This window comes from Nocardiopsis sp. SBT366, from assembly GCF_001083815.1.
In the GTDB taxonomy this organism is placed as follows: Bacteria; Actinomycetota; Actinomycetes; order Streptosporangiales; family Streptosporangiaceae; genus Nocardiopsis; species Nocardiopsis prasina.
The window spans coordinates 1-45,642 of the sequence record NZ_LAVM01000048.1; the positions used below are offsets into that span (position 1 = coordinate 1).

The 45,642-nt window shown below is 70.6% G+C and carries 42 protein-coding genes, 1 tRNA gene and 1 pseudogene; 20 read left to right on the forward strand and 24 right to left on the reverse strand.

Annotated elements, in window-relative coordinates; genetic code table 11:
• Positions 1–13: 13 nt before the first annotated feature.
• The 8 genes from ADX84_RS26690 to ADX84_RS15805 all read right to left on the reverse strand — a co-directional run bounded on the left by ADX84_RS26690 (position 14) and on the right by ADX84_RS15805 (position 8,095).
• Entirely contained in the window at positions 14–265 is a 252-nt protein-coding gene (locus tag ADX84_RS26690; RefSeq protein WP_049574645.1) for a phosphopantetheine-binding protein, read from the reverse strand.
• Between the two features lie 3 nt (positions 266–268).
• Positions 269–1,615 carry a lysine N(6)-hydroxylase/L-ornithine N(5)-oxygenase family protein gene (locus ADX84_RS15775; RefSeq protein WP_049574649.1) on the reverse strand — a complete coding sequence of 449 codons (1,347 nt, stop codon included), beginning with the start codon at positions 1,613–1,615 and terminating at the stop codon, positions 269–271.
• Between the two features lies 1 nt (position 1,616).
• Positions 1,617–2,276, reverse strand: coding sequence for an isochorismatase family protein (locus tag ADX84_RS15780; RefSeq protein WP_049574653.1), 660 nt, complete (start codon positions 2,274–2,276; stop codon positions 1,617–1,619).
• On the reverse strand, positions 2,276–3,940 hold the full coding sequence (locus tag ADX84_RS15785) for a (2,3-dihydroxybenzoyl)adenylate synthase (protein ID WP_049574658.1): 1,665 nt from the start codon (positions 3,938–3,940) through the stop codon (positions 2,276–2,278). The genes ADX84_RS15780 and ADX84_RS15785 overlap by 1 nt, the downstream gene beginning before the upstream one ends.
• Positions 3,937–5,100 carry an isochorismate synthase gene (locus ADX84_RS15790; protein WP_049574663.1) on the reverse strand — a complete coding sequence of 388 codons (1,164 nt, stop codon included), beginning with the start codon at positions 5,098–5,100 and terminating at the stop codon, positions 3,937–3,939. Before ADX84_RS15790 ends, ADX84_RS15785 begins: the two co-directional genes overlap by 4 nt.
• A 66-nt stretch (positions 5,101–5,166) precedes the next feature.
• Complete coding sequence (locus ADX84_RS15795) at positions 5,167–5,925, reverse strand: 2,3-dihydro-2,3-dihydroxybenzoate dehydrogenase (protein WP_049574666.1); 759 nt, start codon at positions 5,923–5,925, stop codon at positions 5,167–5,169.
• A gap of 674 nt (positions 5,926–6,599) precedes the next feature.
• Entirely contained in the window at positions 6,600–7,067 is a 468-nt protein-coding gene (locus tag ADX84_RS15800) for a MarR family winged helix-turn-helix transcriptional regulator (protein WP_049574669.1), read from the reverse strand.
• A gap of 95 nt (positions 7,068–7,162) precedes the next feature.
• Positions 7,163–8,095: a DUF5996 family protein gene (locus ADX84_RS15805; protein ID WP_049574672.1), complete on the reverse strand. Its 933-nt coding sequence runs from the start codon at positions 8,093–8,095 to the stop codon at positions 7,163–7,165.
• Between the two features lie 282 nt (positions 8,096–8,377).
• On the opposite strand from ADX84_RS15805, the gene ADX84_RS15810 reads away from it, so the two are divergent.
• Both ADX84_RS15810 and ADX84_RS15815 read left to right on the forward strand, forming a co-directional pair.
• Positions 8,378–9,028: a hydrolase gene (locus ADX84_RS15810; RefSeq protein WP_049574674.1), complete on the forward strand. Its 651-nt coding sequence runs from the start codon at positions 8,378–8,380 to the stop codon at positions 9,026–9,028.
• A gap of 144 nt (positions 9,029–9,172) precedes the next feature.
• On the forward strand, positions 9,173–9,481 hold the full coding sequence (locus ADX84_RS15815; RefSeq protein WP_049574677.1) for a GNAT family N-acetyltransferase: 309 nt from the start codon (positions 9,173–9,175) through the stop codon (positions 9,479–9,481).
• Positions 9,482–11,426: 1,945 nt separating this feature from the next.
• On the opposite strand, the gene ADX84_RS15825 is transcribed toward ADX84_RS15815, so the two are convergent.
• Positions 11,427–11,502: transfer RNA gene (locus ADX84_RS15825), tRNA-Arg, on the reverse strand.
• A 147-nt stretch (positions 11,503–11,649) separates the two neighbouring features.
• Positions 11,650–12,900 (reverse strand): aspartate aminotransferase family protein, encoded by a 1,251-nt coding sequence (locus ADX84_RS15830; protein WP_049574684.1) that lies wholly within the window; start codon positions 12,898–12,900, stop codon positions 11,650–11,652.
• A 160-nt stretch (positions 12,901–13,060) separates the two neighbouring features.
• Between ADX84_RS15830 and ADX84_RS15835 the strand changes: the two genes are divergently transcribed.
• On the forward strand, positions 13,061–14,527 hold the full coding sequence (locus ADX84_RS15835) for an NAD-dependent succinate-semialdehyde dehydrogenase (RefSeq protein WP_049574687.1): 1,467 nt from the start codon (positions 13,061–13,063) through the stop codon (positions 14,525–14,527).
• A gap of 257 nt (positions 14,528–14,784) precedes the next feature.
• Here the strand turns inward: ADX84_RS15835 and ADX84_RS15840 are convergent, their stop codons facing one another.
• The 4 genes from ADX84_RS15840 to ADX84_RS15855 all read right to left on the reverse strand — a co-directional run bounded on the left by ADX84_RS15840 (position 14,785) and on the right by ADX84_RS15855 (position 17,768).
• The gene (locus tag ADX84_RS15840; protein WP_049574690.1) at positions 14,785–15,459 is read right to left on the reverse strand and encodes a GntR family transcriptional regulator; all 675 of its coding nucleotides are present in this window, start codon (positions 15,457–15,459) and stop codon (positions 14,785–14,787) included.
• A 60-nt stretch (positions 15,460–15,519) separates the two neighbouring features.
• Entirely contained in the window at positions 15,520–16,269 is a 750-nt protein-coding gene (locus tag ADX84_RS15845) for a maleate cis-trans isomerase (protein WP_049574693.1), read from the reverse strand.
• Between the two features lie 39 nt (positions 16,270–16,308).
• Entirely contained in the window at positions 16,309–17,175 is an 867-nt protein-coding gene (locus ADX84_RS15850; RefSeq protein WP_234004004.1) for an Asp/Glu racemase, read from the reverse strand.
• Positions 17,176–17,285: 110 nt separating this feature from the next.
• Positions 17,286–17,768 (reverse strand): DUF3830 family protein, encoded by a 483-nt coding sequence (locus ADX84_RS15855; RefSeq protein ID WP_049574696.1) that lies wholly within the window; start codon positions 17,766–17,768, stop codon positions 17,286–17,288.
• Between the two features lie 340 nt (positions 17,769–18,108).
• Between ADX84_RS15855 and ADX84_RS15860 the strand changes: the two genes are divergently transcribed.
• The 8 genes from ADX84_RS15860 to ADX84_RS15895 all read left to right on the forward strand — a co-directional run bounded on the left by ADX84_RS15860 (position 18,109) and on the right by ADX84_RS15895 (position 26,578).
• Positions 18,109–19,140, forward strand: a complete 1,032-nt coding sequence (locus tag ADX84_RS15860) for a D-2-hydroxyacid dehydrogenase (RefSeq protein WP_049574698.1) — start codon at positions 18,109–18,111, stop codon at positions 19,138–19,140.
• A gap of 26 nt (positions 19,141–19,166) precedes the next feature.
• Complete coding sequence (locus ADX84_RS15865) at positions 19,167–20,693, forward strand: amidase (RefSeq protein WP_049574701.1); 1,527 nt, start codon at positions 19,167–19,169, stop codon at positions 20,691–20,693.
• Positions 20,694–20,985: 292 nt separating this feature from the next.
• The gene (locus ADX84_RS15870; protein WP_049574704.1) at positions 20,986–21,657 is read left to right on the forward strand and encodes a response regulator transcription factor; all 672 of its coding nucleotides are present in this window, start codon (positions 20,986–20,988) and stop codon (positions 21,655–21,657) included.
• 527 nt (positions 21,658–22,184) lie between these two features.
• Complete coding sequence (locus ADX84_RS15875) at positions 22,185–22,589, forward strand: hypothetical protein (protein ID WP_234004005.1); 405 nt, start codon at positions 22,185–22,187, stop codon at positions 22,587–22,589.
• Positions 22,579–24,282 carry a cell wall metabolism sensor histidine kinase WalK gene (locus ADX84_RS15880; protein WP_049574711.1) on the forward strand — a complete coding sequence of 568 codons (1,704 nt, stop codon included), beginning with the start codon at positions 22,579–22,581 and terminating at the stop codon, positions 24,280–24,282. The genes ADX84_RS15875 and ADX84_RS15880 overlap by 11 nt, the downstream gene beginning before the upstream one ends.
• The gene (locus ADX84_RS15885) at positions 24,279–24,938 is read left to right on the forward strand and encodes a response regulator transcription factor (protein ID WP_049574716.1); all 660 of its coding nucleotides are present in this window, start codon (positions 24,279–24,281) and stop codon (positions 24,936–24,938) included. Before ADX84_RS15880 ends, ADX84_RS15885 begins: the two co-directional genes overlap by 4 nt.
• A gap of 186 nt (positions 24,939–25,124) precedes the next feature.
• Positions 25,125–25,733: a DUF4956 domain-containing protein gene (locus tag ADX84_RS15890; RefSeq protein ID WP_049574796.1), complete on the forward strand. Its 609-nt coding sequence runs from the start codon at positions 25,125–25,127 to the stop codon at positions 25,731–25,733.
• Positions 25,730–26,578: a polyphosphate polymerase domain-containing protein gene (locus ADX84_RS15895; RefSeq protein WP_234004008.1), complete on the forward strand. Its 849-nt coding sequence runs from the start codon at positions 25,730–25,732 to the stop codon at positions 26,576–26,578. Before ADX84_RS15890 ends, ADX84_RS15895 begins: the two co-directional genes overlap by 4 nt.
• 229 nt (positions 26,579–26,807) lie before the next feature.
• On the opposite strand, the gene ADX84_RS15900 is transcribed toward ADX84_RS15895, so the two are convergent.
• The gene (locus ADX84_RS15900; RefSeq protein WP_049574725.1) at positions 26,808–28,757 is read right to left on the reverse strand and encodes a heavy metal translocating P-type ATPase; all 1,950 of its coding nucleotides are present in this window, start codon (positions 28,755–28,757) and stop codon (positions 26,808–26,810) included.
• A gap of 365 nt (positions 28,758–29,122) precedes the next feature.
• Positions 29,123–29,839 carry a phosphatase PAP2 family protein gene (locus tag ADX84_RS15910; RefSeq protein ID WP_234004011.1) on the reverse strand — a complete coding sequence of 239 codons (717 nt, stop codon included), beginning with the start codon at positions 29,837–29,839 and terminating at the stop codon, positions 29,123–29,125.
• A gap of 779 nt (positions 29,840–30,618) precedes the next feature.
• Between ADX84_RS15910 and ADX84_RS15915 the strand changes: the two genes are divergently transcribed.
• The 5 genes from ADX84_RS15915 (at position 30,619) to ADX84_RS15935 (ending at position 35,736) form a co-directional block, all read left to right on the forward strand.
• Complete coding sequence (locus ADX84_RS15915; protein ID WP_049574737.1) at positions 30,619–31,296, forward strand: GntR family transcriptional regulator; 678 nt, start codon at positions 30,619–30,621, stop codon at positions 31,294–31,296.
• A 512-nt stretch (positions 31,297–31,808) separates the two neighbouring features.
• Positions 31,809–32,909: a pyruvate dehydrogenase (acetyl-transferring) E1 component subunit alpha gene (gene pdhA, locus ADX84_RS15920; protein ID WP_049574745.1), complete on the forward strand. Its 1,101-nt coding sequence runs from the start codon at positions 31,809–31,811 to the stop codon at positions 32,907–32,909.
• Positions 32,910–32,924: 15 nt separating this feature from the next.
• On the forward strand, positions 32,925–33,938 hold the full coding sequence (locus tag ADX84_RS15925) for an alpha-ketoacid dehydrogenase subunit beta (RefSeq protein ID WP_049574749.1): 1,014 nt from the start codon (positions 32,925–32,927) through the stop codon (positions 33,936–33,938).
• Positions 33,939–33,950: 12 nt separating this feature from the next.
• Positions 33,951–35,213 carry a dihydrolipoamide acetyltransferase family protein gene (locus ADX84_RS15930; protein WP_049574753.1) on the forward strand — a complete coding sequence of 421 codons (1,263 nt, stop codon included), beginning with the start codon at positions 33,951–33,953 and terminating at the stop codon, positions 35,211–35,213.
• Between the two features lie 136 nt (positions 35,214–35,349).
• Positions 35,350–35,736, forward strand: coding sequence for a DUF952 domain-containing protein (locus ADX84_RS15935; RefSeq protein ID WP_049574757.1), 387 nt, complete (start codon positions 35,350–35,352; stop codon positions 35,734–35,736).
• 123 nt (positions 35,737–35,859) lie between these two features.
• On the opposite strand, the gene ADX84_RS15940 is transcribed toward ADX84_RS15935, so the two are convergent.
• Positions 35,860–36,240 (reverse strand): PLD nuclease N-terminal domain-containing protein, encoded by a 381-nt coding sequence (locus ADX84_RS15940; protein ID WP_049574760.1) that lies wholly within the window; start codon positions 36,238–36,240, stop codon positions 35,860–35,862.
• Between the two features lie 353 nt (positions 36,241–36,593).
• Between ADX84_RS15940 and ADX84_RS15945 the strand changes: the two genes are divergently transcribed.
• On the forward strand, positions 36,594–37,316 hold the full coding sequence (locus tag ADX84_RS15945; RefSeq protein ID WP_049574765.1) for a GntR family transcriptional regulator: 723 nt from the start codon (positions 36,594–36,596) through the stop codon (positions 37,314–37,316).
• Between the two features lie 73 nt (positions 37,317–37,389).
• Here the strand turns inward: ADX84_RS15945 and ADX84_RS15950 are convergent, their stop codons facing one another.
• The 5 genes from ADX84_RS15950 to ADX84_RS15970 all read right to left on the reverse strand — a co-directional run bounded on the left by ADX84_RS15950 (position 37,390) and on the right by ADX84_RS15970 (position 41,652).
• Positions 37,390–38,451, reverse strand: coding sequence for an aspartate-semialdehyde dehydrogenase (locus tag ADX84_RS15950; RefSeq protein ID WP_017545757.1), 1,062 nt, complete (start codon positions 38,449–38,451; stop codon positions 37,390–37,392).
• Positions 38,448–39,719 (reverse strand): aspartate kinase, encoded by a 1,272-nt coding sequence (locus tag ADX84_RS15955; protein ID WP_082206536.1) that lies wholly within the window; start codon positions 39,717–39,719, stop codon positions 38,448–38,450. Before ADX84_RS15955 ends, ADX84_RS15950 begins: the two co-directional genes overlap by 4 nt.
• Positions 39,720–39,899: 180 nt before the next feature.
• Positions 39,900–40,499 (reverse strand): recombination mediator RecR, encoded by a 600-nt coding sequence (gene recR / locus ADX84_RS15960; protein ID WP_017545755.1) that lies wholly within the window; start codon positions 40,497–40,499, stop codon positions 39,900–39,902.
• A 267-nt stretch (positions 40,500–40,766) separates the two neighbouring features.
• Positions 40,767–41,114: a YbaB/EbfC family nucleoid-associated protein gene (locus tag ADX84_RS15965; RefSeq protein WP_049574773.1), complete on the reverse strand. Its 348-nt coding sequence runs from the start codon at positions 41,112–41,114 to the stop codon at positions 40,767–40,769.
• 46 nt (positions 41,115–41,160) lie between these two features.
• Positions 41,161–41,652, reverse strand: coding sequence for a MerR family transcriptional regulator (locus ADX84_RS15970; protein WP_082206538.1), 492 nt, complete (start codon positions 41,650–41,652; stop codon positions 41,161–41,163).
• Positions 41,653–41,732: 80 nt separating this feature from the next.
• On the opposite strand from ADX84_RS15970, the gene ADX84_RS15975 reads away from it, so the two are divergent.
• Together ADX84_RS15975 and ADX84_RS15980 are read left to right on the forward strand one after the other, a co-directional pair.
• Positions 41,733–42,854 (forward strand): alkene reductase, encoded by a 1,122-nt coding sequence (locus ADX84_RS15975; RefSeq protein WP_049574775.1) that lies wholly within the window; start codon positions 41,733–41,735, stop codon positions 42,852–42,854.
• Between the two features lie 133 nt (positions 42,855–42,987).
• Entirely contained in the window at positions 42,988–44,142 is a 1,155-nt protein-coding gene (locus ADX84_RS15980; protein WP_049574779.1) for a methyltransferase domain-containing protein, read from the forward strand.
• A gap of 49 nt (positions 44,143–44,191) precedes the next feature.
• Here the strand turns inward: ADX84_RS15980 and ADX84_RS15985 are convergent, their stop codons facing one another.
• Positions 44,192–44,389, reverse strand: a complete 198-nt coding sequence (locus tag ADX84_RS15985; RefSeq protein WP_049574782.1) for a DUF6243 family protein — start codon at positions 44,387–44,389, stop codon at positions 44,192–44,194.
• A gap of 120 nt (positions 44,390–44,509) precedes the next feature.
• On the opposite strand from ADX84_RS15985, the gene ADX84_RS15990 reads away from it, so the two are divergent.
• Positions 44,510–45,121: a TetR/AcrR family transcriptional regulator gene (locus tag ADX84_RS15990; protein WP_049574788.1), complete on the forward strand. Its 612-nt coding sequence runs from the start codon at positions 44,510–44,512 to the stop codon at positions 45,119–45,121.
• Between the two features lie 8 nt (positions 45,122–45,129).
• Here ADX84_RS15990 and ADX84_RS26375 read toward each other — a convergent pair.
• Positions 45,130–45,642 (reverse strand): annotated as a pseudogene (locus ADX84_RS26375) (DNA polymerase III subunit gamma/tau); the annotation flags it as partial.

Below are 45,642 nucleotides of genomic sequence, written 5' to 3' on the forward strand. Positions count from 1 at the left end.
GGGCTCGGCGGGGTCAGCGGTTGAGGAGGGCGACCCAGGCGTCGATCGTGGGCCGCTCGGCGAGGTCGGCGAAGTCGACCTCGACCCCGGCGGAACGCCACTGCTCCATGAGGCTCATCATGCGAACCGAGTCCATCCCCCGGTCGAAGAGGTCCTCGGCGGGGTCGATGTCCTCGGCCGGCTCGGCGAGGATGTGCGCTGCGTCGGCCCGCACGCGCTCGACCGTGAACGCGGTGGCGGCGGTGTCTTCGGTCTCCTGGGACACGGGTCAGGCCCTCTCTTCGGCGGGGGCTCCGGCGCGGGCGGCGACGGAGTCGATGATCTCGGCGACGCGGGTCGCGATGTTGGACAGCAGGGAGGCCGACACCCCGTGGGTGTGCTCGGTCCCGCCCTGGAGGTACAGGCCGCACGTGAGGGTGTCGCGGGTGACGACCCGGTAGTCGCGTTCCACGGCGGGGCGGCCCTCGGGGGTGGTGACGACCTGGTCGGCGAGGTCGCCCAGCAGGGGGCGGGCGTCGGCGGGGTGGTAGCCGGTCGCGAACACCACGTGGTGGGCCGGGATCGGGGTCTGCTTCCCGGTGACAAGGTCCTCCACGACCACCGCGACGCCCTCGGTGCTCTCGCTGAGCCCGGCCACCCGCGAGGTGTTGTGCAGGTGCAGGCGCTGGTTCCCGTGGACCTTCTCCGCGTAGTGGCGCCGGTACAGCTCACCGATCAGGTCCGGGTCGACCACCGAGTAGTTCGTGTTGCGGTGGTAGCCGGTGAGCTGGTCCTTGACCTCCTGCGGGGCGGCGTGGAAGGCGTCCACGGCCTCGGGGTCGAAGATGCGGTTGGCGAAGGGGCTGTCGTCGGAGGGGCTGTAGCCGTACCGGGACAGGACCGCGTGGACCTGCGCGCGAGGGAACCGCTGGTGGAGGTGGTCGGCGACCTCGGCGGCGCTCTGCCCTGCCCCGACGACCACGAAGGAGCGGGGGTCGGCCTTGGGCGGGAGTTCGGACAGGCGGGTGAGCAGGTACTCGTTGTGCCACACGCGGGCGGACTGCTCCACGCCCTCGGGCATGCGGGGGCGCAGACCGGGGCCGAAGACGACGTTGCGGGCGCGAAGCACGACCCGCTCACCCGCCGCGTCCTCGGAGACCACGTCCAGGTGGGTGACGCGCTCCCCCGAGTACACGGGACGGACCTCGACGACCTCGTGTCCGTAGCGGACCTGGTCGGCGACCCGGCCCGCGCACCAGGACAGGTAGTCGTGGAACTCCTGGCGCAGCGGGAACAGCGTCTTGTGGTTGATGAAGTCGTGCAGCCGCCCCACGTGGTGCAGGAACGACAGGAAGCTGAAGTCACTGGCCGGGTTGCGCGTCGTGACCAGGTCCTTGAGGAAGGACACCTGCATGGTGGCGTCGTCGATGAGCATCCCCCGGTGCCAGCCGAAGGTCTCCTGGCGCTCCAGGAAGACGGCGGACAGCGGTGGCTCCTGGCCCTGTTCGAGGCGTTCGGCCAGGGCGATGGCCAGGCCGAGGTTGGAGGGTCCAAAACCCACCCCGACCAGGTCGTGGACGGCGGGCGGGTGGTCGTTGGAGGCCACGGTGGTTCCTTCTCGGTCGTGGTCGGTCATGTCAGACCCCGGTGCGGGCCGGGACCTCGCGCAGGGCGGTCAGGGCCTGGTCGGCCGTGATGACGGCGGCACAGCGCCCCGCCGCGTAGACCAGAGCGGAGCGGTGGTGCTCGGCGCTGAAGTCGGCGACGGCGTCGGCGACCAGGAACGGCTGGATGTCGCGCATGAAGGCGTCGGCCGCGGTGAGCTGGCATCCGATGTGCGCGTACACGCCGGTGACGATGATCTGGTCGCGGCCCCCGGCGGCCATGCGCTCGGCCAGGTCGGTCTGGGCGAAGGCGCTGTAGCGCCACTTGGTGAGCAGGACGTCCTCGCCCTCGGGGGCGAGTTCGGCGGTGATCTCGGTGTGCTCGGCGACCGACTTCATGCCGCCGCCCCAGAAGTCGCGTTCCAGTCCGCGCTGTTCGGGGGTCATGTCGCCGGGCTTGGCGGTGTACACGACCGGGACCCCCGCGGCGTGGCAGGCCGCGCGCAGGGCGGCGATGTTGGCGGTCGCGCCGGTCACCGGCTCGGTGCCCTCGGTGTAGGGGCGCAGGAAGTAGCGCTGCATGTCGTGGACGAGCAGCACGGCCCGGCTGGCGTCCACGGTCCAGGGCGCCCGGTTATCGGGCAGGTCCTCGGCGGTGGGCAGCGGGTAGGGGTCGATGGTCGGCAGTGCCATCACTGGTCTCCGGATGGGTCGGTGGCGCCGCGCAGGTCGCGCTTGGAGGTCTTGCCGACGGCGGTGGCCGGGAAGGAGTCCACGAAGCTGACACGGTCGGGGATCTTGTAGGCGGCGAGCCCGCGCTCGCGCAGGAACGCGAGGAGTTCGCCGCGAGTGGGCGCCTGGCCTCGGGTGATGACGTAGGCGCAGGTGCGTTCGCCCAGGTAGGGGTCGGGAACAGCGACGACTGAGGCGTCGTGCACGGCCGGGTGGGCCAGGATGTGGTTCTCCACCTCCTCGGCGCCGATCTTCTCCCCGCCCCGGTTGATCTGGTCCTTGGCCCGCCCCGAGACGACGAGGTTGCCGGAGGGGTGGCGGCGGACGATGTCGCCGGTCCGGTAGAAGCCGTCCGGGGTGAAGGCGGTGGCGTTGTGTTCGGGCGCCCTGTAGTAGCCGCGGATGGTGTAGGGACCCCGGGTCAGCAGGTGGCCGGGGTCGCCTTCGGGGACCGGGCGGTCGTGGTCGTCGACGATGAGGATCTCGTCGTGGGCGCTGATCGGGCGGCCCTGGGTGGCGGTGACCACCTCGTCGGGGTCGCCGTCCCGGGTGTAGTTGACCAGCCCCTCGGCCATGCCGAAGACCTGCTGGAGGGCGCAGCCCAGGACCGGGGTGACGCGGCGGGCCGCCTGCTCGGGGAAGGTGGCGCCGCCGACCTGGAGCATGCGCAGCGACGACAGGTCGCGGCCGGACTGGGAGCCGTGTTCGACGGCGTCCAGCCAGAGCATGGCCACGGGAGGGACCACCGAGGTGAGGGTGACGCGTTCGCTCTCCACCAGCGGCAGGGCCGTGGCCGGGCTGGGGTCGGGCGCCAGGACCACGGACCCGCCCGCGTGCAGCACGCCGAGGAACCCGGGCGAGCTCATCGGGAAGTTGTGGGTGACCGGCAGGACGCCCAGGTAGACGGTGTCGGCGTTCAGACCGCAGATGTCCGCGCTGGCCCGCACCGAGTACAGGTAGTCGTCGTGGGTCCGGGGGATGAGTTTGGGCAGGCCGGTGGTGCCGCCGGACAGCTGGAAGAAGGCCACGGCGCCGGGGTCGGGTGTGGCCAGGACCGACGGGTCCGGCTCGGCGCGCAGGTCGGCCAGGGCGGTCAGACCCTCCGCCGGCTCTCCGGGGTCTCCCGCCACGACCACGTGCTCCAGACCGGGTACCCGGGCACGCACCTCGGCGGCCATGGGACGGCAGTCGAACCCGGCGTGGACGTCGGAGGTGACCAGGGCGACGGCCCCGGCGGTGGAGGCCAGGTGCAGGAGCTCGCTGCGGCGGTGGGCGGGCAGCGAGTAGACCGGCAGGGCGCCCAGCCGGAACAGCGCGAAGACCACCTCGAACAGCGGCGCGGTGTTGGGCAGGTGCACCACGACCCGGTCGCCCTCGGCCACGCCCAGGCGGGACAGACCGGTGGCCAGGGAGTCGGCGCGCCGGTCCAGTTCGGCGTAGGTCCAGCGGACCGCGCCGTCCACGACGGCGGTGTTGTTCGCGAAGCGCGCGGCGCGCTCGCGCAGGAAGGCGGGGAAGGTCTCGCCCGTCCAGTAACCGGCCTCGCGATAGGCGTCGGCGAGGTCCTTGGGCCAGGGGGTCCAGTCGTGTTCGCAGACGCCGTGGTTTCGGGGATGCGTGGTCATGCGGCTCCGTCCACACCGAGGGCGAGCAGGAGGGTGCGCAGCTTGGCGGAGGTCTCGGCCAGCTCGGCGTCGGGGTCGGACTCGGGCATGATCCCGCCGCCCGCGTACAGCTCCAGGGTGCGTCCGGCGACGTCGGCGCAGCGGATGGTGACCACCCACTCGCCGTCGCCCGCCGCGTCGGTGTGGCCGACCGCCCCGGTGTAGAAGCCCCGGTCGAAGGGTTCGAGGCCGCCGATGGTGTCGAAGGCGCGACCTGTGGGGGTGCCGCACACCGCCGGGGTGGGGTGCAGGTCCGCGGCGAGCCGGTGGGCGGGCACGTCGGGGTCGGTGAGTTCGCCCGTCACCCGGGTGGACAGGTGCCACATGGTGGCGGTCCTGATCAGCTCCGGCTCCGAGGGGACCGCGAGGTCGCGGCAGTGGGGGCGCAGCGCGTCCGCGACGGCCTCCACCACCACGGCGTGTTCGTGGCGGTCCTTGGCGGAGGTGAGCAGGGCGACGGCGCGCCGCTGGTCCTTCGTGGGGTCGGCGCTGCGCGGCGCGGACCCGGCCAGGGGGTTGGAGAGCACCTGGCGGCCGCGCTTGGCGACCAGGAGTTCGGGGCTGGCGCCGATCAGGGAGCGGGTGCCGGAGCCCCGGTCGGGCAGGTCCGTGGCGAAGACGAAGGCGGTGGGGTCGCGCCAGACCAGGTTGGCCAGGACCGTGGGTACGTCCACGTCCTCGCCGCTCTCCACCTTGAGGCAGCGGGCGAGGACGACCTTGCGCAGCTCCTCGTCCTCGGCCATGAGCTTGACGGCGCGCTCCACCGCCGCGACGTGCGCCTCGGGCGCGGGCACGGGGGTGACCGTCCACGGCCCGCCGAGCGGGCTCCACCGGTGTTCGCTCTTGGCGGCCCGTGCAGGGGAGGGTGACCAGCGAACGGTCTCGGGAACGACCAGGTGGGCAGGGCTGGCGGTGTCGAAGGGGATCGCGCCCATGGCGACCGCGCCGCTGCCCGCGTGGGCCAGGGCGTCGGGAATGGCGTCGAGCCGGTCCAGGGTGGCCAGCGCCCCGGTCCCGTGGAGGGCCCGCGAGGCGGAGGAGAAGAACGAGTCGCCTGGTCGGTACTCCGCCAGGAGTTCCCCCGCCGTGGCCGCGGGGGCGGCCGTGCGCTGTTCGGGCATGGGTGTGGCCTTTCTGTGTTCAGGCACGTGAGAGGGCGACCGGGGTGGGGCCGCCTGGCCGGGGGGTCAGCGGAGCGTGGCGCCGCCGTCGACGTAGAGCTCGTGCATGGTGATGTGACGGGCCGCGTCGGAGGCCAGGAAGCGCACGGCGGCGGCGACGTCCTCGGGTTGCCCGAGTCGGCCCAGGGGGATGCCGACCTTGAAGTGGGCGGGGTCGCCGGTGATGAGGGCCCGGGGGTCGGGGGTCATGGCGCGGAGCATGGGGGTGTCGGTGGAGCCGGGCGAGACCACGTTGCAGCGCACGCCCAGGGGCGCCAGTTCCAGGCCCAGGGATTTGGTGAGGGCGACGGCGGCGGCCTTGGTGGCGGCGTAGGCGGCCATGTTGGCTCGGGGGACGCCGGCGGCGTTGGAGGCCACGGTGATCAGGGATCCGTGGCCTCGGGGACCCATGCGCCGTGCGATCTCACGGCCGATGACGAAGACTCCGGTGGCGTTGACCGCGAGCATGCGGTGCCAGTCCTGGTCGGCGCACTCGGCCAGGGGACCCGTGGCGAGGGTTCCGGCCGCGTTGACGACCAGGGTGACGGGTCCGAGTTCGGCTTCGACCTGGTCGAACAGGGCCTCGACCCCGCCGGTGTCGGTGACGTCCCCCGCCAGGGCGAGCCCGCCGCCCTCCAGAGAGCGCACGGTCTGGTCGAGCCCTTCGGGGTCGATGTCCACGGCCGCGATCCGGGCCCCGTGCCGGGCGAGGTCGACGGCCACCGCCCGCCCCACCCCACTCGCGCCTCCGGTGACCACGGCGACGGCTCCGTCGATCCCGTCCATCTGTCGCCCCCAGTCCTGCTGACCTGCGCCGAATAAGGTAAACCTCGCCTTAATTAGGTAATGCTTACCTAATAAGTCCGCGGCAAGTCTCCGGCGAGCCACGGTGGGATGTCAACCAGAACCCCAGGGAGACCTGGATCACACGAGTGGGACGTTCACCCCATTCGCCGCCTCACGCAGAGGCAGCCCGAAGGCACACAGAGCGACGGTATTTACGCAGGTCAGAACACGTTCTGGCAGCGAACCCACCGCCCCGGGAAACCCCTGGGACACCCGCACCGAACCGGCTCGAAACCTGGCCCGAGGTGAGGTGGTTGTCACCTCCGCGCGAACCCTGCCCGGGTATGCGAATCTCCTCCCTCCGCTCCCGGATCGGCGTCGGGAGGTCGGGCTCAGGTGTCAGAGAGGAGGGGCAGAGGTAGCCGCGAGTCAACCCCCGGTCTGCTGGCCGGGGCTCATGCCGCGGTCGACTCGCGGTCGATGCGTGCCGAGGGAGGGGGACCCCGACTGAAGGGCATGGTCCGGCGCCAGGCTCCGCGCACCGCGCGGACGCGGCACCGGCTTCGCCGACACCTGGCCGAGGTGAGTCCTCGCAGGTCACGCGGGACGGCGTGGGGTCGCCTCACCCGCCGCCGGTCAAAGACTGGCGCGTCGACAGTGAGGACGACGTCCGCTCAGTCGGACTGCTTCTCCATGTGGTCCGAGACGCGCTGGGAGAGCCGAGCGAACGTGCTGAGCTGGTTCGGGGTGAGGGCGTCGACGAACAGACGGCGCACGTGCTCGACGTGGAGGGGAGCGGCCTCCTCGATCGCCTCGTAGCCCGCCGGGGTGGCGACGATGAACGCTCCACGAGCGTCGTCGGGGCACTCCTCCCTGGCCACGAGACCGCGCTTCGCCATCCGCCTGACCTGGTGGGACATGCGGCTCTTCTCCCAGTTCACGAGCTTGGCCAGTTCCAGGAAGCGCATCTTCCCGTCACTGGTCTCGGTGAGGTTGACGAGCACTATGAAGTCGGAGGCGGACATTCCGGAGTCGGCCTGAAGGAGACGGGAGAGCCGCCCGATGAGCGTCTCCTGCATGTGGATGAAGCCGTCCCACGCGGCCTTCTCGTCCGCATCCAGCCAGCGTGGCGTCTCGTTCATGCGCGCAGTTTAACGAAGAAGTTGACGCCTCATCCACATGAAAACGGCGGAGGGGAGACCCCTCCGCGCGTCGACGACCGCCGTGACCTGCCGGTTCAGGCCCCGCCCCACCGGAGGGGGTCGTCCTCCAGCGCGGAGCGGTCCCAGTGCCCACGATCCGCGGCGGCCTCGTAGGTGGTGCGGAGGAACTCGGCGACCGCGCGGTCGGGGTCGGGTGCGGCGCGGGCCACCTCGTAGGGGAGCAGGAACTGCTGGAACTCGGTGCTGAAGTACGCGCCCTCGGGGCCGACCGGCTGATCGGCGAACCCGTCGGGGGCCGGGTAGGCGTACGAGTAGAAGGCGCCCTCCTCGCCACCACCGGGCCAGAACCCGCAGCTGGACAGTTCCCGGGAGTAGCCCTCGACCATGACCCAGTCCCCGCAGTTGGGCGCTCCGCCCGGATGCGGAGGAGCCGACCGTCCGGAGAAACGGGTGCAGGCGAGGTCCATCCCTCCCCAGAAGAAGTGCACCGGGCTGACCTTTCCGACGAAGTGCGACCGGAACTCACCGATCACGCGGTTCGCCTGCAACAGCTGGCGCCAGAAGAGGTGGGCCGCCTCGGCGTCGTAGGAGGCGTGCTCGTGGTCCTCGGCGAAGGGGATCGCCGGGTCGACCTCGTTGGGGTGCGGGCGGATCGGTGCCTCGATCCCGAGTCGGCCGAGCGCGTCCAGGATCCGGGAGTAGAACTCGGCGACCGGCATCGGCCGCAGCGGGAAGCTCCCCACGCCGCCGTCGCTGCTGCGGACCTCGAGCTGGTGCCCGACGAAGTCGAACTCGATCTCGAAGGCCCCACCGCGGTACGGGATGGCCGACGTCGTCAACCCGCGCGGGCTGACATAGAGGGTCACCTGCCACCAGTGGTTGACCAGCGGAGCGTGGGCCATGCGGATCTTGCCCACGATCTGGGTCCACATGTGCAGGGTGTCCCGGGTGGGGGTCCAGTCCGAGACCCGCAGGCCGGGCCAGTTCGTCTCTGATGTGAGGGTCATCGTCTCTCGCTTCCGTCGCTGCGCCACCCGGAGGAGTGGTTGACGCATCATCCGCATAGTAGATGACGCATCAACCTATTGGGCGGAGGGCGCACCTCGGCGACCGACCGAAACCCAGGATGGTTGACGCGTCATCCAATGGTGCTAATTTAGATGACGCGTCATCTAAATCGGCGGGCTTGTCGTCACTCCCGCGCGCTCTCGCGCGCACCCCTGGCGTCTGCGCGGAGATGGACGGTGCCCCGACCGACCCCCCGGATCACCCCCTGGAAGGGACCCCCTGTGAGCACCAAGGCCAAGAACGGACTGCAGGCACTGCTGACCCCGGAGGAGAGCGTTCTCGTCCTGATCGACCACCAGCCGTTCCAGTTCGCCAACCTGAACAGCCACGAACCGTCGATGGTCGTCAACAACGCCGTCGCCCTGGCCAAGGCCGCCAAGGCGTTCGACGTTCCGACCATCCTGACGACCGTGCTGGAGGAGCGCGGCGGCTACCTCATCAAGGGGCTTCGGGACGTGTTCCCGGAGCAGAAGCCGATCGACCGCACGTTCATCAACACCTGGCAGGACGAGCGCGTCGTTGACGCCGTCCGGGCGACCGGCAGGAAGAAGCTGGTCATCGCCGGTCTCTGGACCGAAATCTGCCTGGCCATGCCCGCGATCCAGGCGGCGGGCGAGGGCTACGAGGTCTTCGCCGTCACCGACGCGTCGGGCGGCGCCTCGGTGGAGTCCCACGACATGGCCGTGCGGCGCATGGTCCAGGCCGGCGTGGTGCCGATCACCTGGCTGGCCGTGGCGGGCGAGTGGCAGCGCGACTGGGCCCGTGAGGAGACCGTGTCCGCCATGACCGGAATCCTGGAGCAGCACGGTGGCGCCACCGGCGTCGCCTTCGCCTGGGAGACCCAACTGTTGAGCTCCCGCGCCGGAGCCTGACGCTCCCACCAACAGCACCGATCGGGACGGATCGTCGGCAGGTCCGGCGACCCGTCCCACCTCGGATCCCGCGCGTGAACGAGTCCGAGCACCAAGCCGATCGGGTGGTCAACCGCCCGGCCGATCCATCAAGGAGGAGGACCCATGGCGGTCAAGGTGAACGACGTGCCCGAGGCCAAGCGCTACGAGGCCCGCGTCGACGGAGAGTCCGGGGTCGCTGGCATCGCGGGGTACATCCGCACGTCGGAGCTCGTCGCGTTCGTGCACACCGAGGTCGCTCCGGAGTACGAGGGGCGCGGGGTCGGGTCCGCCCTGGTCCGCACGGCCCTCGACGAGGCACGGTCCGCGCGCCTGCGGGTGCTGGCGACCTGCCCCTTCTTCGCGGGCTGGATCGCCCGTCACCCCGAGTACCAGGACCTGCTCTACCAGTCCCGGAGCAGCGTCACTGACTGAGCTCGGACACGGCGCAGGGATCATCGCCGAGAGGTGGTCGGCCGCTCCTGGAGCTCGCACCGGCGCCCCTGGCCGAACGCCGCAGGGCGCCGGATCTCCTGGCGATGCCCAGAAGTAGCCGCCCGAGCTGCTTTCGCAGTTCGGGCGGCTTCTCCGCTGTCTCAGGGTGGTGGACTCGGGAGGACTCGAACCCCCGACCTCTGTTCCGCCGAGGCATGCGTCGACCTGTCGACAAGCCGACAGATCCGCTTGTGACCTGTGAGCCCCGGCAGCATCCCACTGCTCCTGCGGCTCCGCGGAGCCATCCGCACTGACTCCGGGACCTGGAGTCTGGATCAGCCAGGGCTTGGCACGTGGACCACATGAACAGGCGGCCACGTCCTCGGCGACGGATCCTGTTCCGATGTTCCTCAACCCCCGAGTGGCCAGCGTTGCGACGCCAGAATATGGCCGATCGGGCAGTTTCCTATCCAAGCGGCCAAGATAGGCCCGATTCGCTTGGTTCGTCGCGGTCCGTCTGCTGCACTGAAGATCGGGAGCGCGGTGCTCCCAGCTTCCACTCCGAGCAAAACCATGGGGCCATAGCTAACGCGGCGGGAGACCCGGCATCTGGAGACGAACTTGCACTCAGGAAGGCCTGCTCGGCGTTTCCTCCCCTTCTGCTTGAGGGCTCACGAGCCAGTGTAAGAGTTCACTTGGGAACAATAGATCATTCGTCCCCCGCGAGCAGACGGAATACTTCCATTGCACGACTCCCCTGCCCGATGCTCTGTCGCCTCAACCTGGAACACATCGACGACCTTTGAATAAGAAAGAGGCTACTCATGAACTCAGTGAAGAGAGTTGCACTGATCGCCGCAATCGCCTCCATGTGCGTAGCTGGTGTGGCAAGTTCGGCCGGGGCGAATGACGGAGCGCAGACCAGGGCCGCGTATCCGAGCGAATGCCAGTACGAGAACATGGGCTCCTGGGGCGGTCGTGCACTGTGCAAGAAGTCGAATGGCGGTTCCTTCAGGGCCGTCGTGCACTGCGAGAGTGTGACGACAGGTCGTGTACAAGGCTTCTTCGGCCCGTGGACGAAAACCGGAACCTCCACCGCATATTGCCACGGAGACGGGAAGGCCCTTTTCACGGGTGTTGATCTCTCCGCACGAGACAACACCTGAGACACGATAGAAAATGAGACGAGAGTTCGATATGAAGAAATATCTCCGTGCGCCCCTTGCGGCAGCAGCCATGACCCTGGGTATCCTCGCTACATCCACGGTCCCGGCTACCGCCGATCAGGTTGAATCGGCCGCCTCCTGGCCGAGCAACTGCACCTTCGAAAGGTTCCTCGACCGGTACGCGGGCGTCGGAACCAAGGCAATCTGCAAATCAGGCGGAGGACAGTACCGGGCTGCCGTGATTTGCCGACCAGTCCTCGAGGGGTCCGATGTGACCCGTCTGTCTCCGGTCTGGAGAAACTCAGGAAGTGGGACGTACTCTTACGTCTACTGCCCACCGGAGACCGTGTATTCAAGCTCAGGTATCGAGAAAAGAGCAGGATAAGGCCCCCTAAGCCACGGCGCTCCATTCTGAAATGAGAATGGAGCGCCCATTTTCGACCGCACATCACAGGTGAGCGCACGAGGGACCTGTGGGTGCGATGAGTGCACCGACGGCAACGAGGGCGACCAGACGCGCGGAGCCACGAGTTCCGAGGGATTGTGATCCCGCATGGAGCACACGCAGCGACAGGCGCCCACGAGTGATGGGAGTCATGGTTGGCCTGATGCGCTCCAGGCTGCCAGACCCCGCGAGCCCCGGCCCCTGATCGACGTGCGTTCCACAGCCGTCCGCAAGCGACCGGATTCAACGTCCTCAGGCGGATGTTCGCCCAGGCCACAAAAGAAGCCGCCCGCCCTGGTTTCCCAGGTCGGGCGGCTTCTCCACTGTCTCAAGGTGGTGCACTCGGGAGGACTCGAACCCCCAACCTTCTGATCCGTAGTCAGATGCTCTATCCATTGAGCTACGAGTGCAGGTCTTCAGTTGTGTGTCGCCCGGTTGAGCTGGGCTCTCCCTTGCGACGTCTCTGACTCTATCACGGTGCTGGAGTGCCTTTGCGCCGTTTTTCGGTGTGACCCGGGCCATGGGGCGCCGACGCGCGGTCGGCGCCCCACAGGTGCCTACTGGCTCTCCTCCAAGGAGGCCGCCCACAGCTCGAGGGCCGTGTCGATCTGCTCGCCGATGACCACGAGGGCCGGGATGAAGCGGACCACGTTGCCAGCCGGGCCGCAGGTGAGCAGCAGCAGCCCGTTCCGGGCGGCGGCCTGCTGGGCGCGCTGGGCCGCGTCGCCGTCGGGTGTCCCGTCGGCCCTGACGAACTCGTTGGCCCGCATCAGGCCGCGCCCGCGGACGTCGCCGATGCCCGCGTGTGACTCGGCGATCTTGGCCAGGCCCTGCTGGAGCCGCTCGCCCTGGCGGGCCGCGTTCTCCACCAGGTTCTCCTCCTGGATGACGTCCAGGGTGGCCAGAGCCGCAGCGCAGGACACCGCGTTGCCGCCGTAGGTGCCGCCCTGGGAACCCGGCCAGGCCTTGTCCATGATCGCGGCCGGGGCGGCGATCGCGGACAGCGGGAAGCCACTGGCCAGGCCCTTCGCGGTGATGACGATGTCCGGGCGCACACCGGAGGGCTCGTGCCCCCAGAACGTGCCGGTGCGGCCGAAGCCGGTCTGGACCTCGTCCATGACCAGCAGGAACCCGTGCCTGTCGGCGCGCTCCCGCAGCCCCTGGAGGAAGGCGTCCGGGACGGGCACGTAGCCGCCCTCACCGAGCACGGGCTCGATGAACACGGCGGCGGTGTCCTGCGGGGAGGTCACCGTCGCGAACTGGTAGTCGAGCTCGCGCAGTGCGTACGCCACCGCTTCTTCCTCGGTCATCCCGAGCCGGTAGGCGTACGGGAAGGGCGAGACCACCACACCGGGAACGAGCGGGCCGATCCCCGCGCGGATCTTCACCCCGGACGTGGTGAGCGAGGCGGCGCCCATCGTGCGCCCGTGGAAGGAACCCTGGAAGACCACGGCGTTCTGACGGCCGGTGGCCTGGCGGGCCAGGCGCAGCGCCGCCTCCACGGCCTCACTGCCCGAGTTCACGTAGAACAGGCGGTCGATCCCCTCGGGCAGCACCTCTCCGAGACGTTCGGTGAGTCGCAGCAGGGGCCGGTGCATCACGGTGGTGTACTGGCCGTGGATCAGCGTCGCGACCTGCTCCTGTGCGGCGGCCACCACCCTGGGGTGGCAGTGCCCGGTGCTGGTCACGCCGATGCCGGCGGTGAAATCGAGGAAACGACGGTCGTCCTCGTCGTAGATGTAGACACCCTCGCCTCGCGCCGCGACGACCGGTGTCGCCTGCTTGAGAACCGGGGAGAGCTCCGCCATGCGGTGGCCTCAATTCCTTGTGTCGAGTTCCGTAGGATTGTTGACAATCGACGCTGCTATGGAAACATCCGGGGCGCGGCGGTGTCCAGCGGACGCACGTCGGGCAGTTCTGACCACAGGCCGTCCCATGCCGGGGCGGCCCGTCGACGGAGGAGAGAACATGTCGGATCGCGAAGCACGGGTCGTCGCACAGGTGGACAAGAAACTTTTCCTCGGCGGGAAGTGGCGGGACGCCTCCTCCGGCGCGACCTTCGAGGTCGAGGACCCGTCCACCCGCAAGGTGCTGTGCGACGTCGCGGACGCGGGCCGGGAGGACGCCATGGAGGCCCTGGACGCCGCGGCGCGGGCCCAGCCGGGGTGGGCCAGGGTCGCGCCCCGCGAGCGCGGTGAGATCCTCCACAGGAGCTTCGAGCTGCTCATGGAGCGGCAGGAGGAGCTCGCCGTCCTCATGACCCTGGAGATGGGCAAGCCGCTGGCCGAGGCGCGGGGCGAGATCGCCTACGCCGCCGAGTTCTTCCGCTGGTTCTCCGAGGAGGCCGTGCGGATCGAGGGCGGGTTCGCCACCTCGCCGGACGGCAAGTCGCGCTTCCTGATCATGCGCCAGCCCGTGGGCCCCTGCATGCTCATCACCCCCTGGAACTTCCCCATGGCGATGGGCACCCGCAAGATCGGCCCGGCCATCGCCTCCGGGTGCACGATGATCCTCAAGCCCGCCCACCAGACGCCGCTCTCGGCGCTGGCGCTGGCCGGGATCCTCACGGAGGCGGGGCTTCCGGAGGGCGTGCTCAGCGTCCTGCCCACCTCCGACCCCGGTGCGATCACCGGGCCCCTGTTGGCGGACGGCCGCATCCGCAAGCTGTCCTTCACCGGTTCCACCGCGGTCGGCCGCAAGCTCCTGGAGCAGAGCGCGCCCCAGGTCCTGCGCACCTCCATGGAGCTGGGCGGAAACGCGCCGTTCCTGGTGTTCGACGACGCCGACATGGACGCGGCGGTCGACGGGGCGATGCTCGCCAAGATGCGCAACATCGGTGAGGCCTGCACGGCCGCCAACCGGATCTACGCGCAGTCCGGGATCGCGGAGGAGTTCTCCCGGCGGCTCAGCGAGCGCATGGGCGCGCTCCGGCTGGGCCGGGGTCTGGACGACGGCGCGGACGTGGGCCCGCTGATCGACGACAAGGCCCGCGACAAGGTCCAGGGGCTGGTGGACGACGCCGTGCGGCGGGGCGCGCGCGTGCTCGTCGGCGGCGGACCCGGCGACGGCCCGGGGCACTTCTACCAGCCGACCGTGCTGGCCGACGTTCCGTTCGCGGCGGAGCTGTCCAACACCGAGATCTTCGGTCCGGTGGCCCCGGTGCTGACCTTCGAGACGGAGGAGGAGGCGGTCCGAGCCGCCAACGACACCGAGTTCGGCCTGGTCAGCTACCTGTACACCCAGGACCTGAACCGGGCGATGCGGGTCAGCGAGGCCCTGGAGACCGGCATGGTCGGCCTCAACCAGGGTGTGGTGTCCAACCCGGCGGCACCGTTCGGCGGGGTCAAGCACTCGGGGCTGGGCCGCGAGGGCGGCCGTGTGGGCATCGACGAGTTCCTGGACACCAAGTACGTGGGGATCGGCGGGCTCGTCTGACCCACGCGTGGGTCCGGCCGGTTCGGGCGGGCCCACGCGGTGTCAGCCCCGGTGCCGTTTTCCGGCGCCGGGGTTGCCCGTGGGGACGCGGGGCGGCCCCTGGCGTCGGAACGGCGCTCCCGGCCGTCGACGTGTCGCCCCTCCCACGGGCCCGTCGCGGCCTGGACGGCGGGTCGGCACGGGCGCAGCGAGCCGTCCGTCGCGAGGAGCCGACGGACGCGGCGCGTGCTTCCGCCTCCGGGCTCCGGTGCTGGCCGTCAGGACCCGGCGCCGGTCTCCGCGTTGATCCGGGCGACGGTGTCGACCATGTGGGACTCGATCAGCGTGAGCAGCCGCTCCTCCTCACCGTCCACGATCGCGTCCAGGATCCTGCGGTGCTCGTCGAGGAGCTCCTGGGGTTCGGGGTAGACGGCCTGCATCACGGTCAGGCACATACGGGTCTCCACGAGGAGCGTCTGGGCCATGCGCTCCAGGCGCGAGTTGCCCGAGCAGCTGACCAGGGTCCGGTGGAACTCCTGGTCGGCGTCGCTCATGGCGGTCCGGTCCGCGCTGGCGGCGGCCTCCGCCAGCCGGTCCACGGCGGGGGTGAGGCGGGCCAGGGCCTCCCCCCGGTTGCCCCGCATGATCAGCTCGCAGGCGGTCCGCTCCACCGCGAGCCGGGCCACGTAGACGTCGCGGACGTCGTCGGGGGTCAGCTCGCGCACGAACAGGCCCCTGTGCCGTTCACTGCGCAGCAGCCCCTCCTGGACCAGGCGCTGCATGGCCTCGCGGAGCGGCCCCCGGCTCACGCCCAGTCTCCCCGCCAGGTCGGCCTCGCCGAGCTGGTCCCCGGGTGCGAGGGAGCCGTACATGATCGCCGACCTCAGCTGGTCGGCGATCAGCTCGGCGGTGGAACGCCTGGGGACGGGTCTGAGCTGGCCGGGGGCTGACATGGTGTTCCCTTCTGAACGACGGTACAAAGGTGACGAACCGGGCGTGGGTTGGCCCTGAGGCTAACCGGCCCCGAAGGCACTCCTGACCACGGAGGCTCCCGAACGGAAGAGCGTCCCGGGGCCGGACCGGGCCTCGCACTGGCCGGCGAGCCGGAGGCCCTCCCAGACGCTGACCTGGTTGGCGGTGAGCACCGTCTTGCCCAGCAGCGCCTCCATCGGTTCGATGAGGTCGGCGCTGTGCAGGGCGGTGTCCGGGACCAGGACCGCCTCGGCCCTGGGGTGGTCGTTGGAGATGACGAAGTCGAGCGCGTCGTCGGGGTCGAGGTAGCCGACCTCGGCGGCCGTGGCGATCCCGTGACTGGCCAGGGACATCACCTCCACCCCCGCGTCGGTGAGGAACTCCACGAAGCGCTGGGCGACGTCGTCCGGGTAGGTGGCGGCGATGGCGACCCGGGACGCGCGCAGCTGGCTGAGGGCGTGCACGAACGCGAACGACGTGCTCGAACTCGGGACGCCCGTCACCTCCTGCACGCCCTGGACCTGGCGCCGGGCACCCTCCCAGCCGAACACGAAACTGCCGCTCGTGCAGGCCCAGACGGCGGAGTCGACCCTGAGGCCGCCGAGCTCCTGCGCGCCCTTGGCGAGGACCCCCTCACTGCCCACGTCGAGCAGGGCGTCCACCCGGTGGGCGTCCTCGCGCATGAGCGTGTGCACCACGGGGAGCTCGACGTCCCCGCCGAGGGTGTCGGCGAAGGTCCTGTAGTCGTCCTCGGCGCTGTGACCGGGATAGAGGATTCCTACTCGGGTCATGATTCTCCTTGGCTCGCGGGCGCCTTCCCTGGCGGTCGTTCAGACTGCACTGGGGGCCGTCGCGTCGATCAACCGCTGTCCGTGCGCGACGGCCCGGCGGTCGGCGGCCCGCAGCAGGTCCCACATGGTGACCTGGTTGGCCGCGATCACCGGCTTGCCCAGTTCCTGTTCCAGGGGCGCGATGATGTCGTAGGTGAGGACGTTGGTGCAGCTGATGAACACGGCCTGGGCGTCGGGGCGGTCCACCTCGTGCACCGCCCGGGCGACCTCGGCGTAGGTGACCCTCCAGATGTGGCTGAGCAGGCCGAGCCCGACGCTGGAGGTGACCCCCACGTCGTGTTCGGCGAGGTAGTCGAGCAGGCGGTCGGTGACGCTGTCCACGTACGGCGTGACCACGGCGATCCGGTCCGCCTCCAGGACCCGCAGGGCGTCGATCAGCGCGCCCGAGGTGGTGACGGCGGCGGGGGCGCCCGCCTCCCGCATGGTTCTTCGCAGCTCACGCTCACCTTCGGCGCCGTGGACGAAGCTGCCCGAGGCGCAGGCGTAGCCGATCGCGAGGGGTTCGGGTGCCATGAGGGCGCGGACCGCCTTGGTCACACCCTTGGCCTTGCTGAGGGCCGCGGCCTGGTCGACCGTCACCGGGATGCGCACGAACGGCAGGCGGGTGATGAGCAGCGAGACGTCGTCCGGAGCCCAGCGCCACAGTTCGCGGTCGAGCGCGAAGTCGTAGGGCGCCACCACGCCGACCCCCGACTGCCAGGGAGTCATGGTGTCCGCCGACAGTTCGACGACCTCGTGCGGCGCGGGTGGTGGAGGCGGAGTGGGGCCTCCCGTGAAGGGGGTCGCGGCGTGGGCCACGGGTACGGGACCGTCCTCGTGGTCCGGTCGGTCTTCTTCGGTCCGCATCGGTCACTCACCTCCCAGTGCTGTTCTCGGTTCGGTCGGCTCGGTCGGTTCGTGGGGCCGGCGCGACCCCGGGGCCTTCTCCTCGGGGCGGGGTCCTCCGCGCGGGCCCGTCAGCGTTCGAGCCGCTCGTACAGGAGGCGCTCGCCGACGCTGCCGGAGCGCCAGACGTCGTTGCAGGCCTCGGCCATGGCGGGCAGGTTCTCCACGACGGTCGCGAACACGTTCCCCGGAACCCAGCCCACGTCGCCGTTGAGCAGCAGGTTGTTGCGCCCGTAGAACAGGGCGAGGTCGATGACGCCGGGCAGGCCCTCGATCCCCTTGTCCTCCTTGAAGGTGCGGTCGAGCATGCCCTCGTCGAAGGAGAAGTAGACGATGTCGCCGGGGATCGGTGTGACGGTGGGGTTCTCCTGGCCCGGTTCCGGGTCGGCGAACCTCGGCACCATCGTGTAGACCTCGTTGCGCGCGTACTTGGCGTGCTGGACGGCGTCGCCCTGCGGGAGGGCGTTCCACACCGCCTCGCAGGTACGGGGTGCGTCCTTGTCGAGCAGTTCCGCCACGCAGGAGACCCCGCGCCTGGCGAGGGTGACGGTCATGTACCTGGGCAAGTGGTGTCCCTTCGACGGCTCTTCTTCCTGCCGGATCCCTCTGTGTCTTGTGGACTGTTGATTGTCGACAATCTTACGATCTACCTACCGAGTACGGCAATAGACACCGGGACGTGCGGGTATGTCGGCAGCGTCGGTGCGGGTGGGCGACACCCCGGGCAGACGTTGGACGTCCCCGCGAAACACGCCGCATAGGCCCGAATCGGGCGTTTTGTGGATTGTTGACAATCCTATGTCGGCTCCCTAGCGTTTCCCGTGCAGGGCGGAACCACCCATCCGACGACAGGATCAGCAAGTCAGAACACCGTCGCAACCGGAAAGCGCGCCCGTGAACAGTTCCACCACCAGCCCGTCCGTGCCCGAACGACCCCGCCTCGTCGTACTCCGAGGCGAGGACCTTCCGCCGGGCCACGAGCGCATCGACGACCACCCGAGGCTCGGCGAGGTCGTCTACGCCACCGCCGACGAACTGTCCGCCACCCTTCCCGGTGCGGACGTCCTGCTCGTGTGGGACCTGTTCACCGAGGCGCTGGCCGACTCCTGGTCCAAGGCCGACTCCCTGAAGTGGGTGCACGCGGCCACCACCGGTGTGGACAACCTGATGTTCCCCGGACTGGTGGAGAGCGACGTCCTCGTCACCAACTCGCGCGGGGTGTTCGACGAGCACATCGCCGAGTACGTCCTGGGTCTGGTCATCTCCTTCGCCAAGGACTTCCAGGGCACCTGGGACCTCCAGCGGGAACGCCAGTGGCGGCACCGCGAGACCGAGCGGGTGGCCGGTCGGCGCGTCCTCGTGGTCGGCACCGGCCCCATCGGCCGCGCGATCGCCCGCAAGCTCACGGCCGTGGGCATGGACGTCCGCGGCTCGGGCAGCCACGCCCGCGACGGCGACCCCGACTTCGGTTCCGTGGCGGAGTCCAGCCTCGCCGAACCCGGCGCCGACGGCGGGCGCACCCTGCTCGACGAGCTCCCCGAGGCCGACTACGTGGTCGTCGCCGCTCCGCTGACCGAGTCCACCCGGGGCCTGGTCGGCCGGGAGTTCCTCGACCTGATGAAACCCACCGCGCGGCTGGTCAACATCGCGCGCGGCCCCATCGTCGTCCAGTCCGACCTGGTCGCCGCCCTGGACAGGGGCGCGATCGCCGGTGCGGCACTGGACGTCTTCGAACGGGAACCGCTCAAGGCCATCAACCCGCTCTGGGGGCTGCCCGGCTCCGTCGTGTCGCCGCACATGTCCGGTGACGTCGTCGGCTGGCGGGAGGACCTGGTGGAGCTGTTCCTGGACAACCTCGCCCGTTACCTGGACGGGCGGGGACCGCGCAACGTCGTGGACAAGAGCCGGGGCTACGTACCCGGCTGACCCCTCGCGTGACTTGGGAGGCTGAAGTGACGATCCGTTCCGACCGGGCCGGGACCGATGACGCTGGTGCGGCCGGTACGGCCGAAGGCTCCGCCGGTGCCGAGACGGGAGCCCCTCGGGGCGTCCCGGCGGCGCGCGCGGGGCAACCCGTGACACCGGCCGACCTGTCCGCCGAACAACTGCTCCACGCCTACTCCACCGGGGAACTGTCCCCCGTGGAGGCGGTGGACGCGGTACTCGAACGCATCGAGCAGGACAACCCGGCTCTGAACGCGTTCTGCCTGGTCCGCCCCGAGGAGGCGCGCGAGGCGGCCCGCGCCTCCGCCGAGCGGTGGCGGCGCGGCGAGCCCGAGGGACGGTTGGACGGGGTGCCCGCCTCGGTCAAGGACATCCACCTGACGAAGGGGTGGCCCACCCTCAAGGGGTCGGTGACCTCGTCGCAGGAGGGGCCGTGGGAGGAGGACTCCCCGGTGGTGGCGCGGATGCGCGAGCAGGGGGCGGTGTTCGTCGGCAAGACCACCACCCCCGAGCTGGCCTGGAAGGGCGTCACCGACAACCCGCTCACCGGGATCACGCGTAACCCGTGGGACCTGTCCACCACGCCGGGCGGCTCCAGCGGGGGTTCGGCAGCGGCGGTGGCGGCCGGGATGGGACCGCTGTCCACCGGGACGGACGGGGGCGGTTCCATCCGCATCCCGGCCAGCTTCGCCGGGATCTGCGGGATCAAGCCCACCTGGGGCCTGGTGCCGCACTTCCCGGCGAGCCCGTTCGGGTCGCTCGCGCACACCGGCCCGATGGCGCGGACCGTGGGCGACATGGCGCTGATGCTGGACGTCGTCTCCGGGTTCGACGCCCGGGACTGGATGGCGATGCCGACCCCGGGCCCCGGCCTGGCCGAGGCGGGACGCGGCACCGAACCGGAGGAGCTGGTCCGCGGGCTGCGGATCGCCTACAGCCCCACCCTGGGCGGGTTGGACGTGGACCCCGAGGTGGCCCGTGCGGTCGCCGACGCGGTGCGGGTGTTCGCCTCGCTGGGCGCCGAGGTGGAGGAGGCCGACCCCGGCCTGCCGGACTCCCTGGAGGAGTTCCACGTGCTCTGGTACTCGGGCGCGGCCAAGGCCACCGAACATCTCACCGACCGGGACCGTGACCTCCAGGACCCCGGCCTGCGGGAGATCATCGAGGAGGGCGTCACCTACTCGGCGCAGGACTACCTGACGGCGATGGCGCTGCGGATGGCGATGGGCGCCCGGATGGGGCGGTTCCACGAGTCCTACGACCTGCTGCTCACCCCCACCATGCCGATCGTGGCCTTCGAGGCCGGTCTGGAGTCCCCGCCGGAGCTGTCCGGGAAGCGGTGGACCTCCTGGGCCGGGTTCAGCTACCCGTTCAACATGACCCAGCAGCCCGCCGCCAGCGTGCCGTGCGGGTTCAGCGAGTCGGGGCTGCCGATCGGCCTCCAGGTGGTGGGCCCCCGGCACTCCGACGACCGCGTGCTCCGTGCCTGCCGCGCCTTCGAGCTGGCCAGCCCCTGGGTGGGGCGTCGACCGTGACGCGCGGGCACCGGGCCCCGGTTTCGGGGTCCGGTGCCCGGCTCGGTCACGGGAGCCCGGCTCCGGGCTCCGGGCTCCGTGTGACGAGATGGTGACGATGCGGCGACGGTAGTCACACCCGCACCAGCCGTCATCAGGCGCTTTGCTCCCTGAGCCAGCCCTTTGTCCGTTTACGGGACCTTCGCCCGGGGAGTTCGGTGCCTTAAGGCTCCCTCCGGGCCCCCCGTAGGCGTTAACGTCTTCCTCGGAGTGGTGTCATGTGCGTACGGACACGAGACGAGGGAGGTCCGCGATGATCGACGGTGGAGCCGAGGGTGCCCGGAAGCCGATCAGGGTCTTCCTCGTCGACGACCACGAGGTCGTCCGGCGCGGTGTGGCCGCGCTGCTGGAGACCGAGGACGACATGACCGTCGTCGGTGAGGCCGGGACCGCCGAGCAGGCGCTGTCGCGCATCCCCGTGGTCCTGCCCGACGTCGCCGTGCTGGACGTGCGCCTGCCGGGCGGCTCCGGAGTGCAGGTGTGCCGGGAGATCCGGTCCGACCACCCCGGGATCGCCTGCCTGATGCTCACGTCCTTCGCGGACGAGGACGCTCTGTACGACGCCGTCATGGCCGGGGCCGCCGGGTACGTGCTCAAGCAGATCCACGGCGCGGACCTGGTCGGCGCGGTGCGCACGGTCGCGGCCGGCGGCTCCCTGCTGGACTCGGGCAGCACCGGCGCCATGCTGGAGCGTCTGCGCGGCGCCCAAGCCGAGCCGGACCCGCTCGCGGAGCTGACCCCGCAGGAGCGCCAGATCCTCGACCTCATCGGCGAGGGCATGACCAACCGGCAGATCGGCGAGCGGCTGTACCTGGCCGAGAAGACCGTGAAGAACTACGTCTCGGCGCTGCTGGCCAAGCTGGACCTCAAGCGCCGCACCCAGGCGGCGGTGCTCGTCGCCGAGCTGCGCGGCCGCCGCTACTGACTCAAGCCCTCCCGTCCGGACGGCGCGTGCTGCGGAGCCGCCCTGCTACTGGCTCAAGCCGTCCCGTCCGGCAGCGAAGGCCGCAGCGAACCCCCGCTCCCCCAGTGCCGCACGGCCCCCGGCCGTGACGCGGTCTGCGTCGCCCCGTTCGCCCGGAGCAAGCGGCGCACCCACTGACTCGCGGAGCGCGGCGGCCGACCCCAGCAGGGTGGCGCGGCCGTGCTCTCCAGTCAGGGGCGTGGGAGCCCGCCAGCCCCGCCAGGGCGAGCGCGACCGACCTCGGGTCGCCCATGGCCCGCGCGAGCCCCCTCACTGTGCGGGGCGTCGTGGACACGGGGCACGGCGACGACGACTCCGCCCGCCGCGCACTACCCGGAAGGCGCTTCCTGCCCCCGGGCGGCCCGGCCCCGGGGGTCTCTCCCCCATGCCGGGGCCAGACCCCCGTCGCGCGCCCCGACCTGGGATCATGAAGACTTCCTCATGTCCGCTTCATGCGGACGCCGCCTTCGTCGGGGAGGCTCTGCTTCATGAGATCACCTCTGGTGCCGCTGGCGGTCGGGGCGCTGACAGTCGTCTCCGTCTCGGTCGCCGCCCTGCTGTGGGCGCTGTTCCTGCGCGATCCGGACCCCGGGCGCGCCTCCGAGGTCGTGCTCGGCGAGTCGCCCGAGGCCACCGCCTCCGCCGATCCCGACGACGACGTGGTCAGCCCTCCCCCACCGGTCACCGACCAGGAGGGGGGCGGCGGGGAGGCCTCCGGGGATCCCTCACCCGAACCCTCCGCCAGCCCCTCGTCCGAGCCGCCGACCGGGTTCCCCTTCGACTGCCTCGACGGGGGCACCGGCCACGAGAGCTGGGGCGAGGAGCAGTGGGAGAGCTGGTGGGAGGCCTGCCTGGACACGCGGTACGAGAACGGGGACGACGATGACGACTGACGGTCAGCGGGGGGCGGACGGGGACGGCTCGGACCGCCGCGCCGATCCCGACGCCACCACCGTCAACGTCCCGCCGGGCCGGTCCAGACCCGGGGGATCGGGGAACGCCGAGACGCCCTCTGGAGGGTCATCCTCGGGCGGTACCTCGGTGTTCCCGACCCTCGTCCTGCGCGGCCCCCAGCCGGAGCTGCCCCAACGCCGCCGGGTGCCCGCCCGGCTGCTCATCACCGCGTGGGTGGTCCTGCTCATGGCCGCCGTCCTCGTGCTGGTCAACGTGGTCACCTGGAGCGCGCTGACCGCCCGGACCGACGAGCGGGTCGACCGCGCCCTGAACCAGGAGATCGCCGAGTTCCAGGAGTTCGCGGCGGTGGGCGTCGACCCCGGCACCGGCTCCGCCTTCAGCGACGTCTCCTCCCTCATCCGGGTCCACCTGGAGCGCCAGTTCCCCGAGGACTCCGAGATCCTCTTCGGCTGGGTGGACGAATCCGGGGAGGGCGCGGCGGACGCCGAGAGGTCGGCGTCGCGCGGGAGCCGGGGCTCCGCCGAGGCCGTCACCGGCCGCATCCGGCAGGGGCAGGAACCCCCGTACGACCTGTCCGCCGACCCCGCGATGGTCGAGGCGATCCTGGACACCTCCGACGCCCGGGGCGTCCTGGACACCCCGGCCGGACCGGTCGAGTGGGAGAAGATCCGTGCGCTGCCCCCGCAGGGCGACGGCGGACCGGCGGGGTGGTTCGTGATCGGCTACTTCACCGCCCACGACGACGACACCTCGGCCGGGACCATGGGCACCCTGGCCCTGGTCAGCCTGGGCGGACTGCTCGCGGCCGCCACCGCCGCATGGTGGGTGGCGGGCCGCATCCTCGCCCCCGTCCGACTGGTCCGGCAGACCGCCGCGGAGATCTCCGAGGAGGACCTCACCCAGCGCATCGAGGTGTCCGGTCGCGACGACATCGCGGCGCTGGCCGAGCAGTTCAACAGCATGCTGGACCGGCTGGAGGGCGCCTTCACCGAACAGCGCCGCTTCGTCGACGACGCCGGGCACGAACTGCGCACCCCCATCACGATCGTGCGCGGCCACCTGGAGCTCATGGGAGACGACCCCGAGGAGCGCCGCGAGGTGGTCCGGCTGGTCACCGACGAGCTCGACCGGATGGGCCGCATCGTGGAGGACCTGCTGCTGCTCGCCAAGGCCCAACAGCCCGACTTCGTCCACCCCGAACCCGTCTCCCTGGCCGAGCTCACCAGCGACATCGACGCCAAGGTGCGTCAGCTCGGCGACCGCGACTGGCGGCTGGAGTCGCTGGCGGAGGAGACCGCCTACCTGGACCCCCAGCGCGTCACCCAGGCGATGGTGCAGCTGGCGGCCAACGCCGTACGGCACACCGCCCCCGGCTCCACCCTGCGCACCGGTTCGAGGGTCAGCGGTTCCGAGGTGCGCCTGTGGGTCGCCGACCACGGCCCCGGGATCCCCGCCGAGGAGCACGGCCGGATCTTCGAGCGCTTCTCCCGGGGCGGTCGCACCGCGCGCGGCGAGCGGGGGGCCGGGCTGGGCCTGGCCATTGTCCGAGCCATCACCGAGGCGCACCACGGCCGGGTGGACCTGATCTCGGCACCCGGTGCGGGCTCCACGTTCACCCTCGTCATCCCCCTGACCCCCGTTGACGGCCGCGTTGGAAGGGAACACCTGTGAGCCGTGTACTCATCGTCGAGGACGAGGAGCGGATCGCCTCCTTCGTCCAGAAGGGACTGACCGCCAGCGGGTTCACCACCACGGTGGTGGGCACCGGGGCCGAGGCGGTGGACTACGCCGTCACCGGCGGGTTCGAACTCATGCTGCTGGACCTCGGTCTGCCGGACACCGACGGGTTCGACGTGCTCCGCAGGGTGCGCGCCCTGGGAGTGGACGTCCCCGTGGTGATCCTGACCGCCCGGGACGGGGTACGGGACACCGTGACGGGTCTGGAGATCGGCGCGGACGACTACGTCACCAAGCCGTTCCGGTTCGAGGAACTGCTGGCGCGGGTCCGGCTGCGGATGCGCACGGAGCGCGCCCCGGACCTGACGGTGCTGCACGCGGGAGGGCTCCGGTTGGACCTGCGGACGCGCAGGGTCGAGGTGGGTGAGGAATCGGTGGACCTCACCGCCCGGGAGTTCGCGCTGCTGGAGCTGCTCATGCGGCACCAGGGGCAGGTGATGACCCGCCAGCAGATGTTGTCGCACGTGTGGGGCTACGACTACGACCCCGGGTCCAACGTGGTGGACGTGTTCGTGAGGGCGCTGCGCCGCAAGGTGGGCGCGGAGCGCATCCTCACGGTGCGGGGCATGGGGTACCGGCTGACCGGCTGATGCGTTCGGCGGGGGCGACCGACCGGGCCGCCCCCGCGTCACCACCGGGTGACCAGGGGACCCAGGTGACCCGCGTGCGGGTGACCCGGGGTCCCCGCGTGACCCGGTGACGCATCCCGGCGAACATGAGGGTTCCCTCATGCGGGTCTCATGAACGCCTCACCGGCGCTGCCCACCATGGTCGACATGTTCTGGTTCGCTCTGGCGGTCGACCTGACCGCGATCACGGTGTTGTCCTACGTCCTCTACTTCCGCAGGCACGGCCGGCGGGACCTGGTGCTCGCCTACGTGGCGCTCAACGTCGGCATCTTCGCGGTCGTGTCGATGCTGACCCAGCAGGAGGTGGGCCTGGCGGTCGGCTTCGGGCTGTTCGGTGTGCTGTCGATCCTGCGGCTGCGCTCCGACCTGATCAGCCAGGGGGAGATCGGCTACTACTTCGTGGCGATCGCACTCGGCCTGGTGAACGCGGTGGCCGCCCCGGCGCCGTGGCTGATGCTGGGTCTGAACGCCCTGCTGCTGGGCTCCCTGTACGCCGCCGGTCACCCGAAGCTGCTGGCCCGCACCCAGCGGCGGATCATGACCCTGGACGTGGTGCACGAGGACCCGACGGCGCTCCGGCAGGACCTGGAGCGGCGGCTGCGCGGGCGGGTGCGGCACGTGGACGTCACGGAGGTGGACTACGTGCGCGACCTCATGGTGGTGGACGTGCGCTTCCAGGAGCCGAAGCCGACCGAGGTACCGGGACCGCCGACCGGGCGCCGCCAGGCCGCGACCGGCCCGTGGGGTGGGCGTTGAGACCTCTCCCCTCCCCCACTCCCGTTCTCTCCCCCGCACCCGGAAGCGCGGCCGCGGCCGAGCCGCTGAGCCTGCGCCCGGTGTCCCTGGCCGAGATCAACGAACGCGCCGCCCTGGTCACCCGCACCTGCCGCAAGTACCTGCTCCCCGCCGATCTGGTGCCCGCCCTGTTCGACGGGGCGGCGCGGGGGTTCGGGGTGCTGGAGATCGACGGCCGGACGTCCTTCCTGTACTCGTCCACCTACCTGGACACCCCGGATCTGCGGACCTTCCACGACCACCGGCAGGGGCGGCGGCTGCGCTACAAGGTGCGCACCCGTTCCTACGTGGACACCGGAACGACGATGTTCGAGGTGAAGCTGAAGGGCGCGCGCGGTATCACCGACAAGGTCCGCGTCGAACTGCCCCCGGGTTCGCCCGTCGACCGTCTGACCTGGCGGACCCGCGACTTCCTTGACCGCTCCCTGAGCCGCTGCCGTCTCGCGCCGCCGGACGTCCTGCTGCCCTCCGCGGTGACGGACTACCGGCGGACCACCGTCGTGGCCCTGTCCGGTGAGGAGCGGGTGACGGTGGACCGTGACCTGGTCGGTTACCGGGGCGACTGGGAGGTGCGGATGCGGCCGGACCTGGTGCTGTTGGAGGTGAAGACCCGGGGCGGGCTGACCGCGACGGAGCGAAGGCTGCACGCGCTCGGGATCCGTGAGGCCCGGTTCAGCAAATACGCCGCCGCGCTGGCCGCGCTCGAACCGGCCCTCAGGGGCAACCGCTGGCACCGGGCGATGGGCCACTGCATGGACTACCCGGCCCCCGTACGGCGCCGCGAGGAGGCGCTGACGGGCGACTGACCAGCTCCGGTTGTTTCACGTGAAACATCCGGAGCCCGCTTGGGCAGCCGCTCCGGCCAGAGAAGGAGGCGGCCGCCGCCCCGTAACCGGTCGGGGCGGCGGCCTGGCTCCGTGGGCCCTCTCCCGCTACAAGAGGGAGTCCACGGCACTCACAATGGTGACACCCGGTCCCCCGCAGGTCCAGACGGCGAAGGTCCTCTCTTGTCGCTCCTGGCGCGCCGGGCCCGGGTCAGTCGGCGGGTCGCAGGTCCAGCCTCCGGAGCAGCTGGGCGTTGAGCGCCACGATGATCGTGGACAGGCTCATCAGCACCGCGCCCACCGCGGGTGCGAGCACGATGCCGACCGGTGCCAGCACTCCCGCGGCCAACGGGACCGCCGCGACGTTGTACCCGGCGGCCCAGACCAGGTTCTGGACCATCTTCCGGTAGCCCGCCCGCGACAGCCTCCGGACGGACAGCACGCCTCGCGGGTCGTCGGAGGCCAGCACCACACCGGCGGACTCGATGGCCACGTCGGTCCCGGCGCCGATGGCGATGCCCACGTCCGCGCGGGCCAGGGCCGGGGCGTCGTTCACCCCGTCACCGACCATGGCGACCCGGTGGCCCCTGTCCTGGAGGTCGCGGACCACGGCGTCCTTCTGGTCCGGCAGCACCTGCGCGAACACCTCGTCCAGACCGAGTTCAGTGGCGACGGCGTCGGCGACATTGCGGGCGTCACCGGTCACCATGGCCACGCGTACCCCCTGCTCCTGGAGCCGTCTGACAGCCGACGCGGACTCGGGGCGGACCTCGTCGGCCAGGGAGAGCGCCCCGACCACGGACCCGTCCACCACGAGGTGGAGGACGGTGGCTCCGCGGTCGCGCCAGAACCCGGTGCGTTCGGCGAGGTCGGCGGGTTCCGTGACGCCCAGGGAGTCCAGGAGCGCGGGACCGCCCACGTGGGCCTCGGTCCCGTCCACGACGGCCCGCACTCCGTGTCCGGTGAGGGAACGGAAGTCCGTGGCCTCGGGCACCGGCCCCGCCTCCTCGGCGGCCCGGACGATCGCCCTGGCCAGCGGGTGTTCGGAGTCGGCCTCGACCGCCCCGGCCAGGGCCAGGACCCGTTCGGCGGTCCACCCGTCGACGGCGTCGGCGTCACCGACCGCCGGGGCGCCCCTGGTCAGGGTCCCGGTCTTGTCGAAGAGCACGGTGTCCACCAGCCGCGTGCGCTCCAAGGCCAGCCGGTCCTTGACCAGGACGCCGTTGCGCGCCGACAGGGTCGTGGAGATCGCGATGACCAGCGGGATGGCCAACCCCAGGGCGTGGGGACAGGCGATGACCAGCACCGTGACGGTGCGTTCGACCGCCTGGCTGCCCTCGCCGAGGACCAGTCCCCACACGACCGCGGTGACCACGGCCGCCGCGAGGGCGAACCAGAACAGCAGCGCGGCCGCGCGGTCGGCCAGCGCCTGGGACCGCGACCCGGATTCCTGGGCCTCGCTGACCAGGCGCTGGATACCGGCGAGGGTGGTGTCGTCACCGACCGCGTCCACCCGGACCCGTAGGGCGGAGTCGGTGGCGACCGTCCCCGCGACCACCCTGTCGTTCTCTGTGCGGGTGACGGTGCGGGACTCACCGGTGATCATGGACTCGTCCACGGCGGCGGAGCCCCGGACCACGGTGCCGTCTGCGGGGACCCGCCCACCGGAGCGGACCAGGACGGTGTCACCGGCGCGGAGTTCGGCGGCGGGGACCTCCTCGACACCGCCGTCGGGACCGACCCGTTCGGCGCGGTCCGGCAGCAGGGCGGCCAGGGCCTCCAGCGCCCCGGAGGCCTGCCCGAGTGCGCGCATCTCCAGCCAGTGGCCGAGGAGCATCACCACGACCAGCAGGACCAGCTCCCACCAGAAGTCGAGCTCCATGCCGACCACCCCGAAGGTGGCCAGGAGGCTGGCTCCGAAGGCCACGGTGATCGCCATCGCGACCAGCGTCATCATCCCCGGCCTGCGGTCGCGCAGCTCGCCGGGGACCCCGGCGAGGAACGGCCACCCGCCGTAGAGGAACACGACGGTACCCAGGAGCGGAGGCACCCAGGTGAGGGCGTCGGGGACCTGGTACCCGAGCCACCCGGAGACCATGTGGCTGGTGAGGACCACGGGAACGCTCAGGAGGAGGCTCCACCAGAACCGGGTGCGGAACATCGCGGCGTGGTCCCCGTGCCCGCCATGACCCTCGTGGCCGCCGTGGCCCTCGTGCCCGCCATGGCTACCGTGCCCGCCGTGACCCTCGTGGCCAGCGTTTCCACTGTGACCTCCGAGGCCCGTGTGTCCCTCCTGCGTGTGACCTTCCCCGTCACCATGTTGACCCATCGTCATGTCGACCCCTCTCCAGCTCCGACCCTGCACGTCCGGGACCGCCGGACCACGCAAGCGCGCCCCGCTCGCGCGTCCCCCACCGACGAATATACCCCTAAGGGGTATCCTGAACCGGGCCGGACCACGAAGAACACCCGCCGAGCGTCTCGACGGGTGTTCTCTGCGGGGGTCCTCTCGGGGGCGGTGGGGTCCTAGGAGGCGGTCTCGGTCTCCCTGCCGTACCAGGGCCACCACTGCACGGTGTGGCCGTGCGGGATCATCCGGTCCAGGCGGATCGTGAGCCTCAGCGCGAACCCGCCCGCGATCATCCCGGCCAACAGGTCCGTGAACCAGTGGAAGTGCAGGTAGATCGAGACGGTCGACTGGAGGAGCGCGATGCCCACGATGCAGTAGGCCAACCGCCGGATGATGTGGGGCCGGGCCGCACCGAACCTGATGATGAGGAAGAGCACCAGGCCGTAGATGAGGATCGCGTTGGCGCCGTGCCCGGAGGGGAAGGCGACGTTACCGGCACCCGCGAAGAAGTCGGGGTCGTAGTACTTGGCGTGGCCCCGGTTGAACAGCAGCTTCATCACGGAGACCAGGGACATCATCCCGAAGACGCCGCCCGCCCCGAGGATGATCGGCCGCCAGCTGCGGTGCCAGTAGGCCAGCTGGAGCGTGGTCACGCCCAGGACCGGCAGGGCCACGTAACGGGAGGCCACGTTGTCCGGCCAGAAGATCAGCGGCTCACGCAGCGTGTCCCAGTAGGGGCGGGGCAGCTCGTTGAGGAGGTTGTCGACCGGATGCAGCGGCCCCGCGGCCAGCATCGTCATGACGATGAGCGCCACGAAGAGCATGATCGCGATGCGGTCGGAGGCCAGACCCCACGCGATCTCGCTCACACTCGGCCAACGGACCGCGCGCACGACGGGCGGCCCCGGCGCGAGCTCCTTGCTCGGCACCACGGGGATCGGGCCGCTGTAGGGTCCGGGATCCGGCTTGCGCCGCTCCGGTTCGTGTGGCGTTGTCGACTGTCTGGACCCCACGTGCCGGGTCCGCGAAGGTTGCGTCATGTGCTCAGTGCTGTCTCACACGTCGTGGGCTGCCTGTGGCACTGCTTGAGGCGTGGGGGACGGGCTAGCCGCGGTTGTTGGGACTGATCCTGACGTCCCCGGGGGCCGACACGGAGTGTTGGTGGCGTACCGGGGGTTCACCCCTTACACCCCGTTCGACGGTCGAACCTTCGGACTGGTTCACGGTGGTCGTGACCGGCCGCCGGACAGGCTCGACGTCCAGGGAACGGAACTGGTCGACAGTGGCGTCTGTGTGGGCGCTCGTTACCGCAGTTGCTTCGGTCAGCGCAGGTCAGGGCGCTCTCGTCGGGCCATCACCGTGACGTGGGTAACTCTCCGTACGGCTTTGGGTGGTTATTGCCAACATGCGAGCCTACCCGGACCGTTGCCCTCGTTGGTGGTTTCCCGGGCCAAGTGTGACCCTTCCACCTCGGACTTTGCCGGAAGCCCACGTCGGCGACCGGTGCGCTTCACCAGCACGCGACCGGTTCGTGAGGGTTCCGTTAGCGCTTCGAGGCCGACCGTCCGGCGGACACGTGCGCGTGTGGCACCCTTCAAGGAGCTTGTCAGACGCTGGAGTGTGTCGGCACGTGTGCTGGTCGCGCACGGGTCGGAAGACGGAAGGGCCCTGGATGGTCGACCTCCCACAGTTGCCGGACGATCCCTCGAAACTGGCCCGCGAACCACTGAGGGAGCAGATCCGGCAGGTACTGGTCGAGGGTCTGCTGTCCGGGCGGTGGCAGCCCGGCGAGCGCATCGTGGAACGCAGGATCGCCACGGAGCTGAAGGTCAGCCAGGCACCGGTACGTGAGGCGCTCCGCGAGCTGGAGACACTGCGGCTCATCGAGACCGTGCCGAACAAGGGGGCCAGGGTCAGGGCCTTCGGGGTCCAGGACATGGCGGAGATCTACCCCGTCCGCGCCGGTCTAGAGCTGGTCGCCGCACAGTTGGCCGCGCCGCGTCTGGCCGAGGACCCCTTCGTGCTGGAACGCGAGGTGGAGGCGCTCCAGCGCGCCACCGCCGAGGGCAACGTCACCGAGCAGATCCGCCACAGCGTGGAGTTCCACCGCGAGGTCGTGCGGGCCGCGGACAACAGTGTGCTGCTGCACACCTGGGAGTCCCTGGGAGTCGAGGTGTGGACGGCGCTGTCGGTGCGCTGGCTCAACATGGAGCTGCACGCCAAGGCCGCCGACCACGCGCAGATCACACGGGCCTTCCGCGAGGGCGACCCCGCCGTGGGGCAGATGCTCAGCGACCACGTCATGAACTACGTGGAGGCGGCGCTGCGGACCCACGAGGGCAGCCGCTAGGCACGTTCCGGAGCCCCGGCCCGGGGGGTTCCCGCACCGCTCTTCTTCCTTCCCACCTGGGCGGCTCCTGTCGCCACCTGGCGGTTTGCACCGAACTTCGCGTTTCTGTCCTAAAGTTGTATTGATCGATCATCGATCAGACCGTAGAGTGTGCGCGACGCACGTCACACCACACACGCGCGTGCCCCCTGGTGGCACGGGGTTGTTCATCCGGCCGGTGAACGAACTCGGCCGACCTCCCGGCGGATGCTTACCGCACCCCAGACCGGGAAGCAATGCCGTCAAGGGTCGCGGCGCGACAACTGCACACGCGACCCGATTCGCTTCGCGTCCGCACCCGGGCCCCGCCAGGCCCGACCGGACGCGCCCCGCAACAGCCACAGTGTCGTCGCCGATGAGCCCGGCGGCGGCACGCGCCGGGACCACGCCTGACAGCGGGGTCCGGGCCGGCCGCGTCATCCGACCCACAGGACGGTAGCCGCGCGGCCTCCGCGCACGTAGAAAGGCACACCATGGCTGACACGGCCAAGCCGAAGGGCGGCACCGCCCGGGCCTCCGCGTCCCGACGCCGGAACCGGAAGGACACCGGCATCGGCAACGAGAAGCCGGAGACCCTCCTCGACTACTACCGCCAGATGCTCTTCATCCGACGCTTCGAGGAGCGCACCGGACAGGCCTACACCCAGGCCCGCATCGGCGGTTACTGCCACCTGAACCTCGGTGAGGAAGCCACCGTCGTCGGTCTGATGACCGCCCTCCAGGAGCGCGACTACCTGTTCACGAACTACCGTGACCACGGGTACGCGATCGGCAAGGGCATGGACCCCAAGCGGGTCATGGCCGAGCTCTACGGACGCGTCGACGGCGTGTCCAAGGGCTGGGGCGGCTCCATGCACATGTACGACACCGAGACCCGCATGCTCGGCGGCTACGGCATCGTCGGCGGTCAGCTCCCCCTGGCCACCGGTGCGGCGCTCGCCGTCACCTACCGCGGCGGCGACGAGGTCGTCATGTGCCAGATGGGCGACGGCACCACCAACATCGGCGCCTGGCACGAGTCCCTCAACATCGCCAAGCTGTGGAACCTGCCGGTCGTCTTCGTGGTGATCAACAACTTCACCGGCATGGGCACGACCGTGGAGATGTCCTCCGCCGAGCCCGAGCTGTACAAGCGCGGCGCCGCCTTCCGCATCGAGGGCGAGCGCGTCGACGGCCGTGACGTCCTGGCCGTCCGCGACACCGCCTCCCGCCTGGTCGAGCGCGCCCGCGAGGAGCAGACCCCGTTCCTGCTGGAGGCCTGGAGCTACCGGCAGAAGGGCCACTCCGTCGTGGACCCGGCCAAGTACCGCACCGACGAGCAGCGTGAGCTGGCCCGCGCCGATGACAACGACCCCATCGCGATCTTCGACGCCCAGCTGACCAGGGCCGGTGTCCTCACCGACGACCTGCGCGACGAGATCGCCGCCTCGGTCAAGGCCGAGGTGGCCGAGGCCGCCGACTTCGCGGAGAACAGCCCGAAGCCGGACGTGTCCACGCTCTTCGACTACACCTACGCCACCCCGGTGCCGAACGAGTCGCGGCGTATGCCCGCCGACCCGGTGTTCGCGGAATAGGAAGGAACCACTCACATGTCCGTGATCACCTACCGCCAGGCCCTGCGCGACACCCTTCGCGCCGAGATGGTGCGTGACGAGAACGTCCTCGTGATCGGCGAGGAGATCGGCGTCTTCGAGGGCTCCTACAAGATCACCGAGGGGCTCCTCAAGGAGTTCGGCCCCCGTCGGGTCAAGGACACCCCGATCGCCGAGGAGGGCTTCGTCGGCGCGGCCGTCGGCGCCGCCATGCTGGGCCTGCGCCCGGTCGTGGAGCTCATGACGATCAACTTCTCGCTGATCGCCATCGACCAGATCATCAACCACGCCGCCAAGATTTACGGGATGTTCGGCGGTCAGACCAGCGTCCCCCTGGTCATCCGCACCCCCGGTGGCGGCGGCCAGCAGCTCGGCGCGACGCACTCGCAGAACATCGAGCTGTTCTACTCCTTCATCCCCGGCCTCAAGGTGATGGCTCCCAGCACCCCGGCCGAGGCCTCCTCGATGCTGCGCGCCGCGATCCGCGACGACGACCCGGTCCTTTTCCTGGAGAACCTGGGCCTGTACAACTCCAAGGGTGAGGTGCCCGAGGACTACGCGGAGCCGAAGAACGACAACATCGCCACCATCGGCCGTGCCGCCGTGACCCGCAAGGGCAGCGACATCACGCTGATCGGCTACTCCCGGATGGCCACCGTCGCCACCCAGGTCGCCGAGAAGCTGGCCGAGGAGGACATCAGCGTCGAGGTCGTGGACCTGCGCAGCCTGCGCCCCCTCGACCGTCAGACCTTCGTGGACTCGGTCAAGAAGACCGGCGCCGCGGTGATCTGTGAGGACGACTGGCTCACCTACGGCATCGGCGCGGAGATCGCCGCGTCGATCCAGGAGGGGGCCTTCGACTACCTGGACGCCCCGGTGCGCCGGGTGGCCATGGCCGAGGTTCCGATGCCGTACGCCAAGCCGCTGGAGACCGCCGCCCTGCCGTCGGTCGAGTCGATCAGCACCGCGATCAAGGAAACCCTGAGCGCCGTCGGCAAACGGGTCGGGTAGAGGGAGTAGTCAATGAGCGAGATCCACATGCCGCGCCTCTCCGACACCATGGAGGAGGGCGTCATCTCCACCTGGGTCAAGAAGGTGGGGGACAAGGTCGCCTCCGGTGACGTGCTGGTCGAGATCGAGACCGACAAGGCCGTCATGGAGTTCGAGGCCTACGAGGACGGGTTCCTCGTCAAGCAGAACGTCTCCGAGGGCGACACCGTGCCGATCGGTGAGGTCATCGGTTTCATCGCCGACTCGCCGGACGCGGTGCCCGAGGAGACGGCCGCGCCCGCCGCCCCGGCCTCCGAGGCAGCCGAGGAGCCGAAGGAGGAGGCGAAGCCGGAGCAGTCCGCCGAGCCCGCCCCCGCCGCCGAGTCCACCGGTGAGCGCCCCCGGACCTCCCCGCTGGCCCGCAGGCTGGCCAAGGAGTACGGCCTGGACATCACGAGGATCCAGGGTTCCGGTCCCAAGGGCCGGATCGTGCACGCCGACATCGAGGCCGCAGCCAAGGACGGTTCCGCCGCCCAGGACTCCCAGGCCCCCGCCGCGAGCGCCCCCGCGCCCGCTGCCCAGGCCGCCCCGGCCCAGGACGACGTCCGGGGTTCCGAGGAGGTCAAGACGAGCAACGTGCGCAAGGTGATCGCGCGCCGTCTGACCGAGAGCAAGCAGACGGTCCCGCACTTCTACCTGCGCCGTACGATCGACGCCGAGGCCCTCAAGGCCTTCCGCGGCCAGATCAACCAGCAGCTGTCCAACACGGGCGTGAAGGTCAGCTTCAACGACCTGATCGTGAAGGCCTGCGCCACCGCGCTCAAGCTGCACCCGGAGGTCAACACCTCCTGGATCAACGACACCCTGGTCCAGCACCACCGGGTCAACGTCGGCGTGGCCGTCGCCGTGGACGCCGGGCTGGTCGTGCCGGTGCTGCACGACACCGACAAGGCCACCCTGTCCGAGATCTCCACGCGTACGCGTGAGCTCGCGGGCAAGGCCCGGGACAACAAGCTGAAGCCGCAGGAGATGAGCGGCGGTACGTTCAGCGTGTCCAACCTGGGCATGTTCGGTATCGACAGCTTCTCCGCCGTGATCAACCCGCCGGAGGCCGCCATCCTCGCGGTCGGCGCGATGCGTCCGGAGGCCGTGGTCGTGGACGGTGAGGTGGCCGTGCGCAACCGCATCGCCCTGGAGCTCTCCGTCGACCACCGCGCGGTGGACGGTGCCGTGGGCGCCGCCTACCTCAAGGAGCTCGCCGAGATCCTGGAAGAGCCCATGCGGATCATCCTGTAACAGCCCGTACGCGACGCCCCGGCCCGGGACCCCGGCCGGGGCGTCCGTCGTTCCCGGGGCCAAGGCCACGGAACCCGGCGTGACCGGGAACCCCTGGTCCCTGCTTCGCCGGGGATGACGCGGTAGCGTCCGCTGCATGGCTCATGTACTGCACCTGACCGAACTCTCACGCTGGCGCGCCGGCGGGGACGTCGAGGCCGACTCCCTGGGCACCGAGGGGTTCCTGCACGCCTCACCGGACGAGGCCACCATGCTGGCGGTGGCCAACGCCTTCTACTCCGCCCCGGAGGAGGCGCTGGTCGTGCTGGTGGTGAACACCGACAAGGCCGCTGCCGAGGTGCGGTGGGAGGCCGCCGCGCCCGCCCCACCGCCCGGTGTCAGAGCGGACGTGCTCTTTCCCCACGTGTACGGGCCGATCCCCCGCCCAGCGGTGACCGGGCTGCGCCGCCTGGTCCGGGACCCGCAGGGCCGGTACACGGCCCTGGAGACCGTGATGGAGCCCGGCCCCTGCTTCCAGGGCTGACCCCACGTCGATGTGTCGACATGGGAACTTGTCCACAGCCTGTGGACAACGCCTCCGCTCGGCCGGACGCGAAGGGGCCCCGGCGTGGAGGTTCTCCACGACCCGGGGCCCCTTCGGTCGTACTCAGGCGTGGCCGAGGCCGGTCTGGTCGGGCGGGATGTCGCTGTGCTGCCCGACGCTCCCCGCGACGGTGTGCCGCGCCCTGCCCTTGTCGATGCCGAGGAAGCGGTTGAGATGCCCCTTCTTGCCGACCACGAACCAGGCGACCGCTCCGAACAGCGGGAACCACAGGATGAAGATGACCCACAGGAGCTTCCCCCCGCCGGTGGTGTCGCCGTTGGCCAGCGTCGAGATGATCGCGGCGATCACCAGCACGGCGATCGCGAGGAAGACGAGAAGGATGAGGACACCGGTGATGCCGCTCATCCAGGCGAAGGTGCGCTCGCCGCTGTCCATCTGCGACAGGCTCACTCGATCGGCGAGCTCCGACAGGTTCGTGATCATGACTCCCCCAGGCAAGAAGTGACTGTCTAGTTACATAGCGTAGTATTCTGCGGCGGCCCGTCACGTACATTCCGACGTTTTCCGGCGTTTCCTCACATCAGCCAACGCACCTCCGATACCGTCGTCCCGGCGGTCCCGTGGCCGACTACTTTCGGGTAGCGCCCCCCACCAGGCCTCCCCGCTGCTTTACTGGAACCATGGGCGAGCTACGGCGAACTGGCAGGTCCACTCCCTCCCTCCGGCCCGGGTCCGGCACCGGCGACGGTGACCACACGGCCACCCGAGACCACCGACCCGCGCTTCTGGCCAGAGCCATCCCTCCGACCAGGGGCGCGACAGAGGTCGGGTGAGCGGTGTCCAGGCAACCTCGCTACCTGTGGCTGGCCGACCAGCTCCGTGAACCGATCCTCAACGGCGAGATCTCCCCGGGCAGCCGCCTTCCCTCCCGCACCCGACTGGCCCGCTCCTACCGGGTCAGCGAACAGATCTCCCGCACCGCGTTGCGCCTTCTGGTCACCGAGGGCCTGGTCGAGGCCCGACCCGGCTCGGGGTACTTCGTCCGGACCGTCCCGGAGACCTTCCGGCTCTCCCGGACGGACGCCACCTCCGGCTCCGGCCTGGGCCAGCTCAACCGGGAACGCGTCAGCACCGAACAGGAACGGTGCACCGCCCCGCTGAGCACCAGACTCCGACTCCGCGACGGCGACCCCGTGTACCGCACCACCGCGCGGGGGCTCTCCTCCGAGCGGCCGGTCACCCTGCACCGCTCCTGGGAACCGGCGATCCTCACCGCCGGAACCCTGCGCACCCCCTTCGACGCCACGGAGGTCAACACGCTGGAGCGGCTGGGCGCCGCGGGGTTCCCCGTGGACCGGGTCGTGGAGGAGGTCGGGGTCCGTGCCCTGCGCGACTCCGAGGCGGCCCTCCTGGACTCCGCCCCCGGGGTCGCGGTCCTGGTCGTCGAACGCACCCACTACTGCGGTGAACGTCCCGTCGAGACCTCCGACCTCATCGGCTCGGTCGAGCAGTGTCGACTTCTCTACAAGTTGTCACTGGCCCGCCCCCGGCGCCGGTAGCCGGACACGACCGAGGGCGGTGGCCCGCCCCTTCCGTGGAAGGGAGCGGACCACCGCCCTCGGTGCCCGGGCTCTAGGCCTGGGTGAACTCCTTGGCGACGACCTCGGCGATCTGCGCGGTGTTCAGCGCGGCGCCCTTGCGCAGGTTGTCCCCGCACAGGAAGAGGTCGAGCGACTTCGGGTCGTCGATCGACTGCCGGATACGGCCCACCCAGGTCGGGTCGGTGCCCACGACGTCGTTCGGGGTCGGGAACTCGCCCTTGGCGGGGTCGTCCAGGACCTGGACGCCCTCGGCGCCAGCCAGCAGCTTGCGGGCGTCGTCGGCGGCGACCTCGCTGTCGAAGGTCGCGTGCACCACCAGCGAGTGCGTGGTGATGACCGGCACGCGCACGCAGGTCGCGGAGACCTTCAGGTCCGGCAGCCCCAGGATCTTGCGGGACTCGTTGCGGACCTTCAGCTCCTCCGAGGACCAGCCGTCGTCCTTGAGCGAACCCGCCCACGGCACGACGTTGTAGGCCAGCGGCGCAGGGAAGGGGCCGAGCTCGTCGACGGCCGAGCGCATGTCGCCCGCGCTGTCACCGAGGGTGCGGTCCCCGCCCGCCTTGGCCATCTGGTCGCGCAGGACGTCGATGCCCTCCTGGCCAGCGCCGGAAGCGGCCTGGTAGGAGGAGACCACCAGCTCCTTGACGCCGTAGGTGCGGTGCAGGGCACCGATCGCCACGATCATCGACAGGGTGGTGCAGTTCGGGTTCGAGATGACGCCGCGCGGACGGTTGCGCACCTGGTCCGCGTTGACCTCGGGAACCACCAGCGGGACGTCGGGGTCCAGACGGAAGGCGCCGGAGTTGTCGACGGCCACCGCGCCACGGGCGGCGGCGATCGGCGCCCACTCCTTGGACACCTCGTCCGGCACGTCGAACATGGCGACGTCGACGCCGTCGAAGACCTCGGGGGCCAGCGCCTGCACGACGACGTCCTCGCCGCGCACGCTCAGGACCTTGCCCGCGCTGCGCGCCGAGGCGACCAGACGGATCTCGCCCCACACGTTCTCACGCTGGGTGAGGATGTCGAGCATGACGGTGCCGACGGCGCCGGTCGCGCCGACGATGGCCAGGGTGGGAAGACGGTTGCTCATCGGCCGGTACCTCCGTAGACGACAGCCTCGACCTGGTCGGCGTCGAGCTGGAACTCACTGTGCGCGGCCTGGACCGCCGCGTCGACCTGGTCCTCCTCGACGATGACCGAGATGCGGATCTCCGAGGTGGAGATCATCTCGACGTTGGTGCCGGAGGAGGCGATCGCGTCGAAGAAGCGCGCGGTGACGCCCGGGTACGAGCGCATGCCCGCACCGATCAGCGACACCTTGCCGATCTTGTCGTCGTAGCGAAGGGAGGCGTAGCCGACCTGCTCCTGGACCTTCTTCAGGGCACCGACCGCCTCCTTGCCGAAGTCCTTGGGGACGGTGAACGAGATGTCCGTGCGGGAGGTCGAGACCGCCGACACGTTCTGCACGATCATGTCGATGTTGATCTCGGCGTCCGCGAGCGACTTGAAGATCGTCGCGGCCTCACCGACCTTGTCGGGGACGCCGACGACGGTGATCTTGGCTTCGCTCCGGTCGTGGGAGACCCCGGAGATGATCGGCTGTTCCATGCCTTCGCTTTCCTCGACTTCCGAGACGATCCACGTCCCGGGCTTCTGGCTGAACGACGAACGGACGTGCAGGGGAATGTTGTACTGGCGCGCGTACTCGACGCAGCGCAGGTGCAGGATCTTCGTGCCGCTGGCGGCCATCTCCAGCATCTCCTCATAGGAGATCTGCGGGATGCGCTGCGCGGAGGGAACGACGCGCGGGTCGGCGGTGAACACGCCGTCCACGTCGCTGTAGATCTCGCAGGCGTCGGCGTTGAGCGCGCCAGCGAGAGCGACGGCGGTGGTGTCGGAACCGCCGCGGCCCAGGGAGGTGATGTCCTTGGTGTCCTGGGAGACGCCCTGGAACCCGGCCACGATGCAGATCGCGCCCTCGCCGATGGCCTCCTGGATACGGCCGGGGGTCACGTCGATGATCTTGGCGTTGCCGTGCAACGACGTCGTGATGACCCCGGCCTGGGAGCCGGTGAAGGAACGGGCCTCGTAGCCCAGGTTCTCGATGGCCATCGCCACGAGGGCCATCGACATGCGCTCACCCGCGGTGACGAGCATGTCGAGCTCGCGAGCGGGGGGCATCGGGGAGACCTGTTCGGCCAGGTCCAGCAGTTCGTCGGTCGTGTCGCCCATGGCCGAGACCACGACCACGACGTCATGTCCCGCCTTTTTCTGAGCCACGATCCTTTGGGCTACTCGCTTGATGGCTTCCGCGTCAGCCACGGAAGACCCACCGTACTTCTGCACGATTAGGGCCACGATCGATGCTCCTGAGGAGTTGGGATCAAGACAATTAACAATGGAGTGTAGCTAGCGACGACCATGGCACCCCGTCCGACCTGCGGCGGGGAGGGCGTGGCGTCTTGACACACCGGCGATCGGGTTACCCGCCAGAGCGGAGGTTACTCATATTTCAGCCCGATTACGGCGAAGTGTGAGCTAGAACTCCAGGCTGCGGCGGCCCTCGAAGGCGCGCCCGAGGGTGACCTCGTCGGCGTACTCGAGGTCGCCGCCGACGGGGAGCCCGCTGGCCAGTCGGGTGACTTTCAGGCCCATGGGTTTGACCAGCCGCGCCAGGTAGGTCGCGGTGGCCTCCCCTTCCAGGTTCGGGTCGGTCGCCAGGATCAGCTCGGTGACCTGACCGTCGGCCAGGCGGGTCATGAGCTCCTTGACCCGGAGGTCGTCGGGGCCCACGCCCTCGATGGGGCTGATGGCGCCGCCGAGCACGTGGTAGCGCCCACGGAACTCACGGGTGCGTTCGATGGCGACGACGTCCTTGGACTCCTCGACGACGCAGATGACTGCGAGATCGCGGCGGGCGTCACGGCAGATACGGCACTCGGTCTCTTCGGCGACGTTGCCGCAGATCGAGCAGAAGCGAACCCGCTCCTTGACCTCGACGAGTGCGTTGACCAGGCGTTTCACGTCCGCGTGTTCGGCGGACAGCAGGTGGAAGGCGATCCGTTGCGCGCTCTTCGGACCGACGCCGGGCAGTCGCCCCAGCTCGTCGATCAGATTCTGTACCGCGCCCTCGTACATGCCTACCCACTCGGTCGGAACCGGGCAGGGGCCCGGTGGGGCCACTCCTGCCCCTCCCCCCACCGTATCGGGGGGTGGTGACCTCTCGCGCCCGTCTCCCTGTCGCGTTGGAGCGCGTCCCTGAAAAGGGGGCGCGGGCCGCCGCCCGCGGTGTCCGACGGGGCACCGGAGCGGCGGCGCGGTGACCGCGAGGGTTCTCCGGGAACCCCGGGGTTCCCGGAGGGCGCCTGACGGGCACCCGGCGGGTGCCCGTCGGGCGCGGGGTTCCTAGAAGCCGGGGATGCCGGGCATGCCGCCGGGCATCCCGCCGCCGCCCAGGCCCTCGGCCAGCGGCCCCATCTTCTCCTGCTGGAGGCGCTCCACCTGGGCCTCGGCGTCACGGATGGCCGCCAGGACCAGGTCCGCCACGGTCTGCGCGGTCTCCTCCGCGTCGGTGGGGTCCACCGCCTTGGGGTCGACGGTGATGTCCTCGACCTGACCCCGCCCGCTCAGCTTGACCTTGACCAGGCCGCCGCCCGAGGTACCCACGACCTCGGCCTCCTCCAGGGCCTGCTGGGCCTGTGCCAGTTGCTGCTGCATCTGCTGGGCCTGCTGGAGCAGGGCCTGCATGTCCATTCCGCCAGGGTTCACGGCCGTCTCCTCGCCACACACATGGTGCTGTTCATAGCTTCGTGTCACTTGCCTGTGAGGGTAACCGGTCCGGCCGGGGCGTCCCGGCCACTCCCGACGGACGCCCGGCCCAGCGCACCGGTCCCCCGTGGCGGGCTCCGGGCGCCACGGATCCGTCCGCGCGGTCTGCGGGTGAGGAGACGCGGGCGTTCTCGATGACCTGGTCCAGGGCCTCGCGGGTGCGTTCGAGTCCTCGGATCGCCCCGGTCACCCGGTCGCGTTCGGCCGTGAGCCAGTCAAGGAGGTCCGGTGCCGGTTCGCCGCGCTCCCGCGCGTACACGCAGGGCAGGAGTTCGCGGATGGTGTCGGTGGTGAGCCCGGCCCCGAGCAGGCACTGGACGCGGTCCACCCGTTCCACGGCGTCCTCGCCGTACTCGCGGTGGCCACCGGCGGTGCGCTCCGAGGCGAGCAGCCCCCGTTCCTCGTAGTAGCGCAGCGACCGGGGACTCACCCCGCTCCGCGCGGACAGTTCTCCGATGCGCACGAACGCCTCCCGCCCTCGGCCTGTGACCCTGGCCACGAACCCTTGAACCTCACATGGGTGTCAGATTCTACGCTCCTGCCATGGACACGACGAGGAACCACGGTCAGCCCCTGCTGGACACCTACGAACTCGGGACGCTGCGCCTGCCCAACCGGGTGGTCATGGCCCCGATGACCCGCCTGCGCGCCGACCGGGACGGGGTGCCCGGCGCGCTCATGGCCACCTACTACGCGCAGCGCGCCGGCGCGGGCCTGATCGTCTCCGAGGGGATCGCGCCCAGCGTCGAGGGACAGCAGTACCTCACCGAGCCCGGCCTGTACTCGGAGGCGCAGGTCGATGGGTGGCGACGGGTCACCGACGCCGTGCACGCCGAGGGCGGACGCATCTTCGCCCAGATCATGCACGCGGGCCGGGGCGCACACCCCGCCAACCGCCCCGACGGAGGGACCCCCGTGGCCCCCTCGGTCGTTCCGCGAACCGACCCCGTCCACACGCTGGACGGCAAGGTCTCCCCCGTCGCCCCGCGCGAGCTGACCCTCCGGGAGATCGCCGCAACCGTGGCGGACTACGCGGACGCCGCGCGCGCGGCCGTGCGGGCCGGGTTCGACGGGGTCGAGATCCACGGGGCCAACGGCTACCTGCCGCACCAGTTCCTCGCCGACAACACCAACCGCCGCACGGACGCCTACGGCGACGGGACCGCGGGACGGATCCGGTTCCCCGTGGAGGTCACCGAGGCGGTTGCGGACGCCGTCGGTGCTGACCGGGTGGGGCTGCGGCTCTCCCCCGGCAACCGGCAGTTCGAGATGGTGGAGCGCGAACCGGCCCCGGTCTACCGGGAACTGCTGCGCCAGGTGGCGCCGCTCGGCCTCGCCTACCTGCACGTCACGGACGATCCCGCCCACCCCGCGCTGGCCGAGGCGCGACGGGACTGGCAGGGCACGCTGGTGGGCAACACCGGCGAACACCGGGCGACCACCCAGGAGGGCGCCGCCGCGCTGATCGCCGGAGGACACGCCGACCTCGTCTCGGTGGGCCGCCCCTACATCTCCAACCCGGACGTGGTCGAACGGCTCGCGGCCGGGGTCCCGTGGTCCGTGATCAGGGAGAAGGACTTCCACTACGCGTCCGGGCCCAGGGGCTACGTGGACTACCCCCGGCACGACCGGGACAAGGCGCACTTGGTCGCACCGTTGACCTGATTTCACCAGGCAGAAGAGCGAAGAGTAGCGCAAGTGTCACCCTGGGTTGAAAGGATGTTCGACGGGGGTTCGGCCGCTCCGGCGGCCGTGCCCCGACCGAGAACAGCCGGACCACCAGGGGACTGAGGACGTGTTGACCGCCAGAGAGCGCAACTCGGCTCTGATCGAGGCGATAATCGCGGACGGCACGCTGACCGACGCCGCACTCGTCGACGCCTTCCGTTCCGTGCCCCGCCACCTGTTCATCCCCGAGCACGGCGCGCTCACCTCGAGCGGCGGTGCCCTGAACGCCGCGGGGAACCCGGACCGCTGGCTGGCCGCCGTCTACGCGGACGACGCCATCGTCACCAGGATCGAGGGCCCGGAGGTGACGAGGCGGCGCGGAGGCGACCGGGACCCCGCCACCTCGTACAGCTCCGCGCCCACGGTGCTCGCCCGCATGCTGGAGCTGGCCCGGCTCGCGAACGGGCAGCGGGTGCTGGAGGTCGGCACCGGGACGGGGTGGAACACGGCGCTGCTCGCGCACCGGCTCGGCGACGGCGCGGTCACCTCGGTGGAGATCGACGATCGACTGCTGGGCGCCGCGCGGTCGGCGCTCCACGACACGAGCCTGTCCCCGGACACGCGCCTGGCCGACGGGTACGACGGGTTCGCGGAGGCGGCGCCCTTCGACCGGATCGTCAGTGCGTGCGGGGTGCGCCGCGTGCCGGACGCCTGGCTCGACCAGCTCACCGACGACGGTCTGATCGTGTGCCCGTGGGGGCGGTTGGAGAGCGCCGGGGTGCTCATGCGCCTCGAGAGGACGGAGGCGGGCGGGTCCGGCGCGGTGGGCCGGTTCCACGGCGGCGTGGGGTTCGTACCCCTGCGCACCCCGGGCTCGGCGCCCCCGCCCGTGCGGGACGCCGGTCAGCAGCCGGACGAGTACCGGCTCACCCAGACCGACCCCGTCACCCCGATGCTGGACTTCGCCTCGGCCTTCGCCCTCTCGGTGATGGTCCCCGACTGGCGGATGCGGCGGCGGTGGATCGGTACGGGTTCGGGCATGTGGCTCTGCGATTCCCGAGGTGACTCGTGGGTGCGGGTCTACCCCTACGGCACCGCGTGGATGATCGAGCAGGGCGGCCCCAGGAGCATCTGGGACGAGGTGGAGGAGGCCCTGGCCGCGTGGTCCGGCCTGGGAGAACCCGACCCGGACCGGTTCGGCCTGGTGGTGGGCTCCGACGGGGAGCAGCGGGTGTGGCTGGACGACCCCGAGGGAAGGTCCTGGCCGGTCGGGTCACCGGGCTGAGACGGGGTCGGCCCCCCGCTGTTCCCGGCGGGGGGCCGACGCCCTGCGGTCACGACTGACCTTCGGTGTCCCCGGTCTCCGGAGCGGTGTGCTTCTCACGGAGTCTGCGCAGGAGGTCCTGCTTCCGCTCGCGCGCGGCGTCGCTGGGCCCGCCCTTGGTTCCGCCCTTGCCGCCACGGAGCGTGGAACGGGAGACGGTGGTGCGCTGACCACCCATCCCGAGGAGGTTGTCACTGTTCTTGGCCATGCCGTTGACTCCTCTCGTCGCAGACAGGCGAGACGAGTCGTCTCGTCTTCGCTGTCACGTCTGATGCTACCCGCAGCAAGACGATACGTCTCGTCATTTTGGAGCGGTTACCGTGGAGACATGGCCGACAACACCGATGAACAGAACCGACGGGCCCCGGACCCCCGCCGCCGCAGCCAACGCGCGCAGAACGCCATCGTCGACGCCGCCGAGGAGCTGCTGGGTGAGGTCGGTTACTCCAGACTCACCATGGAGGCCATCGCCGCCCGCGCCCGTGTGGGCAAACAGACCATCTACCGCTGGTGGCCGTCCAAGGCCGCCGTCGTCTTCGAGGTCTTCACCCGGCTGACCGGGGCCGAGGCCGGGCGACCGCTGCCCGACACCGGCGACCTGGACGCCGACCTCAAGACCGTACTCCGCGCCACCACGGACGAGTTCAACGACCCCGCGATGGACCGGACCACCCGGGCCTTCACGGCCGAGGTCCAGCACGACGAGGAGTTCGCGCGGGCCGTCACCGAACAGCTCGTACGGCCCAACAGCGAGGCGCTCAAGGACCGGCTGCGCTCCGGACAGGCGGCGGGGCAGCTCGCCCCGGACGCCGACCTCGACCTCGCCGTGGAGATGCTCAACGGCCCGGTGAACCACCGGTGGCTGCTGCGCACCGCGCCGATCACCCACGAGTTCGTGGACCGGCTGGTGGAGGCGGTCCTGCGCGGACTGCGCCCCTGACCTGCCGGTTATCCCGCCGCGCCGTGCTCGATCTCCTCGAGCAGCTTGCCGCCGAGCTCGGTCTCGATGAGCCCGGCGCCGCCGCCCGCCGGTCCCGAACCGGCCGCAGGACCCGACCCGGCCGCAGGACCCGACCCGGCCGCAGGACCCGAACCCGTGCCCGGACCGGCCGCGGTGGCACCCTGGGGCCGACTCGGAGCGGTGGCTCCGGAGCCACCGGACGCCGGGGGGCCCGGCTCGGGCGCCTTCGGCTCCGGAGTGCTCCGCGCGGGCCGACCGAATCCGCCGTCGTCGGGCGGCGGCGCGGAGGCACCGTCCTCGTAGGGGTCGGGCGGCGGTTCCTGGAGCCCGGTGACGATGCGGTCCGGGGACGGCCCAGCGGGGCTCGCCGCCGCCTCGGGACGCGGGGGCTCCGGCGCGGGAGCCGGTTCGGGCCGCGCGGCCGGCGCGTCCCAGCCCTCGGGCTCACCGGCGGCGGCCTGCGGTGCGGGAGCCGGGGCGGGTTCGGGGCGACGCTGGGG

Bases quoted from the DNA above. Each gene is read 5' to 3' on its own strand.
- ADX84_RS15775 (WP_049574649.1), bottom strand. From the start codon at position 1,615: ATGACCGACCACGACCGAGAAGGAACCACCGTGGCCTCCAACGACCAC.
- ADX84_RS15780 (WP_049574653.1), bottom strand. From the start codon at position 2,276: ATGGCACTGCCGACCATCGACCCCTACCCGCTGCCCACCGCCGAGGAC.
- ADX84_RS15785 (WP_049574658.1), bottom strand. From the start codon at position 3,940: ATGACCACGCATCCCCGAAACCACGGCGTCTGCGAACACGACTGGACC.
- ADX84_RS15790 (WP_049574663.1), bottom strand. From the start codon at position 5,100: ATGCCCGAACAGCGCACGGCCGCCCCCGCGGCCACGGCGGGGGAACTC.
- ADX84_RS15795 (WP_049574666.1), bottom strand. From the start codon at position 5,925: ATGGACGGGATCGACGGAGCCGTCGCCGTGGTCACCGGAGGCGCGAGT.
- ADX84_RS15800 (WP_049574669.1), bottom strand. From the start codon at position 7,067: ATGAACGAGACGCCACGCTGGCTGGATGCGGACGAGAAGGCCGCGTGG.
- ADX84_RS15805 (WP_049574672.1), bottom strand. From the start codon at position 8,095: ATGACCCTCACATCAGAGACGAACTGGCCCGGCCTGCGGGTCTCGGAC.
- ADX84_RS15815 (WP_049574677.1), top strand. From the start codon at position 9,173: ATGGCGGTCAAGGTGAACGACGTGCCCGAGGCCAAGCGCTACGAGGCC.
- ADX84_RS15830 (WP_049574684.1), bottom strand. From the start codon at position 12,900: ATGGCGGAGCTCTCCCCGGTTCTCAAGCAGGCGACACCGGTCGTCGCG.
- ADX84_RS15835 (WP_049574687.1), top strand. From the start codon at position 13,061: ATGTCGGATCGCGAAGCACGGGTCGTCGCACAGGTGGACAAGAAACTT.
- ADX84_RS15840 (WP_049574690.1), bottom strand. From the start codon at position 15,459: ATGTCAGCCCCCGGCCAGCTCAGACCCGTCCCCAGGCGTTCCACCGCC.
- ADX84_RS15845 (WP_049574693.1), bottom strand. From the start codon at position 16,269: ATGACCCGAGTAGGAATCCTCTATCCCGGTCACAGCGCCGAGGACGAC.
- ADX84_RS15850 (WP_234004004.1), bottom strand. From the start codon at position 17,175: ATGCGGACCGAAGAAGACCGACCGGACCACGAGGACGGTCCCGTACCC.
- ADX84_RS15855 (WP_049574696.1), bottom strand. From the start codon at position 17,768: ATGACCGTCACCCTCGCCAGGCGCGGGGTCTCCTGCGTGGCGGAACTG.
- ADX84_RS15870 (WP_049574704.1), top strand. From the start codon at position 20,986: ATGATCGACGGTGGAGCCGAGGGTGCCCGGAAGCCGATCAGGGTCTTC.
- ADX84_RS15875 (WP_234004005.1), top strand. From the start codon at position 22,185: ATGAGATCACCTCTGGTGCCGCTGGCGGTCGGGGCGCTGACAGTCGTC.
- ADX84_RS15880 (WP_049574711.1), top strand. From the start codon at position 22,579: ATGACGACTGACGGTCAGCGGGGGGCGGACGGGGACGGCTCGGACCGC.
- ADX84_RS15890 (WP_049574796.1), top strand. From the start codon at position 25,125: ATGTTCTGGTTCGCTCTGGCGGTCGACCTGACCGCGATCACGGTGTTG.
- ADX84_RS15900 (WP_049574725.1), bottom strand. From the start codon at position 28,757: ATGTTCCGCACCCGGTTCTGGTGGAGCCTCCTCCTGAGCGTTCCCGTG.
- ADX84_RS15915 (WP_049574737.1), top strand. From the start codon at position 30,619: ATGGTCGACCTCCCACAGTTGCCGGACGATCCCTCGAAACTGGCCCGC.
- pdhA (WP_049574745.1), top strand. From the start codon at position 31,809: ATGGCTGACACGGCCAAGCCGAAGGGCGGCACCGCCCGGGCCTCCGCG.
- ADX84_RS15925 (WP_049574749.1), top strand. From the start codon at position 32,925: ATGTCCGTGATCACCTACCGCCAGGCCCTGCGCGACACCCTTCGCGCC.
- ADX84_RS15930 (WP_049574753.1), top strand. From the start codon at position 33,951: ATGAGCGAGATCCACATGCCGCGCCTCTCCGACACCATGGAGGAGGGC.
- ADX84_RS15935 (WP_049574757.1), top strand. From the start codon at position 35,350: ATGGCTCATGTACTGCACCTGACCGAACTCTCACGCTGGCGCGCCGGC.
- ADX84_RS15940 (WP_049574760.1), bottom strand. From the start codon at position 36,240: ATGATCACGAACCTGTCGGAGCTCGCCGATCGAGTGAGCCTGTCGCAG.
- ADX84_RS15950 (WP_017545757.1), bottom strand. From the start codon at position 38,451: ATGAGCAACCGTCTTCCCACCCTGGCCATCGTCGGCGCGACCGGCGCC.
- recR (WP_017545755.1), bottom strand. From the start codon at position 40,499: ATGTACGAGGGCGCGGTACAGAATCTGATCGACGAGCTGGGGCGACTG.
- ADX84_RS15965 (WP_049574773.1), bottom strand. From the start codon at position 41,114: ATGGACATGCAGGCCCTGCTCCAGCAGGCCCAGCAGATGCAGCAGCAA.
- ADX84_RS15975 (WP_049574775.1), top strand. From the start codon at position 41,733: ATGGACACGACGAGGAACCACGGTCAGCCCCTGCTGGACACCTACGAA.
- ADX84_RS15985 (WP_049574782.1), bottom strand. From the start codon at position 44,389: ATGGCCAAGAACAGTGACAACCTCCTCGGGATGGGTGGTCAGCGCACC.
- ADX84_RS15990 (WP_049574788.1), top strand. From the start codon at position 44,510: ATGGCCGACAACACCGATGAACAGAACCGACGGGCCCCGGACCCCCGC.